The organism is Pseudomonas sp. (assembly GCF_050739775.1).
Lineage (GTDB): Bacteria > Pseudomonadota > Gammaproteobacteria > Pseudomonadales > Pseudomonadaceae > Aquipseudomonas.
On the sequence record NZ_JBOICA010000025.1, the window covers coordinates 1 to 55,705 of the forward strand.

General features: G+C 61.1%; 57 protein-coding genes (1 of these 57 cut by a window edge). 28 read left to right on the plus strand and 29 right to left on the minus strand.

What is annotated here, in order from left to right:
* Positions 1-151 precede the first annotated feature (151 nt).
* The 3 genes from ACRESH_RS14475 to ACRESH_RS14485 are packed head-to-tail and all read left to right on the plus strand — an operon-like array spanning position 152 to position 1,887.
* Complete coding sequence (locus ACRESH_RS14475; RefSeq protein WP_431742647.1) at positions 152-832, plus strand: CsgG/HfaB family protein; 681 nt, start codon at positions 152-154, stop codon at positions 830-832.
* Between the two features lie 30 nt (positions 833-862).
* Positions 863-1,231 (plus strand): DUF4810 domain-containing protein, encoded by a 369-nt coding sequence (locus ACRESH_RS14480; protein ID WP_431742648.1) that lies wholly within the window; start codon positions 863-865, stop codon positions 1,229-1,231.
* The gene (locus ACRESH_RS14485) at positions 1,228-1,887 is read left to right on the plus strand and encodes a DUF799 domain-containing protein (RefSeq protein ID WP_431742649.1); all 660 of its coding nucleotides are present in this window, start codon (positions 1,228-1,230) and stop codon (positions 1,885-1,887) included. The genes ACRESH_RS14480 and ACRESH_RS14485 overlap by 4 nt, the downstream gene beginning before the upstream one ends.
* Before the next feature lie 38 nt (positions 1,888-1,925).
* Here the strand turns inward: ACRESH_RS14485 and pyrE are convergent, their stop codons facing one another.
* On the minus strand, positions 1,926-2,567 hold the full coding sequence (gene pyrE, locus ACRESH_RS14490; RefSeq protein ID WP_431742650.1) for an orotate phosphoribosyltransferase: 642 nt from the start codon (positions 2,565-2,567) through the stop codon (positions 1,926-1,928).
* 80 nt (positions 2,568-2,647) lie between these two features.
* Between pyrE and ACRESH_RS14495 the strand changes: the two genes are divergently transcribed.
* Positions 2,648-3,427, plus strand: a complete 780-nt coding sequence (locus ACRESH_RS14495) for a catabolite repression control protein Crc (protein ID WP_431742651.1) — start codon at positions 2,648-2,650, stop codon at positions 3,425-3,427.
* A gap of 54 nt (positions 3,428-3,481) precedes the next feature.
* Here the strand turns inward: ACRESH_RS14495 and ACRESH_RS14500 are convergent, their stop codons facing one another.
* The 4 genes from ACRESH_RS14500 to rph form a co-directional block, all read right to left on the minus strand.
* Entirely contained in the window at positions 3,482-3,889 is a 408-nt protein-coding gene (locus ACRESH_RS14500) for a hypothetical protein (RefSeq protein ID WP_431742652.1), read from the minus strand.
* Positions 3,886-5,313, minus strand: a complete 1,428-nt coding sequence (locus ACRESH_RS14505; protein ID WP_431742653.1) for a PAAR domain-containing protein — start codon at positions 5,311-5,313, stop codon at positions 3,886-3,888. Before ACRESH_RS14505 ends, ACRESH_RS14500 begins: the two co-directional genes overlap by 4 nt.
* A 400-nt stretch (positions 5,314-5,713) precedes the next feature.
* Positions 5,714-6,082 (minus strand): DUF4870 domain-containing protein, encoded by a 369-nt coding sequence (locus ACRESH_RS14510; protein ID WP_431742654.1) that lies wholly within the window; start codon positions 6,080-6,082, stop codon positions 5,714-5,716.
* Between the two features lie 24 nt (positions 6,083-6,106).
* A complete protein-coding gene (gene rph / locus ACRESH_RS14515; RefSeq protein ID WP_431742655.1) occupies positions 6,107-6,829 on the minus strand; it encodes a ribonuclease PH in 723 nt (240 codons plus the stop codon).
* Between the two features lie 241 nt (positions 6,830-7,070).
* Between rph and ACRESH_RS14520 the strand changes: the two genes are divergently transcribed.
* Positions 7,071-7,934 (plus strand): YicC/YloC family endoribonuclease, encoded by an 864-nt coding sequence (locus ACRESH_RS14520; protein WP_431742656.1) that lies wholly within the window; start codon positions 7,071-7,073, stop codon positions 7,932-7,934.
* A 13-nt stretch (positions 7,935-7,947) separates the two neighbouring features.
* Positions 7,948-8,568: a guanylate kinase gene (gene gmk, locus ACRESH_RS14525; RefSeq protein WP_431742657.1), complete on the plus strand. Its 621-nt coding sequence runs from the start codon at positions 7,948-7,950 to the stop codon at positions 8,566-8,568.
* A gap of 21 nt (positions 8,569-8,589) precedes the next feature.
* Here the strand turns inward: gmk and ACRESH_RS14530 are convergent, their stop codons facing one another.
* The 4 genes from ACRESH_RS14530 to ACRESH_RS14545 form a co-directional block, all read right to left on the minus strand.
* On the minus strand, positions 8,590-10,140 hold the full coding sequence (locus ACRESH_RS14530; RefSeq protein WP_431742658.1) for an APC family permease: 1,551 nt from the start codon (positions 10,138-10,140) through the stop codon (positions 8,590-8,592).
* 112 nt (positions 10,141-10,252) lie between these two features.
* Positions 10,253-11,032 (minus strand): gamma-glutamyl-gamma-aminobutyrate hydrolase family protein, encoded by a 780-nt coding sequence (locus ACRESH_RS14535; protein ID WP_431742659.1) that lies wholly within the window; start codon positions 11,030-11,032, stop codon positions 10,253-10,255.
* 14 nt (positions 11,033-11,046) lie between these two features.
* Positions 11,047-12,540, minus strand: a complete 1,494-nt coding sequence (locus tag ACRESH_RS14540; RefSeq protein ID WP_431742660.1) for an aldehyde dehydrogenase — start codon at positions 12,538-12,540, stop codon at positions 11,047-11,049.
* Positions 12,541-12,558: 18 nt separating this feature from the next.
* The gene (locus ACRESH_RS14545) at positions 12,559-13,941 is read right to left on the minus strand and encodes a glutamine synthetase family protein (RefSeq protein ID WP_431742661.1); all 1,383 of its coding nucleotides are present in this window, start codon (positions 13,939-13,941) and stop codon (positions 12,559-12,561) included.
* Between the two features lie 244 nt (positions 13,942-14,185).
* Between ACRESH_RS14545 and ACRESH_RS14550 the strand changes: the two genes are divergently transcribed.
* From ACRESH_RS14550 to ACRESH_RS14570, 5 genes are all read left to right on the plus strand, one after another.
* On the plus strand, positions 14,186-15,064 hold the full coding sequence (locus ACRESH_RS14550) for a LysR family transcriptional regulator (protein ID WP_431742662.1): 879 nt from the start codon (positions 14,186-14,188) through the stop codon (positions 15,062-15,064).
* Between the two features lie 236 nt (positions 15,065-15,300).
* Entirely contained in the window at positions 15,301-15,567 is a 267-nt protein-coding gene (rpoZ, locus tag ACRESH_RS14555; protein WP_028942466.1) for a DNA-directed RNA polymerase subunit omega, read from the plus strand.
* Between the two features lie 60 nt (positions 15,568-15,627).
* Positions 15,628-17,736, plus strand: coding sequence for a bifunctional GTP diphosphokinase/guanosine-3',5'-bis pyrophosphate 3'-pyrophosphohydrolase (gene spoT, locus ACRESH_RS14560; protein WP_431742663.1), 2,109 nt, complete (start codon positions 15,628-15,630; stop codon positions 17,734-17,736).
* A 23-nt stretch (positions 17,737-17,759) separates the two neighbouring features.
* Positions 17,760-18,140 carry a RidA family protein gene (locus ACRESH_RS14565; protein ID WP_431742664.1) on the plus strand — a complete coding sequence of 127 codons (381 nt, stop codon included), beginning with the start codon at positions 17,760-17,762 and terminating at the stop codon, positions 18,138-18,140.
* Positions 18,141-18,198: 58 nt separating this feature from the next.
* Complete coding sequence (locus tag ACRESH_RS14570; protein WP_431742665.1) at positions 18,199-18,933, plus strand: hypothetical protein; 735 nt, start codon at positions 18,199-18,201, stop codon at positions 18,931-18,933.
* A 9-nt stretch (positions 18,934-18,942) separates the two neighbouring features.
* On the opposite strand, the gene ACRESH_RS14575 is transcribed toward ACRESH_RS14570, so the two are convergent.
* Complete coding sequence (locus ACRESH_RS14575) at positions 18,943-19,800, minus strand: SDR family oxidoreductase (protein ID WP_431742666.1); 858 nt, start codon at positions 19,798-19,800, stop codon at positions 18,943-18,945.
* 196 nt (positions 19,801-19,996) lie between these two features.
* Here ACRESH_RS14575 and exbB point away from each other — a divergent pair, with 196 nt between their 5' ends.
* From exbB to ACRESH_RS14605, 6 genes are all read left to right on the plus strand, one after another.
* The gene (gene exbB / locus ACRESH_RS14580; RefSeq protein WP_431742667.1) at positions 19,997-20,950 is read left to right on the plus strand and encodes a tonB-system energizer ExbB; all 954 of its coding nucleotides are present in this window, start codon (positions 19,997-19,999) and stop codon (positions 20,948-20,950) included.
* A gap of 3 nt (positions 20,951-20,953) precedes the next feature.
* Positions 20,954-21,379 carry a TonB system transport protein ExbD gene (exbD, locus tag ACRESH_RS14585; RefSeq protein WP_431742668.1) on the plus strand — a complete coding sequence of 142 codons (426 nt, stop codon included), beginning with the start codon at positions 20,954-20,956 and terminating at the stop codon, positions 21,377-21,379.
* Positions 21,376-22,113 carry a TonB family protein gene (locus ACRESH_RS14590; RefSeq protein WP_431742669.1) on the plus strand — a complete coding sequence of 246 codons (738 nt, stop codon included), beginning with the start codon at positions 21,376-21,378 and terminating at the stop codon, positions 22,111-22,113. Before exbD ends, ACRESH_RS14590 begins: the two co-directional genes overlap by 4 nt.
* A 93-nt stretch (positions 22,114-22,206) precedes the next feature.
* Positions 22,207-23,127 (plus strand): LysR substrate-binding domain-containing protein, encoded by a 921-nt coding sequence (locus tag ACRESH_RS14595; protein WP_431742670.1) that lies wholly within the window; start codon positions 22,207-22,209, stop codon positions 23,125-23,127.
* Between the two features lie 9 nt (positions 23,128-23,136).
* Positions 23,137-25,212 (plus strand): ATP-dependent DNA helicase RecG, encoded by a 2,076-nt coding sequence (gene recG, locus ACRESH_RS14600; protein ID WP_431742671.1) that lies wholly within the window; start codon positions 23,137-23,139, stop codon positions 25,210-25,212.
* 78 nt (positions 25,213-25,290) lie between these two features.
* Positions 25,291-26,691, plus strand: a complete 1,401-nt coding sequence (locus ACRESH_RS14605) for an HDOD domain-containing protein (RefSeq protein WP_431742672.1) — start codon at positions 25,291-25,293, stop codon at positions 26,689-26,691.
* Positions 26,692-26,713: 22 nt separating this feature from the next.
* Here the strand turns inward: ACRESH_RS14605 and ACRESH_RS14610 are convergent, their stop codons facing one another.
* The 4 genes from ACRESH_RS14610 to ACRESH_RS14625 form a co-directional block, all read right to left on the minus strand.
* Entirely contained in the window at positions 26,714-27,088 is a 375-nt protein-coding gene (locus tag ACRESH_RS14610; protein WP_431742673.1) for a helicase, read from the minus strand.
* Positions 27,089-27,293: 205 nt separating this feature from the next.
* Complete coding sequence (locus tag ACRESH_RS14615; RefSeq protein ID WP_003213368.1) at positions 27,294-27,569, minus strand: HU family DNA-binding protein; 276 nt, start codon at positions 27,567-27,569, stop codon at positions 27,294-27,296.
* A 187-nt stretch (positions 27,570-27,756) separates the two neighbouring features.
* Positions 27,757-28,905 (minus strand): NAD(P)/FAD-dependent oxidoreductase, encoded by a 1,149-nt coding sequence (locus ACRESH_RS14620; RefSeq protein WP_431742674.1) that lies wholly within the window; start codon positions 28,903-28,905, stop codon positions 27,757-27,759.
* 33 nt (positions 28,906-28,938) lie between these two features.
* Positions 28,939-29,106 (minus strand): rubredoxin, encoded by a 168-nt coding sequence (locus ACRESH_RS14625; RefSeq protein WP_431742675.1) that lies wholly within the window; start codon positions 29,104-29,106, stop codon positions 28,939-28,941.
* Positions 29,107-29,274: 168 nt separating this feature from the next.
* Between ACRESH_RS14625 and ACRESH_RS14630 the strand changes: the two genes are divergently transcribed.
* Together ACRESH_RS14630 and ubiA are read left to right on the plus strand one after the other, a co-directional pair.
* A complete protein-coding gene (locus ACRESH_RS14630; protein ID WP_431742676.1) occupies positions 29,275-29,838 on the plus strand; it encodes a chorismate--pyruvate lyase family protein in 564 nt (187 codons plus the stop codon).
* Positions 29,838-30,725 carry a 4-hydroxybenzoate octaprenyltransferase gene (ubiA, locus tag ACRESH_RS14635; RefSeq protein WP_431742677.1) on the plus strand — a complete coding sequence of 296 codons (888 nt, stop codon included), beginning with the start codon at positions 29,838-29,840 and terminating at the stop codon, positions 30,723-30,725. Before ACRESH_RS14630 ends, ubiA begins: the two co-directional genes overlap by 1 nt.
* Positions 30,726-30,800: 75 nt before the next feature.
* Here the strand turns inward: ubiA and ACRESH_RS14640 are convergent, their stop codons facing one another.
* The gene (locus tag ACRESH_RS14640; protein ID WP_431742678.1) at positions 30,801-31,172 is read right to left on the minus strand and encodes a COG4315 family predicted lipoprotein; all 372 of its coding nucleotides are present in this window, start codon (positions 31,170-31,172) and stop codon (positions 30,801-30,803) included.
* A gap of 145 nt (positions 31,173-31,317) precedes the next feature.
* Here ACRESH_RS14640 and phoB point away from each other — a divergent pair, with 145 nt between their 5' ends.
* The 3 genes from phoB to ACRESH_RS14655 all read left to right on the plus strand — a co-directional run bounded on the left by phoB (position 31,318) and on the right by ACRESH_RS14655 (position 34,815).
* Positions 31,318-32,007 (plus strand): phosphate regulon transcriptional regulator PhoB, encoded by a 690-nt coding sequence (gene phoB / locus ACRESH_RS14645; protein ID WP_010225936.1) that lies wholly within the window; start codon positions 31,318-31,320, stop codon positions 32,005-32,007.
* Positions 32,008-32,049: 42 nt separating this feature from the next.
* On the plus strand, positions 32,050-33,360 hold the full coding sequence (gene phoR / locus ACRESH_RS14650; protein ID WP_431742679.1) for a phosphate regulon sensor histidine kinase PhoR: 1,311 nt from the start codon (positions 32,050-32,052) through the stop codon (positions 33,358-33,360).
* 114 nt (positions 33,361-33,474) lie between these two features.
* Entirely contained in the window at positions 33,475-34,815 is a 1,341-nt protein-coding gene (locus ACRESH_RS14655) for a hemolysin family protein (RefSeq protein WP_431742680.1), read from the plus strand.
* Positions 34,816-34,821: 6 nt separating this feature from the next.
* Here ACRESH_RS14655 and ACRESH_RS14660 read toward each other — a convergent pair whose 3' ends face one another.
* The 8 genes from ACRESH_RS14660 to ACRESH_RS14695 all read right to left on the minus strand — a co-directional run bounded on the left by ACRESH_RS14660 (position 34,822) and on the right by ACRESH_RS14695 (position 45,222).
* A complete protein-coding gene (locus ACRESH_RS14660) occupies positions 34,822-35,718 on the minus strand; it encodes a peptidoglycan DD-metalloendopeptidase family protein (RefSeq protein ID WP_431742681.1) in 897 nt (298 codons plus the stop codon).
* Positions 35,719-35,854: 136 nt separating this feature from the next.
* Positions 35,855-36,751 carry a response regulator gene (locus ACRESH_RS14665; protein ID WP_431742682.1) on the minus strand — a complete coding sequence of 299 codons (897 nt, stop codon included), beginning with the start codon at positions 36,749-36,751 and terminating at the stop codon, positions 35,855-35,857.
* 162 nt (positions 36,752-36,913) lie between these two features.
* Positions 36,914-37,672, minus strand: a complete 759-nt coding sequence (gene phoU, locus ACRESH_RS14670) for a phosphate signaling complex protein PhoU (protein WP_431742683.1) — start codon at positions 37,670-37,672, stop codon at positions 36,914-36,916.
* A 56-nt stretch (positions 37,673-37,728) separates the two neighbouring features.
* The gene (pstB, locus tag ACRESH_RS14675) at positions 37,729-38,562 is read right to left on the minus strand and encodes a phosphate ABC transporter ATP-binding protein PstB (protein WP_431742684.1); all 834 of its coding nucleotides are present in this window, start codon (positions 38,560-38,562) and stop codon (positions 37,729-37,731) included.
* Between the two features lie 90 nt (positions 38,563-38,652).
* Positions 38,653-40,323 carry a phosphate ABC transporter permease PstA gene (pstA, locus tag ACRESH_RS14680; protein WP_431742685.1) on the minus strand — a complete coding sequence of 557 codons (1,671 nt, stop codon included), beginning with the start codon at positions 40,321-40,323 and terminating at the stop codon, positions 38,653-38,655.
* 17 nt (positions 40,324-40,340) lie between these two features.
* Positions 40,341-42,629 (minus strand): ABC transporter permease subunit, encoded by a 2,289-nt coding sequence (locus ACRESH_RS14685; protein WP_431742686.1) that lies wholly within the window; start codon positions 42,627-42,629, stop codon positions 40,341-40,343.
* A 140-nt stretch (positions 42,630-42,769) separates the two neighbouring features.
* The gene (locus tag ACRESH_RS14690) at positions 42,770-43,768 is read right to left on the minus strand and encodes a phosphate ABC transporter substrate-binding protein PstS (RefSeq protein ID WP_431742687.1); all 999 of its coding nucleotides are present in this window, start codon (positions 43,766-43,768) and stop codon (positions 42,770-42,772) included.
* 161 nt (positions 43,769-43,929) lie between these two features.
* Positions 43,930-45,222, minus strand: coding sequence for an MFS transporter (locus ACRESH_RS14695; RefSeq protein ID WP_431742688.1), 1,293 nt, complete (start codon positions 45,220-45,222; stop codon positions 43,930-43,932).
* Between the two features lie 372 nt (positions 45,223-45,594).
* Between ACRESH_RS14695 and ACRESH_RS14700 the strand changes: the two genes are divergently transcribed.
* Together ACRESH_RS14700 and ACRESH_RS14705 are read left to right on the plus strand one after the other, a co-directional pair.
* Positions 45,595-45,996: an acyl-CoA thioesterase gene (locus tag ACRESH_RS14700; RefSeq protein WP_009402429.1), complete on the plus strand. Its 402-nt coding sequence runs from the start codon at positions 45,595-45,597 to the stop codon at positions 45,994-45,996.
* A 72-nt stretch (positions 45,997-46,068) separates the two neighbouring features.
* Entirely contained in the window at positions 46,069-46,965 is an 897-nt protein-coding gene (locus ACRESH_RS14705) for a D-hexose-6-phosphate mutarotase (RefSeq protein ID WP_431742689.1), read from the plus strand.
* 38 nt (positions 46,966-47,003) lie between these two features.
* On the opposite strand, the gene ACRESH_RS14710 is transcribed toward ACRESH_RS14705, so the two are convergent.
* The 5 genes from ACRESH_RS14710 to ACRESH_RS14730 form a co-directional block, all read right to left on the minus strand.
* Complete coding sequence (locus tag ACRESH_RS14710; RefSeq protein ID WP_431742690.1) at positions 47,004-47,537, minus strand: DUF3299 domain-containing protein; 534 nt, start codon at positions 47,535-47,537, stop codon at positions 47,004-47,006.
* A 44-nt stretch (positions 47,538-47,581) separates the two neighbouring features.
* Entirely contained in the window at positions 47,582-47,827 is a 246-nt protein-coding gene (locus ACRESH_RS14715; RefSeq protein ID WP_431742691.1) for a GlsB/YeaQ/YmgE family stress response membrane protein, read from the minus strand.
* Between the two features lie 93 nt (positions 47,828-47,920).
* Positions 47,921-49,003: a 5-(carboxyamino)imidazole ribonucleotide synthase gene (locus tag ACRESH_RS14720; RefSeq protein WP_431742692.1), complete on the minus strand. Its 1,083-nt coding sequence runs from the start codon at positions 49,001-49,003 to the stop codon at positions 47,921-47,923.
* 10 nt (positions 49,004-49,013) lie between these two features.
* Entirely contained in the window at positions 49,014-49,505 is a 492-nt protein-coding gene (gene purE, locus ACRESH_RS14725) for a 5-(carboxyamino)imidazole ribonucleotide mutase (RefSeq protein WP_431742693.1), read from the minus strand.
* Between the two features lie 200 nt (positions 49,506-49,705).
* Positions 49,706-50,614 carry a LysR substrate-binding domain-containing protein gene (locus ACRESH_RS14730; protein ID WP_431742694.1) on the minus strand — a complete coding sequence of 303 codons (909 nt, stop codon included), beginning with the start codon at positions 50,612-50,614 and terminating at the stop codon, positions 49,706-49,708.
* 178 nt (positions 50,615-50,792) lie between these two features.
* On the opposite strand from ACRESH_RS14730, the gene aspA reads away from it, so the two are divergent.
* From aspA to ACRESH_RS14750, 4 genes are all read left to right on the plus strand, one after another.
* Positions 50,793-52,217, plus strand: coding sequence for an aspartate ammonia-lyase (aspA, locus tag ACRESH_RS14735; RefSeq protein ID WP_431742695.1), 1,425 nt, complete (start codon positions 50,793-50,795; stop codon positions 52,215-52,217).
* 190 nt (positions 52,218-52,407) lie between these two features.
* The gene (locus ACRESH_RS14740; RefSeq protein ID WP_431742696.1) at positions 52,408-53,400 is read left to right on the plus strand and encodes an asparaginase; all 993 of its coding nucleotides are present in this window, start codon (positions 52,408-52,410) and stop codon (positions 53,398-53,400) included.
* A 57-nt stretch (positions 53,401-53,457) separates the two neighbouring features.
* Complete coding sequence (locus tag ACRESH_RS14745) at positions 53,458-54,450, plus strand: AraC family transcriptional regulator (RefSeq protein ID WP_431742697.1); 993 nt, start codon at positions 53,458-53,460, stop codon at positions 54,448-54,450.
* Positions 54,451-54,591: 141 nt separating this feature from the next.
* Positions 54,592-55,623: a histone deacetylase family protein gene (locus ACRESH_RS14750; protein WP_431742698.1), complete on the plus strand. Its 1,032-nt coding sequence runs from the start codon at positions 54,592-54,594 to the stop codon at positions 55,621-55,623.
* A gap of 3 nt (positions 55,624-55,626) precedes the next feature.
* Here the strand turns inward: ACRESH_RS14750 and ACRESH_RS14755 are convergent, their stop codons facing one another.
* Positions 55,627-55,705: the 3' portion of a PLP-dependent aminotransferase family protein gene (locus tag ACRESH_RS14755; protein WP_431742699.1), read on the minus strand. It continues 1,451 nt past the right edge of the window; the window shows 79 of its 1,530 coding nt (coding positions 1,452-1,530); the start codon falls outside the window, past its right edge; it ends in the stop codon at positions 55,627-55,629.

A 55,705-nucleotide genomic window follows, 5' to 3' on the forward strand; every position in this document is an offset into this window, starting at 1 on the left:
CCGCAATGGTAGGAGCGGGCTTGCCCCGCGATGCCCCTGCCCGAAAACCGCCCTTCCCCCTGCTCCCTCTCAAGTAAATTGCTTGCCGGTCGAAACAGCTGGCACAATGCAATCACATGCAAAGCATTTGTATTTACCCGGGAGAAGTAGCGTGAAATATGCGTCACAGGGACTCGCGCTGGCAACTGCCATCGCACTTGGGTCGATAGCAGGCTGTGCAACTGAAACCTCCAGATCCGTCGCCGTACAGCAGGTCGAAAGCGTCAACCGCCCCTACAGCGGCCTGCGCACCCCCATCGCCGTAGGTAAGTTCGACAACCGCTCCAGTTACATGCGCGGCATCTTCTCCGACGGCGTCGACCGGCTCGGCGGTCAAGCCAAGACCATCCTGATCACGCACCTGCAGCAGACCAACCGGTTCAACGTGCTGGACCGCGACAACATGGGCGAGATCCAACAAGAAGCTACTATCAAGGGCCAGGCTCAGCGCCTCAAGGGTGCCGACTTCGTCGTGACCGGCGACGTGACCGAGTTCGGTCGCAAGGAAGTAGGTGACCATCAGCTGTTCGGCATTCTCGGCCGCGGTAAAACCCAAGTCGCCTACGCCAAGGTCGCACTGAACATCGTCAACATCAGCACCTCCGAAGTGGTCTACTCGAGTCAGGGTGCCGGTGAGTTTGCCCTGTCCAACCGCGAAGTCATCGGCTTCGGCGGTACTGCCAGCTACGACTCCACCCTCAACGGCAAGGTCCTCGACCTGGCCATGCGCGAAGCAGTCAACAAACTGGTCGGCGCCGTGGAAAGCGGTGCCTGGAAACCTGCCAACCAGTAAGAAACCTCAGTTCACAAGGACGAACACAGAATGAGCAGCGCAACTTTTGCCTGGCGTACGGCCGTCGGCATCCTGCTGGGCAGCGTCTTGCTGACCGGCTGCAACACACAGAAGCCCCTGTACCAGTGGGAGAGCTATCAGCCCCAGGTATATCAGTACTTCAAAGGGGAATCGAAGGAAGCCCAAGCGGAGGCACTTGAGCGCGACCTGCAGAAGATCCGCGCCAAGAGCGGTGCGGTACCGCCGGGCTACCACGCCCAGCTTGGCCTGCTCTACTCGAGCCTGGGCAAGGATGATCAGATGATTCAGCAGTTCCAGACCGAGAAGACCCTGTTCCCGGAATCGAGCGCGTACATGGACTTCTTGATGAAAAACGCACGGCAAGGAGCTAAACAGTGATCAATCGTGTTCTCAAACTGGTTGTCGGTGCATGCATCCTGTCGCTGCTCGCCGGCTGCGCCGAACGCAGGACCATCGACTACTCGGCGTTCAAGCAAGCTCGCCCGCGCTCGATCCTGATCCTGCCACCGCTGAACGAATCGCCGGATGTGAAGGCCAGCTACAGCATGCTTTCGCAGGTCACCTATCCGCTGGCTGAGGCTGGCTACTACGTGCTGCCGGTGGCGTTGGTCGACGAGACTTTTCGCCAGAACGGCCTGAGCACGCCGGGTGATATTTACCAGTTGCCTACAAACAAGCTCAATGAGATCTTCGGTGCAGACGCAGGGCTGTACGTGACTGTCAGCGACTACGGCACCCGCTATATGGTGATCAGCAGCGCTTCGATCGTGACCGCCAGCGCCAAGCTGGTCGACCTCAAGAGCGGCACCACCCTATGGACCGGCACCGCCACGGCCTCCAGTGAAGAAGGCAACAGCAACAGCGGCGGCCTGATCGGCATGCTGATCACCGCAGCGGTCAAGCAGATCATCAACAGCACACGGGATGATGCCAGCTATCCGATTGCTGGCATGACCGGCGCACGTCTGCTGACGCCCTACCAGAACGGCGGCATCCTCTACGGGCCTCGCTCGCCGAAATACGGCACAGACTGATAAAAAGAAACGGGCCGCTTGATGCGGCCCGTTTTCATTCAGATCCCGTACTGCGCGCGGTAGGCTTCTACCGCCGGCAAGTGCTGCTTGAGCGCCGGATCGTCAGCGAGGAACTCCAGCACCTGGGTCAGCGAAACGATGCTGACCACCGGAATACCGAAGTCGCGCTCGACTTCCTGGATCGCCGACAGCTCGCCGTTGCCGCGCTCCTGGCGGTTCAGCGCAATCAGTACGCCGGCAGCCTTGGCCTGCTGGCCCTGGATAATATGCATGACTTCACGGATCGCGGTGCCCGCGGTGATCACGTCGTCGATGATCAGCACGTCGCCGGTCAGCGGTGCGCCGACCAGGCTGCCACCTTCGCCGTGTGCCTTGGCTTCTTTACGGTTGAAGCACCATGGCAGGTCGAGGTCATGATGCTCGGCCAGGGCCACGGCAGTGGCTGCCGCCAGGGGAATGCCCTTGTAGGCCGGACCGAACAGCACGTCGAACGGAATCTTGCTGTCGACGATCGCCGCCGCATAGAAACGCCCGAGCTGAGCCAGGGCCGAGCCACTGTTGAACAGGCCGGCATTGAAGAAATACGGGCTGGTGCGCCCGGACTTGAGGGTGAATTCACCGAAGCGCAGAACCCCGCGGTCGATGGCAAAACGAATGAAGTCGCGCTGATACGGCTGCATGAAGAGTCCCGGATACCACGGATTTAGCTAATTGAGTACAGCTCGGGTATCATACACGCACGAGATTTTTGGGGCCATTTATGCGGATCATCAGTGTGAACGTTAATGGCATTCAGGCTGCAGTCGAGCGTGGTTTGCTCAGCTGGCTACAAGCCCAGAATGCCGACGTCATCTGCCTTCAGGATACCCGCGCCTCGGCCTTTGAACTCGACGACCCAGCTTTCCAGCTTGATGGCTACTTCCTTTATGCCTGCGACGCAGAAGTTCCCGCCCAAGGCGGCGTGGCACTTTATTCGCGGTTGCAGCCCAAGGCAGTCATCAGCGGCCTGGGCTTCGAGACAGCCGACCGCTACGGACGTTACCTGCAGGCCGATTTCGACAAGGTAAGCATCGCAACGCTGCTGCTGCCTTCGGGAATGAACGGCGACGAAGACTTAAACCAGAAATTCAAGTTGATGGACGACTTCGCCAAATACCTGGACAAGCAGCGACGCAAACGTCGCGAGTACATCTATTGCGGCTCGTTGTACGTGGCGCAGCAGAAGCTCGACGTCAAGAACTGGCGCGATGGCCAGCAGTCGCCAGGCTTTCTGGCACCTGAACGTGCCTGGTTGGATGAAGTCGTCGGCAACATGGGTTATGTCGATGCCCTGCGCGAAGTCAGCCGTGAAGGCGACCAGTACAGCTGGTGGCCGGACAACGAGCAGGCCGAGATGCTCAACCTGGGCTGGCGTTTCGACTACCAACTGCTGACCCCGGGCTTGCGTCGCTTCGTGCGTAGCGCGCGCCTGCCGCGTCAACCGCGCTTCTCCCAGCACGCGCCACTGATCGTGGACTACGACTGGACGCTGACGATCTGATTCGTTCAGCCACAAAAAAAACGACATCGCGTCGGTTTTTTTGTGGCCGACGTTTCAGCGTGCAGAGGAGAGTTTGATCAACGCAAGGCCTACGAATAGCCACGCCGAGCCAATAATCACCAACCAAGCAGCAACTACCATGCGACGCTTAAGCGATATCGGGAAATTACGTATCTCGTCAGCATCCAATAACCCTCTTCGAATTCCGATGTTCGGGCAAAGCATGGCAACACACATTGTATTGACCAAGTAGTAGCGTGATTTAAAGCTGGTCGTTCCCCAGATGAGTATCTGCTGTTGCAGCCAAGGACACCTGGGTAAGGCCATAAGCATTGAGGTGAAGTCCCGACTGCAAGCGATGAAACAGGCAGTTGCCACCCCAGACATCGCAATCACAAAAGGAGTAAACAAAAAGACTACCCGTAGGCCAGGATGCCAAGAAAAATAGAAGTCGCCACTCATTGTCCAGTCCAGTTGTAGAGCTCCTCCCCTATGAGTTCCCCACCGTAGCTGCCACCCACTCCTCCGGCGACCGAGCCTCCGCCGACAAGGACGATTCCACAAACAGCCCCACCAAGTCCTCCTGTAAAAGCTGCCGCCACGCCACACGTAAGATATGCAGCGTATCCCCCCAAAGCGACTCCAGCCATACCTCCCCCTATTCCACCGGAAAAGCTTCCAGCCTCGGTAAATCGAACCCTTCTACACGCTTCTGTTTCCCCGGCACGGCACACCTCCTGCACTTTAAGCAGCGATGCACCACCACCTAACGCAATCCCGACGCTCCCTCCGTATTTGAGGTACTTCGCCGTCTTGGCCACCTTATCCATATGCGTGGCATAACCCGGAATCTCACCCGGCGCACCGGCGCGACTCCAATGATGCACCAGGCTTTTGGTCGAAATGCCCAGATCACGACGCAACGAGTCGTAACTGCCCAGGTTCAACGGCTTGTTGAGAAATGCGCCTTTCAACTGCCCGTCCAGCTGGCGGTACAGCTGCTGGCGTGAAGCAAAGAACTCCTCACTTTTCAGGTGCCCATGGGTACTGAATGCCCTTAGGTACAGCTGCTCAAGCGCGCGCAAGCTGCCTTCGACTTGCTTCAGTCCCTGGCTCAACATGTCCTTAGCAATGCCAATCGCCTGACTGGCACCACTAAGCAACCCGGCAATCTCGCCCTGGTAGCGGACCATGAAATTGGCCTCGTCCTCATTGAGCTGCATCAGCGCCTCGCGGACCTGAGCGGCAGCGGCCATCAGTTGGGCCTCCTCCCGCGTGCAAGCCGTACCGTTGTCCGGATCGCCGATAACGAAGATTTCGCCCGCCTTGAAACCCTGGGCAAAGGTGGGGTTGAGCCGCTGCAGGCGAGTCGACAGGTAGCGGGTATCGAGCCCCAGTTCGGCCAGCACCTGCTGAACGGACATGCTGCGCGGCACTACATAGAAGCCAGGTTCCAGCGTCCCGGGGGCTGCAGACATGCCTGGCGCGGCGCGGACCGCAGGCGCGAAGCGGGAAGTGTCCGAGGTGGGCGAAGCCGCCGCCCCGCGATTGGCAGCTTGAGCAGATCGGGACGCCGCCGGTCCGCCCGGTCCGATCCATTCCCCCAAGGGGGCAACCAGCCGATTGGTGCCGGGCGGGCAGCCGCAGAGTACTATCATGCCGTCCACTGCCACCGGGATACCATAGAAGGTGAAGCGTGAATCCCCTTCGATTATTTTTCCGGACTTACCGCATTTCGGGCAAAGCGTAGTGACATCCCCCTTGCGCAGGATGCCACGCCGGCAATGTGCAGCCTGCGGCAGGCTGCTCAGGCAGGTTGCACCGGTGCTGGTCTTGTCGCCGTGAAGCCCCTCACCCCGGCCGAACATGTTGGAGCGCATGCCCATGCTTCACCCCACGACCGTCAGGAAGTCGTCAAACATCGGCACTCCGCCCGCACGGGGGCTGAAGGAGGTGGCAGGGTGATCGTTCCGTGTAGACATGTACTGATTCCTTGGGCAAGTGAAGCCCGGAACCTAGCACGGCATTTACAGCAAAAAACTCAGTAGAAGACGATACAGAAACGTCCTACTACATGTGCGGATTTCCTTGTCAGACCCGACGTTCTTTTGCAGGAAAAATCTCGGTCTAAAACGAACACGCAGTGTCTGACGGCCAAAATGCAGACATGAAAAAGGCGAGCTTGAGGCTCGCCTTTTTCTTCAACCCTTGAAGGAATCAGTGGGAGCGGGCTAGCCCCGCGATACGATGGGGCAGACAGCCCGCAATCGCGGGGCAAGCCCGCTCCTACCTGATCGGCCGCCAGGTCAGCGGGTAACGATAAGGCTGCCCGTCATTGGCCTTGACCCCGGCAATGATGGTCAGCACCAAGACGGCAACCATCAACATGCCAAACAACACGATCCCTACCAGCACGAACATCAGCGCAAAGCAGATGATCGAGGCCAGGAACACGGTGAGCTGAAAATTCAGCGCTTCCTTGCCCTGGGCATCGACAAACGGGTCCAGGTCCTTTTTCCAGACCCACATCACCAATGGACCCAGCAGGTTGCCAAAAGGCACGACCAGCCCCAGCAGGGCGGCCAGGTGACAGAACATCGCCCACTGACGAATCTCGGCATTGGGGGTGGGCAACTGCAACGGTTGCTCTGTCATATTCTGCTCCTTGCCGTGTCGAAATCAGTCAGCCAGCGAGGCTTTCTGCAGTTCGATCAGATCGACCATGCCTTTTTGCGCCAGCGCCAGCATGGCGTTGAGCTCTTCCGGCTGGAACGGCGCGCCTTCGGCAGTGCCCTGGACTTCGATGAAGCCACCCTGACTGGTCATGACCACGTTGAGGTCGGTCTCGGCAGCCGAGTCTTCCAGGTAGTCCAGATCGAGCACGGCTTCGCCCTGGTACATGCCAACCGAAACGGCAGCGATCATGTGCTTGAGCGGGTCGCCGCCTTTCAGGCCGCCACGCTTCTTGACCACGCACAGGGCATCAACCAGGGCAACCATGGCACCGGTGATCGATGCGGTGCGGGTGCCGCCATCGGCCTGGATCACGTCGCAGTCGACGTACAGGGTGATGTCACCGAGCTTGCTCATGTCCAGGGCGGCACGCAGCGAACGGCCGATCAGGCGCTGGATTTCGAGGGTACGACCACCCTGCTTGCCACGCGCGGCTTCACGCTGGTTGCGCTCGCCGGTGGAGCGCGGCAGCATGCCGTACTCAGCGGTCAGCCAGCCCTGGCCCTGGCCTTTGAGGAAGCGCGGCACGCCGTTCTCGACGCTGACCGTGCAGACGACTTTGGTGTCACCGAACTCGACCAGTACTGATCCCTCGGCGTGTTTGGTGTAGTTGCGGGTGATGCGGATCGAGCGGAGCTGATCGGCAGCGCGACCACTTGGACGTTTCATTTGGGATACCTGTACTGGGTTTGAATCTGCCCAGCATTATAGAGCGCACCGGGCCTTGAGGACACGTCTATTGTCGCAGTCCCCGAAACAGAGGGCCCAGAGGCGTTGGTCGGTTTTTTCCGGGCGTTGTCTGAGTGTTTGTAACATCAGTGCATTGGGAGCCAGCGCCGCACTGCGCTACAATCTTGCGCCTTTGCAGCCGGTTGGCTTTCCCTTGACCCTTTTTTGCGAGGTACTTCCCATGGTGCACAGCATGACCGCTTTTGCTCGTGTCGAGCGCGCCGGTAGCCAGGGCACCCTGGTCTGGGAACTACGCTCGGTCAACCACCGCTATCTGGAGCCCCACCTGCGTCTACCTGAAGCGCTGCGCGACCTCGAAGGTGCGGTGCGTGAAGCCCTGCGTCAGGGCTTGTCGCGCGGCAAGGTCGAATGCACCTTGCGCTTCAATGAAGAAAACGCCGGCAAGCCCTTGCAGGTCGACCGTGAGCGCGCCGCGCAACTGGTCGCTGCCGCCGAGACCGTGGCCAGCCTGATCAAGCAGCCGGCGCCGCTGAATCCGCTGGAGGTGCTGGCCTGGCCTGGCGTGCTGGTCGCTGACGCCAGCGACCCACAAGCCCTGAACAACGAAGCGATGAACCTGTTCGAAGAAGCCCTCAAGGAGCTCAAGAATGGCCGCAATCGCGAAGGCGCCGAGCTGGCCCGCCTGATCAACGAGCGCCTGGACAGCATGGCCAGCGAAGTCACCACCCTGCGCACCCTGGTGCCGCAGATGCTCGCAGCCCAGCGCCAGAAAATTTTCGACCGCTTCACCGACCTGCAAGCCGAGCTCGACCCGCAGCGCCTGGAACAGGAAATGGTCCTGCTGGCGCAAAAGAGCGATGTCGCTGAAGAGCTCGACCGTCTGAGCACCCACATCACCGAAGTACGCCGGGTGCTCAAGTCCGGCGGCGCTGCTGGCCGGCGCCTGGACTTCCTGATGCAGGAGCTCAATCGCGAAGCCAACACCCTGGGCTCCAAAGCCTTCGACCCACGCAGCACCCAGTCCGCGGTCAACCTCAAGGTACTGATCGAACAGATGCGTGAACAAGTACAGAACATTGAGTAAGGCCACCCCGACCATGAATCACAGCAGCGGCACCCTTTATATCGTTTCCGCCCCGTCCGGCGCCGGCAAGACCAGCCTGGTCAAGGCGCTGATCGACGCCGACAACAGCATCCAGGTGTCGGTCTCGCACACCACCCGGGCCATGCGCCCAGGCGAAGCGCACGGCGTGAACTACCACTTCGTCGGGCATACCGAATTCAAACTGATGATCGAGCAAGGCGACTTCCTCGAGCAGGCCGAGGTCTTCGGTAACTTCTATGGGACTTCCCGCAGCGCACTGCAGCAGACCCTCGATCAGGGCCACGACCTGATCCTGGAAATCGACTGGCAAGGTGCCCAGCAGGTGCGCAAGCTGATGCCTGAGGCGCGTTCGATCTTCATCCTGCCGCCGACCCAGGAGGCCCTGCGTCAGCGCCTGACCAACCGTGGCCAGGACAGCGACGAGATCATCGAGGGACGGATGCGCGAAGCGGTCAGCGAGATGAGTCACTACGACGAGTATGACTTCGTCATCATCAACGATGACTTCGCCACTGCGCTGGAAGACCTCAAGGCGGTGTTCCGCGCCAACCGCCTGCTGCAGGCTAACCAGCAGCAGCGCCATGGCCAGTTGCTCAAACAATTGCTTGCCTGAGCAACCGGTAGCTCCGGCCGCTTAGCGGCGGCTGGAGACGGTAGCGTGACGTTGCAGGGTCATGCCCAGGAAGAACGCCGGCGCCCGCAGGCGTGACAGCATCATCAGCCCCAGCCCCAGCAGTGTGATGATCATTGCGATCACGAACACCAAGCCCAAACCGCCGACATGCGAACCGCTGCCGAACGATGGCGAAGCGCTGTCGTAGGCCGTCTGCAGGAAGATCACCGAGAGGATACCGCCACCGAGCAGCGGACACAGGCCACGCATCAGGAAGTGGCGCACGCTGTCGAACAGGCTGTGGCGGAAGTACCAGACACAGGCAAAAGCGGTCAGCGAGTAGTAGAAGCAGATCATCATGCCCAGGGCGGTGATGGTGTCGGCCAGCACGTTCTCGCTCAGGGTACGCATGGTGACGTAGAACACACCTGCGGCCACACCGGCACAGATCGTCGCGTAACGCGGGGTTTGCGAGCGTGGGCAGATGTTGGCGAAGCGCTCCGGTACCGCGCCGTAGTAACCCATGGCCAGCAAGGTGCGCGCTGGCGCCACAAAAGTCGACTGCAGCGAGGCAGCGGTGCTGGCCAATACCGCGATCGACATCAGGATCGCCAGCGGCCCCATGACTGGACCGGCCAGGTGGGCAAAGACGTTTTCCTGGATACGCGGGTTGTTAAGGCCCAGGCCAACATCACCGATACCGGCAAACTGCAGCGTGGCAATCGCCGTAACCAGGTACAACCCAAGAATCAGCAGCACCGTCAGGGTCGCTGCCCGGCCGGGGGTGTCACCGCTGCCCACGGACTCTTCACTGATGCTCAGGCACACGTCCCAGCCCCAGAAGATGAAGATCGACAACGACAGGCCAGCGGCAAACGCCGAGAAGGATTCGACGCCAAATGGGTTGAACCAGTCAAAATCGAACTCCAGCGGCGGCATCGGTGCCGACTCGCCAAACGCGGCCATGGCAAAGCCCACCAGCACCACCAGTTGCAACGCCACCAAGGCGTACTGCACGGTCATGGTCGTGGCGATCCCGCGACAGCAGATCCACACCGCCATGGCGATGAACACGCAACAGGTGACGACGTTGATCAGCAGGTTGTCAGCCAGCGCTGCCACCTCGTGGTTGCCGGATATCTGCCCGAGGAACAGGTAGAAGAAGTCGACTGCCACCCCCGCGAGGTTGGACAGCACAATAGTGGTGGCCGTGACCAACCCCCAACCGCCGATCCAGCCAATCATCGGGCCAAACGCCCGCGCCGACCAGGTAAAGGAGGTGCCGCTGTCAGGTTCCGCCGAGTTCAGCTCGCGGTAGCCCAGGGCCACCAGCAGCATCGGCAGAAAGCCGACAATGAACACAGCCGGCAGATGGGCACCGACTTCACGCACGGTTGGGCCGAGGGCGCCGGTGAGGGTGTAGACCGGTGCAATGGTGGAGATGCCCAGCACAATGCTCGCCAGCAGCCCAAGCCGGCCCTTGGCCAGCCCCTTGGATGCTTTCGATGTACCGTTTTCCTGGGTGCGAGCCTGTCCCATACCTGGAGACAGGCCTGCTTCGTATTCGCTCATGAGTAGTTGCCGCCGCTTTTACTATTGTTTTTCAGGACGCCTTGCAGCGCGTCCGCTTGCACTCATTGAAACCTGTAGTCTGTTGGTTCAGTTCCGGATCAGCCGGATGACCTCATAGGGCCTTCTCCCGGTGACGCTCGCCCCTTGCACGGGCCAGGCATGCCTGACGAAACGCCTGGAACAGACGCAACGAAACCGGGTTGTCGGCCAAGCGGTATTCGGGGTGCCATTGCACACCGACCACAAAGCCCGGGGAGTCCTCCATGGACACCGCTTCGATCAATCCGTCCGGCGCCAGGGCCTCGGCACGCAGGCCGCCAGCCAGGCGATTGATGCCCTGGCTGTGCAGCGAATTGACCATGAAGCGCTGCTCCAGCCCCAGCCGCTCGAACAACCCGCCGGACTGCACGGTTACGCTATGGCGGGGGCTGTATTGCTCTTCCAGTGGCGCGTCCTGCGGCTCGCGGTGATCGAGGAAACCTGGCAGCTCATACACCCGCTGGTGCAGCGTGCCGCCCAAGGCAACGTTTAATTCCTGGAATCCACGGCAGATGCAGAACACCGGCACACCGGTGACAATGGCGGCTTGCAACAACGGCAGGGTCAGCCGGTCGCGAAACACATCGTGCTTCGTACCTTCCACGCTGGGAGCGCCATTGTAATGATGCGGCTCGACATTTGAAGGCGAACCGGTAAAAAGAATGCCATCGAGGCGTTCCAGCACGCGCTGCGGGTCACCCGGCTCGGCACGTGCGGGAAGAATCAGAGGGATCCCGGCGAAACCTGCCGCTTCGACATACTTGTCGCCGACAGTGTGCGACGAGTTGTTACCCAACTGCTGACGGCAGGCGGAAACGCCAATCAAAGGCGGCAGGCCAGTGGTAGTTTGCATGGGTTCACCCTCCCTTACAGCTTGATCCAGGTCGCCTTGAGTTCGGTGTATTTGTCAAAAGCGTGCAACGACTTGTCTCGACCATTGCCCGACTGCTTGAAACCGCCAAATGGCGCGGTCATGTCGCCGCCGTCGTACTGGTTGACCCAGACGCTGCCAGCGCGCAGGGCGCGGGCGGTCTTGTGGGCACGGGAAATGTCGTTGGTCCAGACCGCTGCGGCCAGGCCGAATGGCGAATCGTTGGCAATGGTCACCGCCTCTTCGGCACTGTCGAAGGTGATCACCGAAAGCACTGGCCCGAAGATCTCTTCGCGAGCGATACGCATGGCGTTGGTCACGCCATCGAAGATCGCCGGCTGCAGGTAAACGCCGCAGGTGTCTTCCAGCACGCGCTCACCACCGGTCAACAATGTGGCGCCATCCGCCTTGCCGGCCTCGATATAGCCGAGCACGGTATCCAGCTGGGTGTTGTCCACCAGGGCGCCGACTCGCGTCTCGGGGTCCAAAGCGTGACCCGGCTTCCAGGCTTTGAGGGCCTCGACCACCATGGGAAGGAAGCGATCCTTGATGCTGCGCTCAACCAGCAGGCGCGAACCGGCAATGCACACCTCGCCCTGGTTGAAGGCAATCGCCGCCGCTGCCGCATCGGCGGCCGCCTGCAGGTCAGGGGCGTCCGCAAAGACGATGTTCGGACTCTTGCCTCCGGCCTCAAGCCAGACCCGCTTCATATTCGACTCACCGGCATAGACCATCAGTTGCTTGGCAATGCGCGTAGATCCGGTGAACACCAGGGTGTCCACATCCATATGCAGGGCCAGGGCCTTGCCGACGGTGTGGCCGTATCCAGGCAGCACGTTCAGGACACCGGCCGGGATACCGGCTTCAAGCGCCAACTGCGCGATACGGATCGCGGTCAGCGGTGATTTTTCGGACGGCTTGAGGATCACCGAGTTACCGGTGGCCAGGGCCGGGCCGAGTTTCCAACAGGCCATCATCAGTGGGAAGTTCCACGGAACAATGGCCGCAACCACGCCGACCGGCTCGCGGGTGACCAGACCCAGCTGGTCGGACGCGGTTGCAGCAACTTCGTCATAAATCTTGTCGATGGCTTCGGCGTGCCAGCGGATGGCATTGGCCGCAGCCGGAATATCGATGCTCAGGGCGTCGGCAATGGGCTTGCCCATGTCCAGGGTTTCCAGCAGTGCCAGCTCCTGGGCGTTGGCCAGCAGCAAGTCGGCAAAAGCAATCAGCACCCGCTTGCGTTGCGCCGGTGCCTGCAATGCCCAGACGCCACTGTCAAAGCTGCGGCGTGCCGCGGCCACGGCACGCTCGGCGTCGGCGCTGTCGCAACTGGCGATCTGCGCCAGCTGGCGGCCATCGACCGGGCTCGAACAAGCGAAAGTGTCACCAGCGACACTGGTGCAATACTGCCCGTCGATAAAGGCACGGCCTTCGATCTTCAGAGTCTGGAACAGCTGTTCCCAGTGTTCACGTGGTGCAATTGTCATTGTTGTTTTCTCCGGGCATCACACGGTATGCAGGTACCAGTTGTACTCGAGGTCGGAAATCGACACCTCGAACTCAGCCATTTCGCTTTCCTTGCAGGCGACAAAAATGTCGATGTAGTCCGGGCTGATGTATTTGTTCAGCACTTCGCTGTCATCGAGTTCACGCAACGCATCGCGCAGGTTGTTCGGCAGGCTCTGTTCCAGCTGCTCGTAGGAGTTGCCTTCAATGGGCGCTCCCGGCTCGATCTGGTTGGTCAGGCCGTGGTGGATGCCAGCCAGAATCGCCGCCATCATCAGGTACGGGTTGGCATCGGCGCCGGCCACGCGGTGTTCGATACGCACTGCATCGCTGCTGCCGGTCGGCACGCGGACCGCCACTGTGCGGTTGTCCAGACCCCAGCTTGGTGCGTTCGGCACATAGAACTGGGCACCGAAGCGGCGGTAGGAGTTGATGTTCGGGCACAGGAAGGCCATCGATGCCGGCATGGTCTCCAGCACACCACCAATGGCGTGTCGCAGGGTCTGGCTCTGCTCGGGGTCATCACTGGTGAAGATGTTCTTGCCGGTTTTCTTGTCCAGCAACGAGATATGCACATGCAGACCGTTGCCCGCCTGGCCCGGATAGGGCTTGGCCATGAAGGTCGAATCCATCTCATGGTCGTAGGCGATGTTCTTGATCAGGCGCTTGAGCAGCACCGCGTAGTCACAGGCCTTGATCGCGTCGGCGACGTGATGCATGTTGACCTCGAACTGCGCAGGCGCGCTTTCCTTGACGATGGCATCGGCGGGGATGCCCTGCTCTTTCGCCGCTTCGAGCATGTCCTGCAGGCAGTCGACGTACTCGTCCAAGTCGTCGATCAGGTACACCTGAGTCGACTGCGGGCGTTTGCCTGAGATCGGCGAACGCGGTGGCTGCGGGCGGCCGTTGAGGTTGTCCTGGTCGATCAGGTAGAACTCCAGCTCGAACGCCGCGCAGATATCCAGACCCAACGCGTCGAATTTCGCCACCACACCACGCAGCACTTCCCGCGGGTCAGCGAAGAACGGCACGCCGTCCAGTTCGTGCATGGTCATCAGCAACTGGGCGGTAGGACGCTTCTGCCAGGGTTCGTAGCTCAGGGTACCGGGGATCGGGAAACAGATGCGGTCGGCATCGCCGATGTCCAGGCCCAGGCCGGTGCTTTCCACGGTGGAACCGTTGATGTCGAGGGCGAACAGCGATGCCGGCAGATTGATGCCTTTTTCGTACACCTTGACCAGGCTCGCACGCTCGATGCGCTTGCCGCGTACCACGCCGTTCATGTCTGCAATCAATAGATCGACAAATTGCACCTCAGGGTGGGCCTGGAGAAATTCACCCATCTCGTCGAGAGGGATGGCGCGCGGGGAGACCGACGTCATGGCTAGGCATCCTTTGATTTTTTATCGAACGACTGTGGAGGAGGTACTGCGGCGCTACCGGGAGCGGCGATGGTTTCGTTTGTTCTTTTAAGTAGTCCCATCGTGGGGAACTGCAGAACGTTGTCATATAGGACTCACGTTCCACATACTGACAACGTCGCGAGTTGATTCACGACTGCTGCCTCACTATAGAATGGCCTCAGCGCAACAGACATTGGCATTTAGGCAAGCAAAGAGTGCACCCATGCAATATCAGATCAGTCACGCCGACCTCTCGCTGGTACTCGCCCTGGTACGCGGACGTTCACTGGCAAAAGCCGCAGAACTGCTGCGGGTTGATGTTTCGACGGTGTTCCGCTCGATTCGGCGCATGGAAGCTGCCCTCGGCACCGCGTTATTCGTAAAAAGCCGCAAGGGCTACATCCCCACCGGTACCGCCCAGGCCTTGGCCGAACAAGCCGAGCGCGCCGAACAGGCGCTGGATGCCGCACGGGTGGCGCTGGAGCACGGTGAACAAGTGGTCAGCGGTACCGTCCGCCTGACCTGCACCGATGCCGTGCTGCACAGCCTGTTGCTACCGGCACTGGCCGAGTTCATGCCGGCCTATCCGGCCCTGTCACTTGAACTGGCGACCTCCAACACCTTCGCCAACCTGAGCCGCCGCGACGCCGACCTAGCCCTGCGCCTGACCAACTCGCCCCCCGAACACCTGGTCGGTCGCTGTCTGGGCTCGGCCTCTTACGTGGTCTGTGGCCGCGAGGAATACCGCGAAAAGCTCAAGCAAGCCCCCGCCAGCCTGCCCTGGATCGCGCCGGATGACACCATGCAGGACCACTCTACCGTGGTCTGGCGCAGCGAGCACTTGCCCGGCGTCATGCCGCGCTATCGTTGCAGCAGTATCTCCGCGATTGCCCAACTGGTGACTGCAGGACTGGGCGTAGCGGCTCTGCCCGACTACATGGCCCACACCCTGCCGGACGTCGAGCCGTTGAGCGACGCACTGCCCGGTTGCGACACCGAACTCTGGCTGCTGACCCGCCCGGATTGCCGGGCGTTGCGTTCGGTGCAGACGTTGTTCGATGAGCTGACCCCGCGCCTGCGTGATGCCTTGGGTCGCCAATAAAATCGTCATCGCGGGGCAAGCCCGCTCCCACAGGCTTCTGTGGGGCTTGCCCCGCGATGCGTTTAAATCCGACAACACGACAAACAGTTGTGCCAGAGCCCCGGAAGTGGTTATCGTCAGAGCTATCAAGGACCCGAAATGAAATCAGCGCTTCCCTAAAGGCTGGTGATTTTTTAAACTATCGAGTCCGCTCGCCCATTCGGGCTGAACACCGCATTTGCTACTTGAGGAAGACCATGGCCCGCGTAACCGTTGAAGACTGCCTAGAACACGTGGATAACCGTTTTGAGCTGGTCATGCTCTCTACCAAGCGTGCCCGTCAGCTGGCCACCGGCGGCAAAGAGCCGAAAGTGGCATGGGAAAACGACAAACCTACCGTCGTTGCCCTGCGTGAAATCGCTGAAGGCATCTGCACCCCTGAATTCATCGCTGCCGAATCCATTGTCGAAGTCGAGCCTGCCTTTGCCTTCGGTAGCGAGGAAGAGGCCAACGAGGCCGTCTAAGCCTATGCCTGGTCGACGTAGTACGGCGCAGGTCCCCTTTCCTCGGCAGGAGGTAATCCTGTGCCGAGCATAGACGCCCTCGCCGATCGCCTGTCGACCTACCTCGGCGCTGACCAGGTCAACCTGGTGCGCCGAGCGTACTTCTACGCCGAACAAGCCCACGATGGCCAACGCCGTCGCAGCGGCGAAGCCTACGTCACGCACCCACTGGCGGTGGCAAGCATCCTTGCCGAAATGCACATGGACCATCAGAGCCTGATGGCCGCCATGCTCCATGACGTGATCGAAGACACCGGCATCGCCAAGGAAGCCCTCAGCTCGCAGTTTGGCGAGACCGTGGCCGAGCTGGTCGACGGGGTCAGCAAGCTGACCCAGATGAACTTCGAGACCAAGGCCGAGGCCCAGGCGGAAAACTTCCAGAAAATGGCCATGGCCATGGCCCGGGATATCCGCGTGATCCTGGTAAAACTGGCCGACCGCCTGCACAACATGCGCACGCTGGAGGTGCTGTCAGGCGAGAAACGCCGGCGCATCGCCAAAGAAACCCTGGAAATCTACGCCCCCATCGCCAACCGCCTGGGGATGCACAGTGTGCGCGTGGAATTCGAAGACCTGGGCTTCAAGGCCATGCACCCGATGCGCTCCGCGCGCATCTACCAGGCGGTCAAGCGTGCCCGCGGCAACCGCAAGGAAATCGTCAACAAGATCGAGGAGTCGCTAGCCCACTGCCTTGCTGTCGACGGTATCGAAGGCGACGTCAGCGGCCGGCAGAAACACCTCTATGGCATCTACAAGAAGATGCGCGGCAAGCGCCGGGCCTTCAACGAGATCATGGATGTCTATGCGTTTCGCATCATCGTCGACAAGGTAGACACCTGCTACCGCGTGCTCGGTGCCGTGCACAACCTGTACAAGCCGCTGCCTGGGCGCTTCAAGGACTACATCGCGATCCCCAAGGCCAACGGCTACCAGTCGCTGCACACCACCTTGTTCGGTATGCACGGCGTGCCCATCGAGATCCAGATTCGCACCCGCGAAATGGAAGAGATGGCCAATAACGGCATTGCCGCCCACTGGCTGTACAAGTCCAGCGACGACGAGCAACCCAAGGGCACCCATGCCCGCGCCCGCCAGTGGGTCAAAGGCGTGCTGGAAATGCAGCAACGTGCGGGCAACTCCCTGGAATTCATCGAAAGCGTGAAGATCGACCTGTTCCCGGACGAGGTCTACGTGTTCACGCCCAAAGGCCGCATCATGGAGCTACCCAAAGGCTCCACGGCGGTCGACTTCGCTTACGCGGTGCACACCGACGTCGGCAACAGCTGCATCGCCTGCCGGATCAATCGGCGCCTGGCGCCGCTGTCCGAGCCCCTGCAGAGCGGCTCGACGGTCGAGATCGTCAGCGCCCCGGGCGCTCGGCCGAACCCTGCCTGGCTCAATTTCGTCGTCACCGGCAAAGCCCGTACGCATATTCGCCATGCCCTCAAGCTGCAGCGCCGCTCCGAGTCCATCAGCCTCGGCGAACGCCTGCTGAACAAGGTGCTCAACGGCTTCGACAGCGCTCTGGACAAGATTTCCCAGGAGCGCATCCAGGCCATGCTCAGCGAGTACCGCCTGGAGCAGATCGAGGACATGCTCGAAGACATCGGCCTGGGCAATCGCATGGCCTATGTGGTTGCCCGCCGCCTGCTGTCCAGCGAGGGCGAGCAATTGCCGACCCCCGAAGGCCCGCTGGCGATCCGCGGCACCGAAGGCCTGGTGCTCAGCTATGCGAAATGCTGCACGCCGATCCCGGGCGATCCAATTGTCGGCCACCTGTCGGCCGGCAAGGGCATGGTCGTACACCTGGAGAACTGCCGAAACATCAGTGAAATCCGCCACAACCTGGAAAAGTGCGTGCAACTGTCCTGGGCCAAGGATGTCACCGGTGAGTTCAATGTCGAACTGCGCGTCGAGCTGGAGCACCAACGCGGCCTTATCGCCCTGCTGGCCAGCAGCGTCAACGCCGCCGACGGCAACATCGAGAAAATCAGCATGGACGAGCGCGATGGTCGCATCAGCGTGGTCCAACTGGTGGTCAGCGTACACGACCGCGTGCACTTGGCCCGTGTGATCAAGAAACTACGCGCCCTGACCGGGGTGATCCGCATCACCCGCATGCGCACGTAGCCCAATAACAGCAAGGAGTCATCATGACCAAGACCGTCATCACCAGTGACAAGGCCCCCGCCGCCATCGGCACTTACTCCCAGGCGATCAAGGCCGGTAATACGGTGTATATGTCCGGCCAGATCCCACTGGACCCGAAAACCATGGAACTGGTCGAAGGCTTCGAAGCCCAGACCGTTCAGGTCTTCGAAAACCTCAAGGCTGTTGCGCAAGCGGCTGGCGGTTCGCTCAAGGACATCGTCAAGCTGAACATCTTCCTGACTGACCTGAGCCACTTCGCCAAGGTCAACGAGATCATGGGCAAGTACTTCGAACAGCCTTACCCCGCGCGCGCCGCCATCGGTGTGGCCGCTCTGCCACGCGGTTCGCAAGTTGAAATGGACGCGATTCTGGTCCTCGAGTAATACCCCGCGCGGCGAGCCGCCCGGCTCGCCCTCGCACTGCCCCGGAAAGGACCCCGCCATGCGCCACGCGCTCGCCCTGACCCTCGCTGCCGCATTGCTGAGCGGATGCGCTAGCCACAAACCTGAAGACTACAACGGCATCTGGATCAACCAGAAAGCCATCGATACCGCCGCCAAAGGCGTCAGCCTGCGCCAGGCCCTGCAAGACAACGGCCCCAACTTCGAATGGAAGGTCAATGTCGCCGCCGGACAAGCCAGCTTCACCAATGGTTTTGAAATCGGCGAAGGCCAGCTCAAGGCCGGCGAGCAACAATACCAGGTGGAATTCACTGGCAACCACGTCGAAACCCTGGTCCTGGACGGTGACGAGCTGGTGCAGAACACCAGCCAGCGCGCTACGCAACAGAGTTTCGAGAAAGCCCGAACGCCCGCAGCGATGGGCGCTCGCACCGGCACCACGTTTGAACAGGCCCTGTACAGCGCCTACCTCGGTGGTGAATGGGAGATCATCGAAGGCCCAGGCCAGGGTGGCAGCGTGCACTTTGGCGACAATGGCAGTGTCGATGGCCTGCCCAACCTGGACCGCTACGCGCTGTGTCTGGCCGGTGACTGCGCCGACATGAGCGGCGCCAACGACAGCCTCTGGCTGGAACGCAATCGGCAAGGCGCGCCTTGGATCTTCAAGCGCGACGGCGATCAGCTGGAAATTCTGCGGGCCCTCAACAGTGCTCAACCTGATGAGAAGCCGCAACTGCAGCCTGGCGCTCGTCAGTGGCTGCTCGAGCGCGACTGATCTGATGCATTAGGCACGCCCTTCAAGGATTGCTGCATAGCCTTCTTTGTAGCTTGGGTACTGTGGCTCCCAGCCCAGTGCCCGGGCACGGGCATTGCTGCAACGCTTGCTGCCGGTACGACGCACCCGCTCCTGGTCCGACCACTGGGTGACGCCCATGTACTGGCGTAGCCAGGCGACCACGTCAAACAACGGCGCCGGCGCATCGTCAACGCCAATGTAACAATCGTCCAGGGCCTTGCCCTGGTCATCGGCTTTGAGCAAATAGGCCAGAAGCCCAGCCGCGTCCTCGGCATGAATGCGATTGGCGTAGAGCGGCGGCTCTTCTGTGACCCGATAACCCTGACGCACCTGGCTGAGCAACCATTCACGCCCTGGGCCGTAGATACCGGTCAGGCGTACGATGGTGGCCGGTATGCCGCTGGCCCGGGCCAACTGTTCTGCCTCAAGCATTACCGTACCGGTGTAGTTTTGCGGCGCGGCTACCGACGTCTCGTCGATCCACTCGCCTTCCTGCTGGGCATAGACGCCGCTGCTGGAGACGAACAGCAAGCGCCGCGGCTTCTGTCCACGTTCGGCCAGCCAGCTCAGGACATGCTTCAGGCCATCGACATAGGCAGCTCGATAACCAGCCTCGTCATGTTGACTGGCCGCCGCGCAGTAGACCAGGTAGTCCGGCGCATCAACTGGCCAGGTGTCTGGGCACTGCGTGTCGAACAGGTCCGCAGCCACACCCGTCACGCCTTCGGGCAACTGCTCCACGCTGCGACGCAGGCCGCTCACTTGCCAGTTGCAAGCCAGCATTTGCTTGGCCAGACGGCCACCGACATCGCCACAACCGACGATCAGAACAGAACACCCAGACATCCCGAAACTCCGCAAATCAAAGGCCCAGCCTATCCAAATAAATCGATAGGCGGCTAGCGATGATGGAAAAAAAGTAACTTTATTACTTCTGCTAACAAGAATTACTTGCAATAATGGCCGCCCAAATTTTGTTCTCGGCCTGTCTCGAGGCCTAGAAGGACATCCACCTCTTTCTTCTTCATCAGGTCCGGCCAGCATGACACGTATCCAACCTTCCGCTTCGCCAACCACGCTGCGCGTATGGCGCGCCATTGCCGCGCTGATGTTCAGCCTGGCCGTGGCCCCGGCGGCACTGGCCGATGAGCCGACCACCCCCGCTGCTGCTGTAGCCCCTGCAGCACCAGGCGCCGAACAGGCTGCCACTCCAGCTGCTGCGCCCGTTGGTGGCCAGGCTGTCAGCGAAGCCGAAGAAGTCCAGGCACTGGTTGAAGACACCAGCCTGGGCATGGCCCACGACCTGTCCCCATGGGGCATGTACAAAAACGCCGACATCGTGGTCAAGATCGTCATGATCGGCCTGGCCATCGCCTCGATCATCACCTGGACCATCTGGATCGCCAAGGGCTTCGAGCTGATGGGCGCCAAGCGTCGTCTGCGCGGTGAAATCGCCCTGCTGAAAAAGTCCACCACCCTCAAGGAAGCCAGCGATGGCGCCAACAAGGAAGGCACCCTGGCCCACCTGCTGGTCCACGATGCTCTGGATGAAATGCGCCTGTCGGCCAATGCCCGCGAGAAAGAAGGCATCAAGGAACGCGTCAGCTTCCGCCTTGAGCGCCTGGTAGCCGCCAGCGGCCGCAACATGAGCAGCGGCACCGGCGTTCTGGCCACCATCGGCTCCACTGCACCGTTCGTCGGTCTGTTCGGCACCGTGTGGGGCATCATGAACAGCTTCATCGGCATCGCCAAGACCCAGACCACCAACCTGGCCGTGGTCGCCCCCGGTATCGCCGAGGCCTTGCTGGCCACCGCACTGGGTCTGGTTGCAGCGATCCCAGCCGTGGTCATCTACAACGTCTTCGCCCGCTCCATCGCCGGTTACAAGGCGCAGGTATCGGACGCCTCGGCAGAAGTCCTGCTGCTGGTCAGCCGCGACCTGGACCACCAGCCAGCTGATCGCGCCACTGCACCTCACATGGTGAAAGTGGGGTAATCCATGGGCCTGCATCTTAACGAAGGTGGCGACGACCTCGCCGAGAACCACGAAATCAACGTCACGCCGTTCATCGACGTGATGTTGGTCCTGCTGATCATCTTCATGGTGGCAGCACCTCTGGCAACCGTCGATATCAAGGTCGACCTGCCAGCCTCGACCGCCAAACCGGCGCCGAGGCCGGAGAAGCCGGTGTTCCTCAGCGTCAAGGCCGACCAGAACCTCTACGTCGGCGAAGAGCAGGTCCAGCGCGACCAGCTCGGCGCGGTACTCGACGCCAAGACCAAGGGCGACAAGGACACCACGATCTTCTTCCAGGCCGACAAAGGCGTGGATTACGGCGATCTGATGGAAGTCATGAATTCGCTGCGCGCGGCCGGTTACCTGAAAGTCGGTCTGGTCGGGCTTGAGACGGCAGCCAAGAAATGATCAAGACGCGGCATAAGCTGGCGCGTTACAGCAGTAGTCTGGCGATTGTGCTGGGTATCCATGCCGTCGCGGTGCTGCTGACGCTCAATTGGTCGGTACCCCAAGCGATCGAATTGCCGCCTGCGGCAATGATGATCGAGATGGCACCGATGCCCGTACCGGCGCCTCCACCACCGCCCAAGGTGGTGACCCCGCCACAACCACCAGCGCCGGTCGAGGAATTGCCGCTGCCGAAACTGGCCGAGGCGCCGAAACCCAAGATCGCCATCGCCAAGCAGGTCAAGCCGAAGGCTAAACCGCAGCCGCCCAAGCCTGAGAAAAAGCCTGAGCCGCCGCAAGACAAGCCTACCGACGAGCAAGTGGTCGACACGCCGCCAAGCAATGCGCCGGCGCAGAAGTCCGCAGCGCCGGCACCGAGCATCGCCACCAACAGCAATGCCCTGCCAACCTGGCAGAGCGACCTGTTGCGCCACCTGGCCAAGTACAAGCGCTATCCGGAAAACGCCCGGCGCATGCGCATGGAAGGCATCAACCGGCTACGATTCGTGGTCGATGGCGAGGGCAAGATTCTGTCTTACACCCTGGCCGGTGGTTCGGGCAGCGCGGCACTGGATCGGGCGACCCTGGAGATGATCCGTCGCGCCCAGCCGGTGCCACCGCCGCCCAAGGAATTGCTTAATAACGGCAGCATCGAGGTGATCGCGCCATTCGTCTACTCGCTGGACAAGCGCTGACGCATTGTTTCTGTCACAAACAAGCAACTCTGATAACGTGCGTCTATCGATTGCAGCCGCTATGCTGGGGCCGCAACTTCATGGACGCACGTTATGACCCTCACAGAATTGCGCTACATCGTCACTCTCGCTCAGGAACAGCACTTCGGCCATGCCGCCGAGCGCTGCCATGTCAGCCAGCCGACCCTGTCGGTCGGTGTGAAGAAGCTTGAGGACGAGCTGGGTGTACTGATCTTCGAGCGCAGCAAAAGCGCGGTACGCCTGACCCCGGTTGGCGAAGGTATTGTCGCCCAGGCCCAGAAGGTTCTCGAACAGGCCCAAGGTATCCGCGAACTGGCCCAGGCCGGCAAGAACCAGCTGACCGCGCCGCTGAAAGTCGGGGCGATCTACACGGTCGGTCCCTACCTGTTCCCGCACCTGATTCCGCAACTGCATCGGGTCGCCCCACAGATGCCGTTGTACATCGAAGAGAACTTCACCCACATACTGCGCGACAAGCTGCGCAACGGTGAGCTGGACGCAGTGATCATCGCCCTGCCGTTCAATGAAGCCGATGTCCTGACCCTGCCACTGTACGATGAGCCCTTCTATGTATTGATGCCCAGCGAACACCCCTGGACCACGAAGCAAACCATCGACGCCAGCCTGCTCAACGACAAGAGCCTGCTGCTGCTCGGTGAAGGCCATTGCTTCCGCGACCAAGTGCTCGAAGCCTGTCCAACCCTGACCAAGGGTAGCGACGGCGCCAAGCACACCACGGTCGAGTCCAGCTCGCTGGAGACCATCCGCCACATGGTGGCGTCGGGTCTGGGCGTGTCGATCCTGCCGTTGTCGGCCGTGCACAGCCATCACTACGCCCCTGGGGTCATCGAAGTGCGCCCGTTGAGCCCACCGGCACCGTTTCGCACCGTGGCGATCGCCTGGCGCGCCAGTTTCCCGCGGCCCAAGGCGATCGAGATCCTCGCCGACTCCGTGCGCCTGTGCTCGGTGGCCAAACCACCTGTGAGCGCGTAGGAAGTCAGCATGCCGGAGTTGTCCCAGGTAGCGGTGACTGCATTGAAGGGCGTCGGCGAAGCCATGGCCGAGAAACTCGCCAAGGTCGGCCTGGAGAACCTTCAGGATGTGCTTTTCCACCTGCCCCTGCGCTATCAGGACCGCACCCGTGTGGTCCCGATCGGTGCCCTGCGACCTGGCCAGGATGCAGTGATCGAAGGCGTAGTCAGCGGTACTGATGTGGTCATGGGCAAGCGCCGCAGCCTATTGGTGCGCCTGGGCGACGGCACCGGCGTGCTGAGCCTGCGCTTCTACCACTTCAGCAATGCACAAAAGGAAGGCCTCAAACGCGGCACCCACCTGCGCTGCTACGGCGAAGCCCGTCCCGGCGCCTCGGGCCTGGAGATCTACCACCCGGAATACCGCGCCCTGACCGGCGACGAGCCTGCCCCGGTGGAGCAGACCCTGACACCGATCTACCCGACCACCGAAGGCCTGACCCAGCAACGCCTGCGCCAGTTGTGCCAGCAGAGCCTGGCCATGCTCGGCCCGCGCAGCCTGCCCGACTGGCTGCCACTGGAGCTGGCCCGGGACTACCAGCTCGCGCCGCTGGACGATGCCATCCGTTACCTGCATCACCCGCCGGCCGATGCCGACGTCGACGAACTTGCCGAAGGCCAGCACTGGGCCCAACACCGCCTGGCGTTCGAAGAGCTGCTGACCCACCAGCTGTCCCAGCAGCGCCTACGCGAAAGCCTGCGTGCGCAACGGGCACCGGTGCTGCCCAAGGCCAGCCGTTTGCCCCAGCAGTACCTGGCCAACCTCGGCTTCGCACCGACCGGCGCCCAGCAGCGGGTCGGCAACGAAATTGCCTACGACCTCGCCCAGCCGGAGCCGATGCTACGCCTGGTCCAGGGTGACGTCGGCGCCGGCAAGACCGTGGTTGCTGCCCTTGCCGCCCTGCAGGCGCTGGAGGCCGGTTACCAGGTCGCGCTGATGGCACCCACCGAGATTCTCGCCGAACAGCACTTCGTGACCTTCAAACGCTGGTTGGAGCCGCTGGGCATCGAAGTCGCCTGGTTGGCCGGCAAGCTCAAGGGCAAGGCCCGCGCCAGCGCCCTGGAGCAGATCGCCGCTGGCACACCGATGGTGGTCGGCACTCATGCGCTGTTCCAGGAGGAGGTCAAGTTCAACAACCTGGCCCTGGCGATCATCGACGAACAGCACCGCTTCGGCGTTCAGCAGCGCCTGGCACTACGCCAGAAAGGCGTGGGCGGCCAACTCTGCCCGCATCAGTTGATCATGACCGCGACCCCCATCCCACGTACCTTGGCGATGAGTGCCTACGCTGACCTGGACACCTCGATCCTCGATGAGCTGCCGCCCGGACGCACGCCAGTCAACACGGTACTGGTAGCAGACAGCCGGCGCTTCGAAGTGGTCGAACGGGTGCGCGCCGCATGCGCCGAAGGACGCCAGGCCTATTGGGTATGCACCCTGATCGAAGAGTCCGAGGAGCTGACCTGCCAGGCTGCCGAAACCACCTTCGAGGAGCTTGGCAGTGCCTTGGGCGAGCTACGTGTCGGCTTGATCCACGGACGCATGAAGCCCGCTGAAAAGGCCGCAGTCATGGCCGAGTTCAAACAAGGTCACCTGCAGTTGCTGGTGGCGACCACGGTGATCGAGGTCGGGGTCGATGTACCCAACGCCAGTTTGATGATCATCGAGAACCCCGAACGTCTGGGCCTGGCCCAGCTGCACCAGTTACGCGGACGGGTCGGCCGGGGTAGTGCGGTGAGCCATTGTGTACTGCTCTACCATCCGCCGCTGTCGCAGATCGGTCGTGAGCGCCTGGGGATCATGCGTGAAACCAATGACGGCTTCATTATTGCCGAGAAAGACCTGGAACTGCGCGGTCCTGGTGAAATGCTTGGTACTCGCCAAACTGGCCTGTTGCAGTTCAAGGTCGCCGACCTGATGCGCGACGCCGATCTGCTGCCTGCCGTGCGGGACGCCGCTCAGGCGCTGCTGACGCGCTGGCCGGAGCATGTCAGCCCGCTGCTGGAGCGCTGGCTACGGCATGGCCAGCAATATGGACAGGTGTGATGCCCGTCTCAGAATGGATCCAGCTGAAGGTCCAAGCTGGTTATACTCTTGCGATTGTAAAATTTCTGGATACAGACCATGACTGAAGTTGCCCTGGACACCGCAACCCCCCACGCTCCGTCTGTTATCCGGCTGTTGCTGGAAAAGCTCGGCATTGCCTATGGTGAAGTGCTGGACCACCCGCACCTGTTGACCGAACGCAAGGTCCAGGCCGTATTGCTCGACGACTCGGTCGGCGCACTGATGGTGCTGTTCCCGCAGAACCAGCTGCTGGACCTCAGTCGCCTGGCCGAACTGACCGGCCGCACGCTGGCCGCCGTGCCCCTGGATCGCCTCAAAACCATGCTCGACAAGCATGGCCTGAAGCTCCTGCCCGGCATTCCGGCACTGACCAGCTCGCCTTGCCTGTATGAAGAGCCCCTGCTCAAGCCTGAAAAGCTGCTGATCCACTCCGGCGAAGCGGGCCTGCTGCTGGAAATCGAACGTAATGATTTCAAGAAGATGCTGAGCAAGGCCAGCGCCGGTAGTTTCGGCGAGCCGCTGAGCAGCATCCGGCCGAACCTCGACCGTCCGACCGACGACCGCGAAGAGATTACCCAGGCGGTCCAGGCCTTCACTGCCCGGCGTATCCAGCAGCGCCTGGAAAATACCATCGAAATTCCGCCGCTGGCGGAAACCGCGCAGAAGATCATCAAGTTGCGCGTCGACCCCAACGCCACCATCGACGACATCACCGGCGTGGTCGAGACCGACCCGGCCCTTGCCGCTCAGGTAGTCAGCTGGGCTGCCTCGCCCTATTACGCCTCACCCGGCAAGATCCGCTCGGTGGAGGACGCCATCGTCCGCGTGCTGGGCTTCGACCTGGTGATCAACCTGGCCCTGGGCCTGGCGCTGGGCAAAACCCTGAGCCTGCCCAAGGACCACCCACAGCACACCACACCCTACTGGCAGCAGTCGATCTACACGGCTGCGGTGATCGAGGGCCTGACCCGTGCCATGCCTCGCGCCGAGCGTCCGGAAACCGGTCTGACCTACCTCGCCGGCTTGCTGCACAACTTTGGCTACCTGCTACTGGCGCATGTCTTCCCGCCGCACTTCTCGCTGATCTGCCGCCATCTGGAGGTCAACCCGCACCTGTGCCACAGCTATGTCGAGCAGCACTTGTTGGGCATCAGCCGCGAGCAGATCGGTGCCTGGTTGATGCGTTTCTGGGACATGCCCGAAGAGCTGGCTAGCGCTCTGCGCTTCCAGCACGACCCGCAGTACGAGGGTGACCATGCCGCCTTCCCGAACCTGGTGTGCCTGGCCGTGCGTCTGCTGCGGGCCCGCGGCATTGGCTCGGGGCCGGTCGAGGCCATCCCCGACGAGCTGCTGGAGCGCCTGAGTATCAGCCGCGAAAAAGCTGAAGATGCGGTGAACAGGGTGCTGGAGGCAGAAGTGCTGCTGCGCGAGCTGGCCTCGCAATTCAATCAGCACTGAGCAAATGGCCTGCCCCTTGGGGTCAGGCCTTCTTCTTCGGTTTCAGGTACTTCATCAGGCCCTGGAACCAGATCACCAGCGCCGGATTGCCCTTGATCTGGATGCTCTTGTCCTGAATCCCCTGCATGAATGCCAGCTGCTTGTTCTTCGCTTGCAAAGTGGCAAAGCCGAAGGCTGCATCCTTGAAGGCAATGGCAAACGCCGGCTGCGGATAAGTGCCGGACTGGCTACTGATACGCATGCCCTTGACGATGAAATGGCGCGCAACCTTGCCGTCGAGAGTCTGCAGCTGGAATACCAGGTCCTTGTCGGCCAGTTGTTGCTGGAACGCCGGGTTGTTGCGACTGGCCTTGGCCATCAACAACCCCATGGCCCAAAGGAGAAAGCGAAACTTCATGTGCACGCCTCGGCTAAAAAATGACTGGCGAAGCAGTTTATAGTCTCGTGACGAAAACACCATACTTTGCCGCCCTTTTCGCGAAGATCAGGACAATTTGCTCTGTAACCGAGTAATTCTCGGCTCAGCACCCCCTGGTGGGGCAATAAAAAACGGGCACCGTGTCAGGTACCCGTTTTTCAATGCGATCAATCTGTGCGAGGCATCACGGATTGACGCTGTCCTTCAGGGATTTGCCTGGCTTGAAGGCAACGGTGTTGCTGGCCTTGATTTTGACTGGCTCGCCGGTTTGCGGGTTCTTGCCGGTGCGGGCGCCGCGATGACGCTGCAGGAAGGTACCGAATCCGACCAGCGTCACACTGTCTTTGCGGTGCAGGGCGCCGGTGATTTCTTCGAGCACGGCGTTGAGCACGCGATTGGCTTGCTCTTTAGTGAGATCGGCCTTTTCAGCGATGGCTGCGGCGAGTTCTGGTTTGCGCATAGTGAAGCCTCTTAGACGTTTTTTTGTTGTTATGCCGTGCTGCTCTTCGAGAACAGCGCCCAAGGCACCGCAGGCTCTAAACTGCGGCAGACGGGAGTGAGGATGGCATGCCGTCAGGGGCCGCGCCAGTCTCTGGGCGGCCATTGTTGAGGCAATAGCAGGGGAAATCCGACAGAACGCCCTCTATTTACGCCATCAGCGCCGGAAGTTGCCGATTTAGAGCCAGCTTTTCCATCACTGCCGAGCCCGTCAGGGCGTAACCTAGCAGGTTGCCATCGGTGTCATGGCAGAGCACCTTGAGGTCAATGCCTTGGCCTTCGACCTGCCATGTGCCTTCGCGACCATGGGGCGGCGGCGAGACCACCAGGGGGCAGGCAGGGGTTTTCACTGTGATCGGCATAGGGCCGTAGGCAACCGCTGTGGCATTGCCCGACAGCGTTTGCGCCAGGGCACGCGCGCAGCTCATCAACGGCATGACATAGAGCAGGCTGAGACCGTCGACCTCAGCGCAGTCGCCAAGGGCGTAGATATTGGCATGCGATGTACGCAGTTGCCGGTCGACCACCACACCGCGGTTCACCTGCAAGCCGGCAGCGGAGGCCAGGTCGATGCGTGGACGCAGGCCAACCGCCGAAACCACCAGATCGCAAGGAATCACCGTGCCATCGGACAGGTGCGCTTCCAGCCCTTCGGCAACCCGCTGCAGACGGGTCAGAACCGGCCCCAGATGAAAGCGTACGCCAAGCCCCTCCAGGCCGGTTTGCACGGCGGCAGCGGCAGCCGAGTGCAGCAGGGTCGGCATGATTTGTTCGCACGGCGCCACCAACTCGACCTGGAAACCACCCAGGCTCATATCGTTGGCGAATTCACAGCCGATCAGCCCGGCGCCGAGGATCAATACCCGCTGCTTGTCCGCAGCGGCGACACGGAAGCGGGCGTAATCCTCCAGGTCGTTGATCGGGAAGATCGCCCCACCGGCATCGCCCTCCACCGGCACCTGCACGGTTTGCGCACCCCAGGCCAGGATCAGGTCACGATAGGCCACCTGCTCTTCACCGATCCACAGGCGCTTGTGGCCCGGATCGATGCCACTGATGCGCGTGTGGGTGCGCACTTCAGCCTTGAGCTGCTCGGCCATGGCACCGGGCTCGGCCATGCTCAGGCCGTCGGCATCCTTGTTCTTGGCAAAGCCGGTGGACAACATCGGCTTGGAATAGGAACGGCCGTCGTCAGCGGTAATCAACAGCAACGGTGTATCGCCATCGAGCTTGCGAAATTCGCGGGCCAGGTTGTAACCCGCCAACCCTGTACCGACAATTACCACTGGTGCCGTCATGCCATGTTCCCTTGCATCCTGGTTAAATACTGATCAGCCGATGGCGATCATTTCGAAATCCGTCTTGCCCACACCGCAGTCCGGGCACAGCCAGTCTGCCGGAACATCTTCCCAACGGGTGCCTGGGGCGATGCCATCATCCGGCCAACCCTCGGCCTCGTCGTAGATCAGGCCGCAAACAATACACTGCCACTTTTTCATCACTCACTTCCTCAACAAATCCAGGCATTGGAGTGGCCGCTCCAGGAATAATTACAGTGCCGGCCCTCCAAGGAGGGGCTTTGTACTGGAGCCAGGTGCCAGCATGCAAGCCGGATCGGGCAATCATGCTAAGCTCGCGGTCTCTTTGGCCTGTTATTCCATACCATCGTGCCGTACGAAACATCGCAAGCGCCCGCTGCAGAATGGTTGCAGTACTCTCAGGTAGCAGACAACACAACGCCTGCGCTCCTTGACTGGTTGTTCGATCAAGGATCATTGACCCGTCGCCTGAGCCAATTATCCGCCGATCACTTTTCTGTTACACCCCTTTACGAGGGCTGGCAGCCGCTGCGTGACGACGAATGCCAGGCACTGGATCTGCCGTCTGGCAGCCAAGGCTGGGTACGCGAAGTGTACTTGCGTGGACATGGCCAGGCCTGGGTCTTTGCCCGCAGTGTGGCAGCGCGCAGTGCCCTGGAAAATGGCGGGTTGGACATGGAGACACTGGGCAGTCGCTCGCTGGGCGAGCTGTTGTTCTGCGACCAGGCCTTTACTCGCCGGGCCATTGAAGTCTGTCATTACCCCAAGGCCTGGTTGCCGGCGGTAGACGCCGGCGACAAGCTCTGGGGGCGTCGCTCGCGCTTTGACCGCGCCGCACTGAGCGTATTGGTTGCCGAAGTTTTCCTGCCGTCGCTGTGGCAGGCCGCTGGGATTGCCAGGGAGATCCGCTGATGTACCTGCAGCTGCTCAAGTCGCTCAATCGTCTGCACCCGCGGGCCTGGGACTTCATCCAGCTGAGCCGGATGGACCGGCCGATCGGCATCTACCTGCTGCTGTGGCCAACGCTCTCGGCGGTGTGGATCGCCGCCAACGGCGCGCCGACCTTGGCCAATGTGCTGATTTTCACCCTCGGTGTGGTGCTGATGCGCGCGGCCGGCTGCGCCATTAACGACTTCGCCGACCGCAAGGTCGACGGCCACGTCAAACGCACCGCCGATCGCCCGCTGGCCGCCGGCAGAATTAATGCCCGCGAGGCGCTGGTGCTGTTTGCCGTACTGGTCGGCGTGAGTTTTCTGTTGGTGTTGTGCACCAACGCCACCACGGTGTGGCTATCATTCGGGGCGGTGGCGCTGGCGGCTTGTTACCCGTTCATGAAACGCTACACCTACTACCCGCAAGTGGTACTCGGAGCGGCCTACTCGTGGGGCATTCCCATGGCCTTCACCGCAGCCAATGGTGAGTTGCCAGCCATCGCCTGGCTGCTGTATATCGCCAACCTGCTGTGGACTGTGGGCTATGACACCTACTACGCCATGGTCGATCGCGACGACGATCTGAAGATCGGGGTCAAGTCCACGGCAATCCTGTTCGGTGAAGCCGACCGAGTCATTATCCTGACCTTGCAGGTGCTGTCGCTGGGCTGCCTGCTGCTGGCCGGCAACCGTTTCGAGCTGGGTGGCTGGTTCCACTTCGGACTGGTGGCTGCCTTGCTGTGCTTTGTCTGGGAGTTCTGGTCGACCCGCAAGCTGGACCGCGAGTCTTGCTTCAAGGCCTTCCTGCACAACCACTGGGCCGGGTTGCTGGTATTTGTGGGAATTGTACTGGATTACAGCTTCTGACCCATCACGGGGCAAGCCCGCTCCCACTGCACTGTGTGTCTGTGGGAGCGGGCTTACCCCGCGATGAAGTCACTACTATTTGATCACGTGCCAGACATCCTTCATGCCGTCGCCGGTCATGTCACCGGCTTTCTTGTCCTTGATGAAGGTGTACACCGGTTTACCTTTGTAGGCCCATTGCATTGAACCGTCGTCGCGCTTGATCTGTGTCCAGCCCTCTTCGGCCATGTCGCCGTCTTTGACCGTCAACGGCGGCCAGTTCTTGGCACACTCATCGTTGCACATGGACCTGCCGCCCGAATCCTTGTCAAAGGTGTAGAGCGTCATGCCAGCATGCTCGACCATCACACCGTCTTTCATCATGGCATGATGAGCCGACGCAATCCCTGGCAACGCCAGTGCCACCGCAGCGAAAAGCGCCATCCAGTTCAGCGTATGTCGTGTCATTGGATCCACCGTGTTTCTCGGGAGAGGGAATTTAAGCCTAGCCCAGTAACAGAATGTTGCTGAAGCCTCCACGACTTGTCACACGACTGCAATAATTCCGTTATCTAATGCGGGCCAAGACACCTGAACGGGAAGAGGTTTGAACATGGTTGGCAGAAACATTCTGATCGTTGACGACGAAGCGCCAATCCGCGAGATGATCGCCGTTGCCTTGGAAATGGCCGGCTATGACTGCCTGGAGGCAGAAAACTCCCAGCAGGCCCACGCCATCATCGTCGATCGCAAACCGGACCTGATCCTGCTCGACTGGATGCTCCCGGGCACCTCGGGCATCGAACTGGCCCGCCGCCTGAAGCGCGACGAGCTGACCGGCGATATCCCGATCATCATGCTCACCGCCAAAGGTGAGGAAGACAACAAGATCCAGGGTCTTGAAGTCGGTGCCGATGACTACATCACCAAACCGTTCTCGCCTCGCGAGCTGGTAGCCCGGCTCAAGGCTGTGCTGCGCCGCGCGGGCCCAAGCGATGGCGAAGCGCCGATCGAAGTCGGTGGACTGCTACTCGATCCGATCAGCCACCGGGTGACCATTGATGGCAAGCCGGCCGAAATGGGCCCGACCGAATACCGCCTGCTGCAGTTCTTCATGACCCACCAGGAGCGTGCCTACACCCGCGGCCAGTTGCTCGATCAGGTCTGGGGCGGCAACGTCTATGTCGAAGAGCGCACTGTCGATGTGCACATCCGCCGCCTGCGCAAGGCGCTGGGTGATGCCTACGAAAATCTGGTACAAACCGTACGCGGCACCGGTTATCGCTTCTCAACCAAGAGCTGAACCGATTTTCAGGCCAAGGTATTGGAAAGGACGCTTCGTTAATTGAACCAGAACTGGCATGGCACCCTGATTCGCCACATGCTGCTGTTGATCACCGCCTGCCTGCTGGTCGGCCTGATCAGCGGCCATTACGGCTGGAGTCTGGCCTTGGGCCTGGCGCTCTACCTGGGCTGGACCCTCAAGCAATTGCTGCGCTTGCATGAGTGGCTGCGTCTGCACAAAACCGATGAAGCGCCACCCGATGGTTATGGCCTGTGGGGTGAGGTATTTGACAGCATCTATCACCTGCAACGCCGCGACCAGCGCGTGCGCGGCCGTCTGCAGGCAGTGATCGACCGTGTGCAAGAGTCGACCGCTGCGCTCAAGGACGCAGTGATCATGCTCGACAGCGACGGCAATCTGGAATGGTGGAACCGCGCTGCCGAAACCCTGCTGGGCCTGAAAACCCCACAGGACAGTGGTCAGCCAGTGACCAACCTGGTTCGCCACCCGCGTTTCAAGGAGTACTTCGAACAGGAGAACTACTTCGAACCGCTGGAAATCCCTTCGCCGATCAACGACCGCCTGCGCGTGCAGCTGCATATCACCCGCTACGGCAACAACGAGCATTTGATGCTGGTACGCGACGTCACCCGCATCCATCAGCTCGAACAGATGCGCAAGGATTTCGTTGCCAACGTATCGCACGAACTGCGCACGCCGCTGACGGTGATCGCCGGCTACCTGGAAACCTTGCTCGACAACGTCGAGGACGTGAACCCCCGCTGGGTCCGGGCTTTACAGCAGATGCAGCAACAAGGCGTACGCATGCAGACCCTGCTCAATGACCTGCTGCTACTGGCCAAGCTGGAAGCCACCGATTACCCCTCGGACAACCAGCCGGTGGCTGTTGAAGCCTTGCTGCAATCAATCAAGAGCGATGCCCAGGCCTTGTCCGGCCAGCGTAACCAGAAAATCAGCCTGGAAACCGCGCCTGGCATTTACCTCAAGGGCAGCGAGGCGGAGCTGCGCAGTGCGTTCTCCAACCTGATCTTCAACGCAGTCAAGTACACCCAGAACGAAGGGCAGATCCGCATTCGCTGGTGGAGCGACGAACAGGGCGCGCACCTGAGCGTACAGGACTCCGGGATAGGTATCGACGCCAAACATTTGCCACGCCTGACTGAACGCTTCTACCGGGTCGACTCCAGCCGCGCGTCCAACACCGGCGGCACCGGCCTTGGCCTGGCGATCGTCAAGCATGTACTGTTGCGTCACCGCGCACGCCTGGAGATTAGCAGCGTACCCGGCCATGGCAGCACCTTTACCTGCCATTTCGCCCCCATCCAGATTGCCCAGCGCATGGCCTCCTGAGAGCTTGCCCTAGGCAATCGCGCCCTCACCCGCTACATTGGCGCACTGGTGCCAGCGAATGCTGGCACAGCACTTCTCTCTTTTTTCAAATGACGGACCCCGTAAAACCCCATCATGGACCCTTCCCCTGGTTTTAGTTTCGCCTCACTTTTCGCCGATTTCGGCATGATTCTTTTTGCTCTGCTGCTGGTTCTGCTCAACGGCTTTTTCGTTGCTGCCGAGTTCGCCATGGTCAAATTGCGCTCGACCAAAGTCGAGTCGATTGCCAAGCAGCATGGCTGGCGTGGGCAGATCCTGCGCACCGTACACAACCAGCTGGACGCCTACCTTTCGGCCTGCCAGCTGGGTATCACCCTGGCTTCCCTAGGCCTGGGCTGGGTCGGTGAACCGGCCTTCGCACACTTGCTTGAACCCCTGCTGAGCGCAATCGGCGTAGAGTCGCCGGAAGTGATCAAGGCGGTGTCGTTCTTCAGCGCCTTCTTCGTGATTTCCTACCTGCACATCGTGGTTGGTGAGCTGGCGCCCAAGTCCTGGGCGATCCGCAAACCCGAACTGCTGTCACTGTGGACCGCGGTGCCGCTGTATTTGTTCTACTGGCTGATGTACCCGGCCATCTACCTGCTCAACGCCAGCGCCAACGCTATTCTGCGTATTGCCGGCCAGGGTGAACCCGGTCCGCACCACGAGCACCATTACAGCCGCGACGAGTTGAAGCTGATCCTGCACTCCAGCCGGGGTCAGAACCCCAGCGACCAAGGAATGCGCGTGCTGGCGTCGGCAGTGGAAATGGGCGAACTGGAAGTGGTCGACTGGGCCAACTCCCGCGAAGACATGGTCTACCTGGACGCCCATGCGCCACTCAAGGAAATCCTCGCGATGTTCCGCCGGCACAAATTCAGCCGCTACCCAGTGCTTGATGCCGAGAGCGGTGAGTTCATCGGCCTGCTGCACATCAAGGACCTGCTGCTGGAACTGGCCGACCTGGACCATATCCCCGAGTCGTTCAACCTTGCCGAATTGACCCGGCCGCTGGAGCGCGTATCCCGGCACATGCCTCTGGCCCACCTGCTGGAAGAGTTCCGCAAAGGCGGCGCGCACTTCGCCCTGGTCGAAGAAGCCGATGGCAAGGTCATTGGCTACCTGACCATGGAAGACGTGCTGGAAGTACTGGTCGGTGACATCCAGGACGAACACCGCAAGGCCGAACGCGGGATCCTCGCCTACCAGCCAGGCAAGCTGCTGGTACGTGGCGACACGCCGCTGTTCAAGGTCGAGCGCCTGCTCGGCGTGGACCTGGACCATATCGAGGCAGAAACCCTCGCCGGCCTGGTCTACGAGACCCTCAAGCGGGTACCGGAAGAAGAAGAGCTGCTGGAAGTCGAAGGCCTGCGCATCATCATCAAGAAGATGAAAGGCCCGAAAATCGTCCTGGCCAAGGTGCTCAAGCTCGACTGATCCGCCTCAGGGGTTACCGGCGGTAAAGTTCGGTACCCCCCCGACAGGCTGGTTGAACTGGTAAGGAATCGACTCCAGCGCCAGCCCGACGTTGCGCTGCACGACAAAATGCAGATGCGGGCCGGTGCTGTTGCCAGTATTGCCGGATTTCGCCAGCGCTGTCCCGTACACCACTCGCTGCCCCTCGCGGACCAGCACTGAACCGCGCATCAGGTGCAGATAGACGCCCATGGTGCCGTCGTCATGCAGAATCCGCACAAAATTGCCTGCCGGGTGCGTCCCGCGTCCGCTCTGGTAGTTCTCGGTCTTGATCACCATGCCTGCCCGTGAGGCAATGATCGGCGTGCCTTCGGGCATGGCGATGTCCATGGCGTAGCGCCCCTTGGGCCCGAAGTGGCTGTAACGGCCGTTCACCCCCTGGGTAAGGCGAAAAGGCCCACCGCGCCACGGCACGGGATAGCGAAACGCCTGCTGACGTTGGGCCGGGTTGCCCAGGGCGTACTTGAACTTCTCCTGATAGCCCACTGGTTTACCCGGTTGCCGTACACTGACTACCGTCAGTACCACAGCGCTGCGTGCTGGCACCACCCGCCGGACAATCCGCGACACCCCGCCCTGAGCATTGCTCAGGCGCTCCAGGCGCAGCTCCACCTCCACCGGCGCATAGGTGTCGTTGCGCGCACTGAAGCGCACGCCCGTGGCGAACCTGCTGGCTTGCAACTGCACCTGGTCTTGCAGCTGTTCGACCATCCGATCACGAAAGACAAAGGCCTGTGCGCCGGGCATTGGGCGATCAGAATACGAGACCACGCCGTAAGCATCGGTGCTTTTGTAGAGGGTCATGGCCAGCGTCGGGCCGCAAGCCATAAGCAAGGCGCAGAACAGCAGCGAACGTGCAGGCATGAATAGTGGCTTTTTGACAGTTAAGGTCTGTCAAAGCCTAGCAGCAGATTTTGGCGGGGGTCCGGGGGAGTGTTTCAGCAGTGTGCCAAGAGACGAGCGGTGCACCCATCGCCGGCGTTGCCGGCGATGGGGCCGATCAGGCCCCAGGCACGAAGTGCTTCTGTGCCGTCCCACGAGCAATCAGCCGCGACAGGTAATCCAGCTTCTGTGCATCCTGATCAACGAACTTGAAGGTCAGCTGCAACCAATCGCTGTCTGGCTTGGGTTCCAGCGCCGCAACCGCATGCAGGTAACCATTGAGCCGGGCGACTTCGGCGTTCTCACCCTGCTCAAGGTCGAGCACAGCGCCTTCGAGCACCTGTGGCAGGGTTTCGCCACGGCGCACCACCAGCAACGCCTCCTTGAGGCTCAGGGCCTTGATCACGCAAGGCTGCACACCGCTTGGCAGACGCAACTGCCCCTGGCCACGACCGGCAGGTGCGGCAGCGGCAGGCTTGGGCGCATTGACCAGCGGCTTGGCCGCCGCAACCGGGGCAGCCGGCGCTGCTGCTTTAACCGTTTCGGCACGACCGCCGGTCAAGGCGCTCAGCGAGTCGTTGGCAAAGGCCGAAGTGGCACGCGTCGGAGCGCTGGCCAGCAAGGTATCGAGTTTGCCGACCTTGGTCAGGGCCTTCTTCACCTTGGTAAGCAGTTGCTCATTGGTGAACGGCTTGCCGACGAAATCGGAAACACCCGCCTGGATTGCCTGGACCACGTTTTCCTTGTCGCCACGGCTGGTTACCATGATGAACGGCAAGGTTTTCATCGACTCTTGCTGGCGGCACCAGGTCAGCAGTTCCAGCCCGGACATTTCCGGCATTTCCCAATCGCACAGGACCAGGTCGAAGGCTTCGCGGGACAGCAACGCCTGGGCCTTGCGACCATTGACCGCGTCTTCGATGACAATTCCCGGGAAATAATTGCGCAGACACTTCTTCACCAGGTCGCGAATGAACGGCGCATCATCCACAACCAACACACTGACTTTACTCATCGCCACTCCTATTGCATCCCGACTAGCATAACGCTGACTGATGGCCATTTGCCAAATATTGGCTCACGCCGGGACTCGTGGTTTCGTTCGCGGCTGCCTTGAGGTGCTCGACCGCAAACGAAAACGCCCGGCCAGGGCCGGGCGTTCATTCTCGGGGCAGTCTTACTTATCGTCAGTTTCAGCCGGAACATTAGCTTTTTCGCTGACACCCTCGACCTCTTCTTTCATTCGCTTCAGGCCCAGGTGGCGCACATCGGTACCGCGTACCAGGTAAATCACCAGTTCCGCGATGTTGCGTGCGTGGTCACCGATCCGCTCCAGCGAACGCAGGGCCCAAATCACACTAAGCACCCGCGAAATCGAACGCGGATCTTCCATCATGTAGGTGACCAGCTCGCGCAGCGCAGTCTTGTACTCGCGGTCGATGGTCTTGTCGTACTGGGCCACCGACAGCGCCAGGTCGGCGTCGAAACGGGCGAAGGCATCGAGGGCATCACGGACCATGTTGCGCACCTGGTCGCCGATGTGACGCACTTCGACGTAGCCACGCGGCGACTCGCCTTCTTCGCACAGCTGGATGGCCCGGCGAGCAATCTTGGTCGACTCGTCACCAATGCGCTCCAGGTCGATCACCGACTTGGAAATGCTGATGATCAGACGCAGGTCGGAAGCGGCCGGCTGGCGGCGAGCGAGAATGCGCACGCATTCCTCGTCGATGTTGCGCTCCATCTGGTTGATCTGCTCGTCGACTTCACGCACCTGCTGGGCCAGGCCCGAATCGGCCTCGATCAGCGCGGTGACCGCATCGTTGACCTGCTTCTCGACCAGGCCGCCCATCGCCAGGAGGTGACTGCGAACCTCTTCGAGTTCGGCGTTGAACTGCTGGGAGATGTGGTGGGTAAGGCTATCTTTATCAATCATGAGAAATCCTTGGAGCGTCCGGTAAGTGCTGTCAGGCGGCGTTCAATCGTTGAATCCTAGCCATACCGACCGGTGATGTAATCTTCGGTCTGCTTCTTCGCCGGGTTGGTGAACAGCGTGTCGGTGTCACCGAACTCAATCAGCTTGCCCATGTACATGAAGGCGGTGTAGTCGGAAACCCGCGCCGCCTGTTGCATGTTGTGGGTGACGATGACGATGGTGTACTTGGACTTCAGTTCGTAGATCAGCTCTTCGACTTTCAGCGTCGAGATCGGGTCCAGCGCCGAGCACGGTTCGTCGAGCAGCAGTACTTCTGGCTCCACGGCAATGGTCCGGGCGATTACCAGACGCTGCTGCTGACCACCGGACAGGCCCAATGCCGACTCGTGCAGGCGGTCCTTGACCTCATCCCACAGTGCCGCGCCCTTGAGTGCCCATTCCACGGCTTCATCAAGCACACGTTTTTTGTTGATGCCCTGGATGCGCAGGCCATAGACCACGTTTTCGTAGATGGTCTTGGGGAACGGGTTGGGCTTCTGGAACACCATGCCGACCCGGCGACGCAGCTCGGCCACATCTTCGCCCTTGCGATAGATGTTGTTGCCGTACAAGTTGATCGCCCCCTCGACACGGCAACCATCAACCAGGTCGTTCATGCGGTTGAAGGTACGCAGCAACGTCGACTTACCGCAGCCGGATGGACCGATGAATGCGGTCACGCGCTGTTTCGGGATGTTCATGCCGACGTCGAACAGGGCTTGCTTGTCGCCGTAGTACAGGTTCAGGCCGGGTACTTCAATGGCCACGGTTTCTTCAGCCAGGCGCAGGCTCTGTTTGTCGCGACCCAAGGCCGACATATCAATACCGTGAGAATGGGTTTCATGTTGCATGATTTCACTCCGTTTGTAGCTTCAAGCTGCAAGCTGCAAGTTTGGGCATAAGCGGCTTGTAGCTTGCCGCTTATGGCTAATAGCTTTCAGTCAACTGTCCAGCGCCTTGTACTTCTCGCGCAGGTGGTTACGAATCCACACCGCCGACAGGTTGAGCGTGGCGATCACCAGCACCAGCAGCAACGCGGTGGCGTACACCAGCGGCCGCGCGGCCTCGACGTTGGGGCTCTGGAAGCCGACGTCATAGATGTGGAAGCCCAGGTGCATGATCTTCTGGTCCAGGTGCAGGTACGGGTAGTTGCCATCCACTGGCAGCGATGGCGCCAGCTTCACTACACCCACCAGCATCAGTGGCGCCACTTCGCCAGCGGCACGGGCCACGGCGAGGATCATGCCGGTCATCATCGCCGGGCTGGCCATGGGCAGAACGATCTTCCACAGGGTCTCGGCCTTGGTTGCGCCGAGGGCCAACGATCCTTCGCGAACCGTACGCGGAATACGCGCCAGGCCTTCTTCAGTGGCCACGATCACCACCGGTACCGCCAGCAGCGCCAGGGTCAGCGAGGCCCAGAGCAGGCCCGGGGTACCCAGGGTTGGCGCCGGCAGTGCTTCGGGGAAGAACAAGCTGTCGAGCGAGCCACCCAGCACATAGACGAAGAAGCCCAGACCGAACACGCCGTAGACGATTGCCGGTACACCGGCCAGGTTGTTCACGGCAATACGGATCAGGCGAGTCACCGGCCCCTGGCGCGCGTATTCACGCAGGTACACCGCCGCCAGCACGCCGAACGGGGTGACAATCACGGCCATGATCAGGGTCATCATCACCGTACCGAAGATGGCCGGGAAGATCCCGCCTTCAGTGTTGGCTTCACGCGGGTCGTCGCTGAGGAATTCCCAGACCTTGGCGAAGTACACGCCCATCTTGGTGGTGAAACCCATGCCGTTCGGCTGGTAGGCGTGCACCACCTTGCTCAGGTTGATCTCGACTTCACGACCGTTGCCATCCTTTGCCACCAGGCTGTCGCGGCTGAAGTCCTGATGCAGGTTACTCAGACGCTCTTCGATGGCCTTGTAACGGTTGTTCAGCTCGGCACGTTCAGCGTCCATGTCAGCCTGGGCCGCTGCATCCAGCTTACCGTCGAGCTCCAGCTTGCGAGACTGCAGGCGCAGACGCTCAAGGCCGTAGTTGATGGCACCGATGTCCTTCTTTTCCAGCTTTTGCAGCTCGCCAGCCAGCTGCTCGGCACGCTTGAGGCGCGCTTGCAGCTCGGTCCAGGCCGCCTGGCCTTCGGCAACGACTTTGCCGTTCTCCTTGACGCTGACCAGGTAACCGTAAAAATTACCCCATTCACGACGCTCCAGCGCGATCAGGTCGACCGGCGTCTGCTGGTCGGTCAGCCACTCGCCAACCACCCAGGTGAAGTCGCTGCCATTGAGGTCGCGGTTACCGACCTTGATCAGCTCGCGGGTCATGAACTCCGGCCCCTCGTCAGGCACCGGCAAGCCGGCCCCCTTGAGACGGACACGCGGCACTTCTTCCTTCTGCACCACTTCGCCGACGACGATATGATTCGCCTGGCCTGGTACGTTGTAGCTGGCCTGAATCAGGTCGGCCGGCCAGAAGTGGCCCAGGCCGCGCACGGCGATTACGGAGAGCAGACCGATGGTCATGATCACCGCGATGGCGACTGCGCCACCGCTGATCCAGACGCCAGGGGCGCCGCTCTTGAACCAGCTTTTGAGGGAATCCTTTTTCACGGATCTCTACCTTTCTATCAAAGCGACGAGTATTTCTTGCGCAGACGCTGGCGAATCAGCTCGGCCAAGGTGTTCATCACAAAGGTGAACATCAACAGCACCAGCGCGGCGAGGAACAGCACGCGGTAGTGGCTGCCACCGACTTCCGACTCCGGCATCTCCACCGCAACGTTGGCGGCCAGGGTACGCATGCCTTCGAACAGGTTCAGCTCCATGACCGGGGTGTTGCCGGTGGCCATCAGAACGATCATGGTTTCACCGACCGCACGGCCCATACCGATCATCAGCGCAGAGAAGATACCCGGGCTGGCGGTCAGGATGACCACGCGGGTCAAGGTCTGCCACGGCGTTGCGCCCAATGCCAGGGAGCCCAGGGTCAGGCTGCGCGGCACGCTGAACACGGCGTCTTCGGCAATCGAATAGATGTTCGGAATCACCGCGAAGCCCATGGCGATACCGACTACCAGGGCGTTGCGCTGGTCGTAGGTGATGCCCAGGTCATTGGTAATCCACAGGCGCATGTCGCCGCCGAAGAACCAGGTCTCCAGGAACGGGCTCATGTGCAGCGCGAACCAGCCGGTGACGAGAATCACTGGAATCAGAATCGCCGCTTCCCAGCCATCCGGAACCCGCAGGCGAATCGACTCGGGCAGGCGGCTCCAGGTAAAACCGGCGACCAGGATGCCAATCGGCATCAGCACGAATAGGCTGAACACACCCGGCAGGTGCCCTTCCAGGTACGGTGCCAGGAACAGACCGGCGAAGAAGCCGAGGATTACTGTCGGCATCGCCTCCATCAGTTCGATCACCGGCTTGACCTTGCGGCGCATGCCAGGTGCCATGAAGTAGGCGGTGTAGATCGCCGCGGCAATGGCCAGCGGAGCCGCCAGGATCATGGCGTAGAACGCCGCCTTCAGGGTCCCGAAGGTCAGCGGCGAGAGGCTCAGCTTGGGTTCGAAGTCGGTGTTCGAGGCGGTGGACTGCCAGACGTACTTCGGCTCGTCATAGTTCTCGTACCAGACCTTGCTCCACAACGCGCTCCAGGAGACTTCCGGGTGCGGGTTCTTCAGCGTCAGTGGCAGCAGCTTGCCGCCCTCTTCGACGATGATGCGGTTCGCCCGTGGCGACAGCGCCAGAACGCCTGCACCTTCGGCTACCGGCTCGACCAGCAGGGTACGGTGTGCGGTGCTATGGAACACACCGAGCTTGCCGCTGGCGTCCAGGGCAACAAAGCCTTTGCGACGTTCTTCGGCATCGATCTGCACGATCGGCGCAGTGCCCATCTGGAACTCGCGAATGCGCTTGAAGCGCTGCTCGCCATCCGGATCGCGGGCCATGAACCACTGGGCCAGGCCGCCTTTGGAGTCCCCGATAATCAGTGAGATACCGCCAACCAGCTGGGTGCTGGCAGTGACTTCGGCATTACCGTCGTCGAGCAGCTTGTAGCGGCCATTGAGGCTTTTGTCGCGCAGGCTGAAAACATCCGCCTGGGCCCGGCCATTGATCACATACAGCCACTGCTGGCGTGGGTCGATGAAGATCGCTTTGACCGGCTCGGTCATCTGCGGCAGGTCGATGCGGTTCTGCTCACTGGTGACCTCACCGGTCATCATGTTTTCTTCGCGGCTCAGCGATACCACCTGCAGGTGCGCGCCAGTGGAACCGGCAACCACCAGGGTTTCACCGTTCACATTGAGGCTGACATGCTCCAGCGCGCGGCCCTGCTCATCGAGCACGAACGGCTCCTGGCCATAGGGGAAGTCGATGGCCGGGGTGATGGTTTTCTTGTTATCCGGGTAGGTGATCTTGTAGCTGTGGCTGAACGCCAGCGCCTGACCGTTGGACAGGCCCAGCACTACCAGCGGGTTGCCCGGCTGATCGGCACCGATAGAAGTCACCTGGGTACCTGCCGGCACCGGTAGGTCGACACGCTTGAGCTCGGCACCGCTCTTGGTGTCGAAGAACAGCGCTTGGCCCTTGTCAGAAACCCGCATACCCACCAGGTTCTGCTCTTCCAGGGCAATCATCAGCGGTTTGCCGGCATCCTGGCTCAGCCAGGTCGGCTCCAGCGCTTTCTTGCTGGTCAGGGTGGCGCCCTGGAACAGGGGCACGACCACATAGGCCAGGTAGAAGAAGATCAGGGTGATCGCTGCCAGCACGGCAAGCCCGCCCACCAGTACATACCAGCGGGTCAGGCGATCCTTGAGCGCACGCAGGCGACGCTTGCGTTGCAATTCGGGCGTATTGAAGTCAATCCGCACGGGGGGAGAATTTTGGGTCATTGTGGAGTTGGCCAGATCATTCATGCGCACACCCTAGCGGTCCCGTATGACAAAAACATGACAATGCAGTGACGCAAAAAAGCCCGCCGCTCAGATATCCCTGGCAGCGGACTCGCAATTTGTGGCGAGACCAGGTCAAAAACCCGACCTCGCCGGCTTCTCACTTACTTCTTCGCAACGTTTCCGTTGTGGTTCAGACCCAGGTCCGCCAGGGCTTTTTCAGCCACTTTGGCAGGCAGTGGGATGTAACCGTCCTTCACGACAACCTGCTGGCCTGCTTGCGACAGCACCAGTTTGACGAACTCGGCTTCCAGCGGGGCCAGAGGCTTGTTCGGCGCCTTGTTGACGTAGACATAGAGGAAGCGCGACAGCGGGTAGGTACCGTTGAGGGCGTTGGCTTCGTTGTCTTCAACGAACGCGCCACCTTCTTTCTTGGCCAGAGGCACGGTCTTGACGCTGGCGGTTTTGTAGCCGATACCCGAGTAGCCGATGCTGTTCAGCGAGCTGCTGATCGACTGCACGACCGAAGCCGAACCAGGCTGTTCGTTGACGTTAGGCTTGAAGTCGCCTTTGCACAGGGCTTCTTCCTTGAAGTAGCCGTAGGTGCCAGACACCGAGTTACGACCGAACAGCTGAACCGGCTTGTTGGCCAGGTCGCCGGTCACGCCCAGGTCACCCCAGGTTTTCACGTCAGCCTTGCCACCGCACAGACGGGTGGAGGAGAAGATCGCATCGACCTGAGCCATGGTCAGGCCTTTGATCGGGTTGTCCTTGTGTACGAACACAGCCAGAGCGTCGACGGCAACCGGGATAGCGGTTGGCTTGTAGCCGTACTTCTGCTCGAACGCCTGCAGCTCGACGTCCTTCATTTTGCGGCTCATCGGGCCGAGGTTGGCAGTGCCTTCGGTCAGTGCGGGTGGTGCGGTGGAGGAGCCGGCAGCCTGAATCTGGATGTTTACGTTCGGGTATTCCTTCTTGTAGGCCTCAGCCCACAGGGTCATCAGGTTCGCCAGGGTATCGGAACCGACGCTGGAGAGGTTGCCCGACACACCGGTGGTCTTGGTGTAGGTCGGAATAGCAGGGTCAACAGCGGCAACCGCATTGGCGGTGGCGACGCCAGCGGCGACGAAAGTCAGGGCCGCCATCAAACGCTTCAGTTTCATGCCTTGCTCCTAGCAGGAATTGGGGTGAGATGGATCGGGCCCAAGTATCTGCAGGCCGCATGAACACTCTATGAACCGAATGTGACAATTAGATGAAAGGCCATCACTGAAATTCAGTAATGGCCTTTTCAAAATGTTGCGAGGGTTGGGTTAGAGCGGTTTCAGCGTTTCTTGGCCCAAAGATAGAGGCCAACCAGCAGACCAATGGTGCAGATTCCGGCGACATAGTAGGCCGGTGCCATGGGGCTGAACTTGAGCAGCGCGGTGACCACCATCGGCGTCAGACCACCGAAGATTGCGTAAGCCAGGTTGTAGGAAAAAGACAGGCCGCTGAAACGCACCACCGGCGGGAACGCTTTGACCATGACATAGGGCACAGCGCCGACAATGCCCACGCACAGACCCGTCAGGGCATACAGCGGGAACATCCACTCGGGATGGGTTGGCAGGCTGTGGTAGAAGGTCCAGGAGGAAATCAGCAACAACAGGCTGCCGACGATGAAAACCCGCCCGGCGCCAACACGATCAGCCAGCGCGCCAGTGCCGATGCAGCCCAGGCTAAGCAGGACGATAGCCAGGCTGTTGGCCTTCAGCGAATCGGTGGGGCTGACCTGGTAGAGGCTCTGCAGCAATGCCGGGGTCATCAGGATCATCACCACAATGCCGGCCGACAGCAGCCAGGTCAGCAACATCGAGATGACAATGGCGCCACGGTGGTCACGCAATACCGCGCGCAGTGGCACTTCCTCGGCCAGCGCCTTGCGTGCCTGCATTTCGGCAAACACCGGTGTTTCGTGCAGCCAGCGGCGCAGGTACACCGCGAACAGACCGAACACCCCGCCGAGCAGGAAAGGCAGGCGCCAAGCGTAGCCGGCCACTTCCTCCGGGCTGTAGATGCTGTTGATCAGCGTAGCCACCAGCGAACCGAGCAGGATCCCGGCGGTCAGCCCTGCCGTCAGGGTTCCACAGGCATAGCCGGTATTGCGCGCGGGCACATGCTCGGAGACAAACACCCAGGCGCCCGGCACTTCACCGCCGATGGCCGCGCCCTGAATCACCCGCATCAGCAACAGCAGGATCGGCGCCCACATGCCGATCTGCGCGTAGGTGGGCAGCAGCCCCATGATCAGGGTCGGTATGGCCATCATGAAGATGCTCAACGTGAACATCTTCTTGCGCCCGAGCAGGTCGCCGAAGTGGGCCATGACGATGCCGCCCAGCGGTCGCGCCAGGTAACCGGCGGCGAAGATGCCAAACGTTTGCATCAAACGCAGCCATTCAGGCATGTCAGCGGGGAAGAACAGCTTGCCGACCACCGTGGCGAAAAACACGAAAATGATGAAGTCGTAGAACTCCAGCGCACCGCCCAGGGCGGACAGCGACAGAGTCTTGTAATCACTGCGGGTCAACGGCCGCGAAGGCTGCTGCGCGATACTGCCGGGCACGGAGGTCATAGGTCTCTCTTGTTGGCATTTCTTATTGGGAGTGCAGGCCGCCTACGGCGCGGGTTTTGGCCTGGTAAGCCTCGAACGATATCAAATTGCCGGAAAAAGCACATAGCAGTACACATTCAATACAAGTATTCATGACTGTATGGTCGTCGCTGCGCTTTTGGCTCTATATACTGGCCGCTTGTAGGAAGGGGTTGCGTCCTCTGAAGGATGTTGTGCGAAAACGCCGCTAGGTATGCTTAGTCGGTTTCGCAGAGTTTCCCTTCGCCGCCTGGCAAAGCGAAAGCAGCGTAGAATAGTTGTGCTGAATCGTTTTTCGAGGCGTCTTTCATAGCGCCAACCAACGAAGCGTCACGGGTCAGAGGCACCCCCGGCATGATTGAACTCGAACAAGAAGATCCTATCCCGCAAGGCGACCTGGCCTTGCAGATCACCGCATTACCGCGTGAAACCAACGGTTTCGGCGACATTTTCGGCGGCTGGCTGGTCGCCCAGATGGATTTGGCCGGCACCGCCATGGCCAGCCGCGTTGCCGGTGGCCGGGTGGCAACCGTGGCTATCGATCGTATGGCCTTCCTGGTTCCTGTGGCCGTTGGCGCGCAGTTGTCCTTCTATACCCAGACCCTGGAAATCGGCCGCAGCTCGATCCAGATGATGGTCGAGGTGTGGAGCGACGATCCGCTGTCCAGCGAATGGCGCAAGGTGACCGAGGCTGTATTCGTATTCGTTGCCATCGATGGCAGCGGCCGCACCCGTTCGGTTCCTCCTCGTCGCTGACCCGGCCGCGCGGTAAACTCGAAGGTATGCAAGCGGTCCAAGGCCGTACGGCAAACCAACGAGATCAAGCGCATGTCCACACCCAAGGTCGAATCCGAACAGCACGGCGAGCTCAATTGCTGGCGCATCACCAGCGACACTGCCGAACTGCTGGTTGCCCAGCAGGGCGCGCAGGTCCTGAGCTATCAGCGGATTGGCGAGCCGCCTTTGCTGTGGCTCAGCGAGCAGGCCATCTTCAAGCAGGGTAAATCGGTGCGCGCCGGAGTTCCGGTGTGCTGGCCCTGGTTTGGTCATTTGACGCGCAATCCGCAGGCAGTCCAGAAGATGTATCACGGCGTCGAGGCGTCGGCCCATGGCCTGGTGCGTGGCCGTGACTGGCAATTGCTGGGGATCGACAATAAAGGCGACGTGGTGCGGGTCGATTTCACCCTGCCTGACACCCTGGGGGATCTGCCCGGTTGGCCACACACTGTCGAGCTCAAGCTGAGTATCGTCATGGCTGAGCAACTGAGCATCACCCTTACCAGCTACAACCTCGACAACGCCCCCGTCACCATCAGCCAGGCGCTGCACAGCTACTTCGCGGTCAGCGATGTGCGCCAGGTTCAGGTGCAAGGTGTCGACGGGCTTGGCTACATCGAAACCTTGGCCAACTGGGAACTACGCTCACAGAAAGGTGACCTGGACTTTGCCGGGGAAACCGATCGCATCTACCTGCAGTCCCCTGACCAGTTGAACATCGTCGACCCGGCCTGGAACCGACGCATCCGCCTGGCCAGCAGCGGCTCGCGCTCGGCGGTGATCTGGAACCCATGGATCGAGCGTGCCGCCGAACTGCCGGATATGGCCGACGATGGCTGGCAGTGCATGCTATGTATCGAAACCGCGAACGTATGGGACGATGTAGTGACACTGGCCCCCGGGGCAACCCATTCGCTGAGTGTCAGCATTGGTAGCGAGAGTCTCTAGATCGTAACTGTAGGAGCCGGTGTTTCCGGCTCCTGCAGTTACAAATCGGCATCCTCCACCACCCGTACCTTGGCTGCGTCCATTGCGTAGGCGGCATCGGCCAAATCATTGCTGACCTGCTCCACTTTCAAGGTACCGTTGACCCACAGCGGCGTATAGATATCGTCCAGCTTCAAGCCCTTGGGGTAACGCACCAACACCAACTGGTTTGGCGGCGGAGGCGGGACGTGGATGCAGGCGCCCGGATAGGGTACGAGGAAGAACAGCGTGCTATTGCCCTTGGCATCGGTTTCCAGCGGCACCGGATAGCCGCCCAAGCGGATCTGCTTGCCGTCCATGGCGGCCACGGTCTTGCTCGAATACATCACTGCCGGCAGGCCCTTGCTCTGCTTCATACCGCCCTTGTCGGTGAAGGTGCCCATGGCTTCCGGGGAGCTGTGGTCGATCTCGGGCATCAGCTCAAGGGCTTTCTGGTCCGACTTGGGCATCAACTCCAGCCAGTCGGTTTCCGCAAGCTCGGCGCGGGCCAGGCTACTGATGAGCAACAGTGAAAACAGTAATACACGGCGCATAAAAATGCTCGGCAACGGAAATTGCCGAGCATTCTAGCCTGCCGTCAGTTCTTTTTGACTATGCCGTAGATCACCAGGAGGACGACCGCACCCACTAGCGCGCCAAGGAAGCCCGCGCTCTCTCCGGCCTGGTAGATGCCCAGCGCCTGGCCGCCGTAGGTCGCAGCGAGCGAACCGGCAATGCCGAGGAGAATGGTCATGATCCAGCCCATGCTGTCGTCGCCGGGCTTGATGAAGCGTGCCAGCAGACCGACGATCAGGCCGATGAAGATGGTTCCGATGATACCCATGGCAATCCCTCTGAGTGAAATAGCGCACGCCAAAGCCTAGTCAGCGCTTTGGCATCCTGCCATCAGAGGGATCGCGAAGGAGGAAGGTTCCCTTCAGCCCTGGATAAGCGCTTCGACCTGCTGGATTTTCTGTTCCAGGGCCGCCATGTCGTCACAACGCAGGGTGACGTGACCGACCTTGCGCCCGGCCTTGAAGGCCTTGCCATAGTGATGCAGGTGGCATTCGTCGATAGCAACCACCTTGTCTACCGCCGGCACTTCACCGATGAAGTTGAGCATGGCGCTTTCACCGACCTTGGCGGTCGAACCCAGCGGCAGACCGGCAACGGCGCGCAGGTGGTTTTCGAACTGGCTGCACTCGGCGCCTTCGATGGTCCAGTGCCCGGAGTTATGCACCCGCGGGGCAATCTCGTTGGCTTTCAGGCCGCCGTCGACTTCGAAGAACTCGAACGCCAGCACACCGACATAGTCGAGCTGCTTGAGCACGCGACCGGCGTAGTCTTCGGCCAGGTTCTGGAGCATATGGTCTTCACTGGCCACCGACAGGCGCAGGATGCCGTTCTCGTGGGTGTTATGCACCAGCGGGTAGAAACGGGTTTCACCATCGCGAGCACGCACGGCGATCAGCGAAACTTCACCGGTGAACGGCACGAAGCCTTCCAACAGGCAAGGCACGCTGCCAAGTTCAGCGAAGGTACCTACAACATCCTCGGCAGTTCGCAGCACTTTCTGGCCTTTTCCGTCATAACCCAAGGTACGGGTCTTGAGCACGGCCGGCAGGCCGATGCTGGCCACCGCGGTGTCCAGGTCGGCTTGCGACTGGATGTCAGCGAACGACGGGGTCGGAATGCCCAGGTCCTTGAACATGCTCTTTTCGAACCAGCGATCGCGGGCGATGCGCAGCGACTCTGCACTCGGATAGACCGGTACGAACTGCGACAGGAAGGCGACGGTTTCAGCCGGCACGCTTTCGAATTCGAAGGTGACCAGATCGACTTCGTCGGCCAACTGACGCAGGTGGTCCTGGTCGCCGTAATCGGCACGCAGGTGCTCGCCCAGCGGCGCGGCGCACGCGTCCGGCGCCGGGTCGAGGAAGGCGAAGTTCATGCCCAGCGGGGTGCCTGCCAGGGCCAACATGCGACCCAGCTGGCCGCCACCGATTACACCGATTTTCATGGGTTTGACCTCAAGCCTGGCGCGGATCTGGATTGTCCAGAACGTTGTCTGTCTGCTCAGCGCGGAACTGCTTCAGCACGCTGTGGAACTGCGGGTGCTTGGCGCCGAGGATGCTCGCCGAGAGCAGCGCGGCGTTGATGGCACCGGCCTTGCCGATGGCCAGGGTGGCAACCGGAATACCGGCTGGCATCTGCACGATCGACAGCAGCGAGTCGACCCCGGAGAGCATCGCCGACTGTACCGGCACGCCCAGAACAGGCAGGTGGGTCTTGGCGGCGCACATGCCTGGCAAGTGGGCAGCGCCACCGGCACCGGCGATGATCACCTCGATGCCACGGCCTTCGGCCTCTTCGGCATACTGGAACAGCAGGTCCGGGGTACGGTGGGCGGAAACCACTTTGACCTCGTAGGGAATGCCGAGTTTTTCCAGCATATCGGCGGTGTGGCTAAGGGTGGACCAATCGGACTTGGAGCCCATGATCACGCCAACCAGTGCACTCATCGTCGAGCCTCTTCTCTTGGGCGCCCGCAGGCGCGTCAAAAAACAACAAGCCACGCGGGACAACCGGCGTGGCTTGTTATGCGAATTGGGGTCGGGGAAACCGACCGAAGGCCGCGCAGTATATCGCAAAGCCGCAACATTGATGCACCCTGACGACCAACTGTCGGCCTTATTTTTCGGGGCTTTGGCTGACTTTCGAGTCAAGCCGTGGCTGCCGGTCCGCCCTCCAGCTTGCGCCAGAGCAAGCGCACGTTGGCCTTGCGCACCAGCGCGCAGCGATACAGACGAATTTCCAGCGGCACGTGCCACTGGCTGCCGCCACAGATCACCAGCTCACCACGCTCAAGCTCGGCGCGTGCCGACAACCGCGGCACCCAGGCGATGCCCAGGCCCTCCAGGGCCATGCTCTTCAGGCTGTCGGCCATGGCCGTCTCGTACACAGTGGTAAAACGCAGGCTGCGCTGACGTAGCAGTAGATTGACCGAACGCCCGAGAAACGCCCCCGCACTGTAGGCCAGCAACGGCACGCTGCCTTCGCCTTCCAGGTCGAACAGCGGCTTGCCCTCGTCATCCGCAGCGCACACCGGCAGCATCTCGGTATGCCCCAAGTGCAGTGACGGGAAAATTTCGGCATCCATCTGCAGTGCCGCATCCGGATCGTAGAACGCCAGCATCAGGTCACACCCCCCCTCACGCAGGGCATGCACCGCGTCGCCGACGTTGGTGGCCACCAGCCGGGTAGCGATGTTCAGGCCATCATTGCGCAGTTGGGCGATCCAGCGCGGAAAGAACCCCAAAGCCAGCGAGTGAGCAGCCGCGACCTGAATCACCTCGCCCTGCCCGCCTTCCAGGTGATGCAGATGGCGCAACACTTCACCTAACTGATCGACCACGGTACGCGCCGTCACCAGGAATAACTGGCCGGCCGCCGTCAGCTCGATCGGCGTCCGCGAGCGGTTGACCAGGGTCAGCCCCAGCGCGGCCTCAAGACTGCGAATGCGCCGGCTGAAGGCCGGCTGGGTCACGAAGCGGCGCTCGGCGGCCTGGGAAAAGCTGCGGGTCGCCGCCAGGGCGCTAAAGTCTTCCAGCCATTTGCTTTCGAGGTTCATCTGTCTCTCCAGGCGCGCACCAAAATGGCACACGCTCGAATGTCGGTTGGCGTCACATCAACCATTATGCCGTTTGTGCATAGGTTAGCGTGCAACAGCATTGGCCGCAAAATCGGCGCAGGCCTAGGATTGGCGCCATTCCGGCATGTGCCGGGCCAAACTCGAGATGATATTTATCATGTCCGCTGCTGCATCGTTCCGCGTCGAAAAAGACCTGCTTGGCACCCTTGAAGTCCCGGCTGATGCCTACTACGGCATCCAGACCCTGCGCGCTGCCAACAACTTCCACCTCTCCGGTGTCCCGCTGTCGCACTACCCCAAGCTGGTTGTGGCCCTGGCCATGGTCAAGCAGGCTGCTGCCGACGCCAACCGTGAGCTGGGTCACCTGAGCGATGCCAAGCACGCCGCCATCAGCGAGGCCTGTGCCCGTCTGATCCGCGGTGACTACCACGAGCAGTTCGTGGTCGACATGATTCAAGGCGGTGCTGGTACTTCTACCAACATGAACGCCAACGAAGTGATCGCCAACATCGCGCTGGAGGCCATGGGCCACCAGAAGGGCGAGTACAAATACCTGCACCCGAACAACGACGTTAACATGGCGCAGTCGACCAACGACGCCTACCCGACCGCGATCCGCCTGGGTCTGCTGCTCGGTCACGACGCCCTGCTGGCCAGCCTCGACAGCCTGATCCAGGCCTTCGCAGCCAAAGGTGAAGAATTCAGCCACGTTCTGAAGATGGGCCGTACCCAGCTGCAGGATGCCGTGCCGATGACCCTCGGCCAGGAATTCCGCGCCTTCGCCACCACCATGACCGAAGACCTCAACCGCCTGCGTTCCCTGGCGCCAGAGCTGCTGACCGAAATCAACCTGGGTGGTACCGCCATCGGTACCGGTATCAACGCCGACCCGGGCTACCAGATGCTGGCCGTCCAGCGCCTGGCGACCATCAGCGGCCAGCCGCTGGTACCGGCTGCCGACCTGATCGAAGCCACCTCGGACATGGGCGCCTTCGTCCTGTTCTCCGGCATGCTCAAGCGTACTGCGGTCAAGCTGTCGAAAATCTGCAATGACCTGCGCCTGCTGTCCAGCGGCCCGCGTACCGGCATCAACGAGATCAACCTGCCAGCGCGCCAGCCAGGCAGTTCGATCATGCCAGGCAAGGTCAACCCGGTAATCCCGGAAGCCGTCAACCAGGTGGCCTTCGCCATCATGGGCAACGACCTGGCCCTGACCGTCGCCGCCGAAGGTGGCCAGCTGCAGCTGAACGTCATGGAGCCGCTGATCGCCTACAAGATCTTCGACTCGATCCGCCTGCTGCAACGCGCCATGGACATGCTGCGCGAGCACTGCATCGTCGGCATCACCGCCAACGAACAGCGCTGCCGTGAACTGGTCGAACACTCGATCGGCCTGGTCACCGCACTGAACCCGTACATCGGCTACGAAAACGCGACCCGTATCGCTGCCATCGCCCTGGAAAGCGGCCGTGGTGTGCTGGAACTGGTCCGCGAGGAAGGCCTGCTGGACGAAGAGATGCTCACCGACATCCTGCGTCCGGAAAACATGATTGCTCCGCGTCTGGTGCCGCTGAAAGCGTAACCGATGCTGTAACACCGCTCACCAGGTCGAGGGACTAGACACCTCTCACCTTTTGAGGGCCCAGGGATCACTCCCCGGGCCCTTTTTTTATGCCCGCTCCTGGGGGGCATATCAGCCACGACGCTGACAGCCCAGCGAGTGATGGCGTACTGTGGTCGGCTAAACCTTGGCCGACCACGGAGACAGCCCCATGGCAACTGCCCATCCCGCCCGCAACATCATGGTGCTGTACACCGGCGGCACCATCGGCATGCAGGCCAGCGTCAACGGCCTGGCACCGGCCTCGGGCTTCGAGCAGCGGATGCGCGAGCAACTGACCGGGCGTGCCGATATCCCGCAATGGCAGTTTCGCGAAATGCAGCCGCTGATCGACAGCGCCAACATGACGCCCCAGTACTGGCAGCGCCTGCGCACGGCTGTCATCGAGGCCGTCGATGTTCAAGGCTGCGACGCGGTACTAGTCCTACACGGCACCGACACCCTCGCCTACAGCGCCGCCGCCATGAGCTTCCAGCTCCTTGGCCTGCAAGCACCCGTGCTTTTCACCGGCGCCATGCTGCCGGCCGGGGTAGCCGACAGCGATGCCTGGGAGAACCTGCTCGGCGCCTTGCAGGTACTGGCCCAAGGCGTCGCCCCGGGGGTGCAACTGTACTTTCATGGCGAACTGCTCGAACCCAACCGCACCGCCAAGGTGCGCAGCTTTGGTCGCCACCCTTTTGTCACGCTCAAGCGCTTTGGTGGTGCCGCCAGGGTGCAGCCTTTGCCAGATCAACTCGACTATCGGCAGCCAAAGCAACTCGCCACAGTAACGGTACTGCCACTGGTGCCAGGGTTCGGCGCGCCGCTGGTGCAAGCGGTGCTCGACAGCGGCGCGCAGGGCCTGATCCTGGAATGCTTCGGCAGCGGCACCGGACCGGCTGACAATGCGGATTTTCTCGATGCCCTGACTCAGGCGCAGGCGCGTGGAGTCGTGGTGGTGGCAATCACCCAGTGCCACGAAGGCGGGGTCGAGCTGGATGTGTATGAAGCCGGCAGTCGCCTACGCCGAGCTGGAGTGTTGTCCGGTGGCGGAATGACCCGCGAGGCGGCATTCGGCAAGTTGCAACTGCTACTCGGAGCAGGCTTGCCGATGGCAGAAGTACGGCGCCTGATCGAACTGGACCTCTGTGGCGAGCTGCGCTGATCCTGGCAAGGCACGCATATTGCTGCTTGCAGGTAGCCCTTCAGCCGGAAGCCCGACATGCTCCACTCACACCTCACGACCCTCAACGCCGTGTCTTTGGTTCTACAAGCCTTCAAGGATGATGACATAGACGCTGCGGCGCTCCTCGACGGTAGCGGGATCAGCCCGGCGGACCTGGGCCGCGCTGACTCGCGCATTACCACCCGCCAGGAGCTGCTGGTGTGTGCCAACGCCGTGGCGCGGCGCCGTGAAGTGGGCCTGGAGCTGGGCCGGCGCATGCATGTTTCCTGCTACGGCATGCTCGGTTACGCCCTGCTCTCCAGTGCCACCTTAGGTGACGCTTTGCGCGTGGCCATGCAGTATCCGGCTCTGCTGGGAACACTTTTCCAACTGCGCCTGATCGAAGACGGCGAGCACATCTGGTTCAGCGCCAGCAATTATCGCGAAGCCCCTCACCTGGCAGCGTTCAACGCCGAGTTCTGCCTGACCTCCCTGAAAGTCATCTGTGATGACCTGCTCGGGCAATCGCTGCCGCTGCTGGCGTCACGCTTTGTCCATGCCGCCCCGGATTACCAGGCGCTGTACGCTGAGACTTTCAACTGCCCGCTGCACTTCGGGGCCAGCGATAACGCCTTTGCCTTCGAGCGCCGCTGGCTGGAGACGCCCTTGCCATTGGCCGACCAGATCACCCACCGGGCCATGAGCGAACGTTGCCGCCGGCAGAACCTGGAGTTCACCGGTCGCCAGGCCTGGCTGGGGCGCATCCGCCAGTTGCTGCTCGATCAACTGGGTGCCGCACCCGGGCTGGAGGGCCTGGCAAAGCAGATGCATTGCTCATCGCGCACCCTGCGTCGGCATCTGCAGGAACTGGGCAGCAGCTACCAGCAATTGCTCGACGAGCTGCGATTCGAGCGGGCCAAGCAATTGCTGGCTGAAGACCAGCTGCCGATCTATCAGATTGCAGAAGCCTTGGGCTTCAGCGAAACCGCCAGCTTCCGCCATGCGTTTCTACGCTGGAGCGGTGTAGCCCCAAGCCATTTCCGCGCCTGACTGGCGTGCATTGCACCGCCTGGGGCGAAATCCGGACACCCAGGCTGGCCATATCGATCCCCTTTTGGCCGTTTACGCCGTTCTGAACCGGGACCGGTCCATCAACAATGGACCCACGCCAGTGATTCCGGAGAACAACAAATGCTGACCATTTATTCTGATGACCATCGCCTTCACCACGGCCGCTGTGAGCTGATCGACGGGCAATTGATGCCCTGCTTCGAAATGCCTTCACGCGCTGACCATGTGCTGGAACGGGTCAAGACCCGTGAACTGGGGCCGGTACAAGGCCCAGCGGACTTTGGCCGCATACCGCTGCTGCGGGTGCACAGTGCCGATTACCTGAATTTCTTTGAGGGTGCCTGGCAGCGCTGGGCCAGCCTCGGCCACGATGGCGATCTGTTGCCCTTCACCTGGCCGGCGCGCACCTTGCGCAGCGTCAAACCCAGCGGTCTGCATGGTGAGCTGGGCTACTACAGCTTCGACGCCGGCGCGCCCATCACTGCTGGCACCTGGCAAGCCGCCTACAGTGCAGCGCAAGTCGCGCTCACCGCCCAGGCCGCGGTGCAAGCCGGTGCCCACAGCGCCTTCGCACTGTGCCGTCCACCAGGACACCACGCCGCCAGCGATGTCATGGGCGGCTACTGCTACCTGAACAACGCCGCCATTGCTGCCCAGGCTTTCCTCGACCAAGGCCACAGCAAAGTCGCGATCCTCGATGTGGATTACCATCACGGCAATGGCACCCAGGAAATCTTCTATCAGCGCAGCGACGTGTTCTTCGCCTCGATTCATGGCGATCCACAGGCCGAGTTCCCGTTCTTCCTCGGCTATGCCGATGAACAAGGCGAAGGCGAAGGCCTGGGCTATAACGTCAACTACCCGTTGCCCGCAGGCAGTGACTGGCCAACCTGGAGCAACGCTCTGGATCAAGCCTGCGAACGCATCGCTGCCTATGCGCCAGACGTGGTGGTGGTGTCGCTCGGGGTCGATACCTTCAAAGACGACCCAATCTCGCAGTTCAAACTGGACAGCCCCGACTACCTGAAGATGGGCGAGCGCATTGCCCGCCTGGGCAAACCGACCCTGTTCGTCATGGAAGGCGGTTATGCGGTCGAAGAGATCGGTATCAATGCTGTAAACGTACTAGAGGGTTTCGAAGGGGTCCGATGACCGTCACCCACGCCAGGCACGCCACAAGCGTGCCAGGGCGTCGGCAATCCGGGCTTCGTCCACTGCGGCGAAGCCCAGCACC

Bases quoted from the DNA above. Each gene is read 5' to 3' on its own strand.
- ACRESH_RS14480 (WP_431742648.1), top strand. From the start codon at position 863: ATGAGCAGCGCAACTTTTGCCTGGCGTACGGCCGTCGGCATCCTGCTG.
- pyrE (WP_431742650.1), bottom strand. From the start codon at position 2,567: ATGCAGCCGTATCAGCGCGACTTCATTCGTTTTGCCATCGACCGCGGG.
- ACRESH_RS14495 (WP_431742651.1), top strand. From the start codon at position 2,648: ATGCGGATCATCAGTGTGAACGTTAATGGCATTCAGGCTGCAGTCGAG.
- ACRESH_RS14500 (WP_431742652.1), bottom strand. From the start codon at position 3,889: ATGAGTGGCGACTTCTATTTTTCTTGGCATCCTGGCCTACGGGTAGTC.
- ACRESH_RS14505 (WP_431742653.1), bottom strand. From the start codon at position 5,313: ATGGGCATGCGCTCCAACATGTTCGGCCGGGGTGAGGGGCTTCACGGC.
- ACRESH_RS14510 (WP_431742654.1), bottom strand. From the start codon at position 6,082: ATGACAGAGCAACCGTTGCAGTTGCCCACCCCCAATGCCGAGATTCGT.
- rph (WP_431742655.1), bottom strand. From the start codon at position 6,829: ATGAAACGTCCAAGTGGTCGCGCTGCCGATCAGCTCCGCTCGATCCGC.
- ACRESH_RS14520 (WP_431742656.1), top strand. From the start codon at position 7,071: ATGGTGCACAGCATGACCGCTTTTGCTCGTGTCGAGCGCGCCGGTAGC.
- gmk (WP_431742657.1), top strand. From the start codon at position 7,948: ATGAATCACAGCAGCGGCACCCTTTATATCGTTTCCGCCCCGTCCGGC.
- ACRESH_RS14530 (WP_431742658.1), bottom strand. From the start codon at position 10,140: ATGAGCGAATACGAAGCAGGCCTGTCTCCAGGTATGGGACAGGCTCGC.
- ACRESH_RS14535 (WP_431742659.1), bottom strand. From the start codon at position 11,032: ATGCAAACTACCACTGGCCTGCCGCCTTTGATTGGCGTTTCCGCCTGC.
- ACRESH_RS14540 (WP_431742660.1), bottom strand. From the start codon at position 12,540: ATGACAATTGCACCACGTGAACACTGGGAACAGCTGTTCCAGACTCTG.
- ACRESH_RS14545 (WP_431742661.1), bottom strand. From the start codon at position 13,941: ATGACGTCGGTCTCCCCGCGCGCCATCCCTCTCGACGAGATGGGTGAA.
- ACRESH_RS14550 (WP_431742662.1), top strand. From the start codon at position 14,186: ATGCAATATCAGATCAGTCACGCCGACCTCTCGCTGGTACTCGCCCTG.
- rpoZ (WP_028942466.1), top strand. From the start codon at position 15,301: ATGGCCCGCGTAACCGTTGAAGACTGCCTAGAACACGTGGATAACCGT.
- ACRESH_RS14565 (WP_431742664.1), top strand. From the start codon at position 17,760: ATGACCAAGACCGTCATCACCAGTGACAAGGCCCCCGCCGCCATCGGC.
- ACRESH_RS14570 (WP_431742665.1), top strand. From the start codon at position 18,199: ATGCGCCACGCGCTCGCCCTGACCCTCGCTGCCGCATTGCTGAGCGGA.
- ACRESH_RS14575 (WP_431742666.1), bottom strand. From the start codon at position 19,800: ATGTCTGGGTGTTCTGTTCTGATCGTCGGTTGTGGCGATGTCGGTGGC.
- exbB (WP_431742667.1), top strand. From the start codon at position 19,997: ATGACACGTATCCAACCTTCCGCTTCGCCAACCACGCTGCGCGTATGG.
- exbD (WP_431742668.1), top strand. From the start codon at position 20,954: ATGGGCCTGCATCTTAACGAAGGTGGCGACGACCTCGCCGAGAACCAC.
- ACRESH_RS14590 (WP_431742669.1), top strand. From the start codon at position 21,376: ATGATCAAGACGCGGCATAAGCTGGCGCGTTACAGCAGTAGTCTGGCG.
- ACRESH_RS14595 (WP_431742670.1), top strand. From the start codon at position 22,207: ATGACCCTCACAGAATTGCGCTACATCGTCACTCTCGCTCAGGAACAG.
- recG (WP_431742671.1), top strand. From the start codon at position 23,137: ATGCCGGAGTTGTCCCAGGTAGCGGTGACTGCATTGAAGGGCGTCGGC.
- ACRESH_RS14605 (WP_431742672.1), top strand. From the start codon at position 25,291: ATGACTGAAGTTGCCCTGGACACCGCAACCCCCCACGCTCCGTCTGTT.
- ACRESH_RS14610 (WP_431742673.1), bottom strand. From the start codon at position 27,088: ATGAAGTTTCGCTTTCTCCTTTGGGCCATGGGGTTGTTGATGGCCAAG.
- ACRESH_RS14615 (WP_003213368.1), bottom strand. From the start codon at position 27,569: ATGCGCAAACCAGAACTCGCCGCAGCCATCGCTGAAAAGGCCGATCTC.
- ACRESH_RS14620 (WP_431742674.1), bottom strand. From the start codon at position 28,905: ATGACGGCACCAGTGGTAATTGTCGGTACAGGGTTGGCGGGTTACAAC.
- ACRESH_RS14625 (WP_431742675.1), bottom strand. From the start codon at position 29,106: ATGAAAAAGTGGCAGTGTATTGTTTGCGGCCTGATCTACGACGAGGCC.
- ubiA (WP_431742677.1), top strand. From the start codon at position 29,838: ATGTACCTGCAGCTGCTCAAGTCGCTCAATCGTCTGCACCCGCGGGCC.
- ACRESH_RS14640 (WP_431742678.1), bottom strand. From the start codon at position 31,172: ATGACACGACATACGCTGAACTGGATGGCGCTTTTCGCTGCGGTGGCA.
- phoB (WP_010225936.1), top strand. From the start codon at position 31,318: ATGGTTGGCAGAAACATTCTGATCGTTGACGACGAAGCGCCAATCCGC.
- ACRESH_RS14655 (WP_431742680.1), top strand. From the start codon at position 33,475: ATGGACCCTTCCCCTGGTTTTAGTTTCGCCTCACTTTTCGCCGATTTC.
- ACRESH_RS14660 (WP_431742681.1), bottom strand. From the start codon at position 35,718: ATGCCTGCACGTTCGCTGCTGTTCTGCGCCTTGCTTATGGCTTGCGGC.
- ACRESH_RS14665 (WP_431742682.1), bottom strand. From the start codon at position 36,751: ATGAGTAAAGTCAGTGTGTTGGTTGTGGATGATGCGCCGTTCATTCGC.
- phoU (WP_431742683.1), bottom strand. From the start codon at position 37,672: ATGATTGATAAAGATAGCCTTACCCACCACATCTCCCAGCAGTTCAAC.
- pstB (WP_431742684.1), bottom strand. From the start codon at position 38,562: ATGCAACATGAAACCCATTCTCACGGTATTGATATGTCGGCCTTGGGT.
- ACRESH_RS14685 (WP_431742686.1), bottom strand. From the start codon at position 42,629: ATGAATGATCTGGCCAACTCCACAATGACCCAAAATTCTCCCCCCGTG.
- ACRESH_RS14690 (WP_431742687.1), bottom strand. From the start codon at position 43,768: ATGAAACTGAAGCGTTTGATGGCGGCCCTGACTTTCGTCGCCGCTGGC.
- ACRESH_RS14695 (WP_431742688.1), bottom strand. From the start codon at position 45,222: ATGACCTCCGTGCCCGGCAGTATCGCGCAGCAGCCTTCGCGGCCGTTG.
- ACRESH_RS14700 (WP_009402429.1), top strand. From the start codon at position 45,595: ATGATTGAACTCGAACAAGAAGATCCTATCCCGCAAGGCGACCTGGCC.
- ACRESH_RS14705 (WP_431742689.1), top strand. From the start codon at position 46,069: ATGTCCACACCCAAGGTCGAATCCGAACAGCACGGCGAGCTCAATTGC.
- ACRESH_RS14710 (WP_431742690.1), bottom strand. From the start codon at position 47,537: ATGCGCCGTGTATTACTGTTTTCACTGTTGCTCATCAGTAGCCTGGCC.
- ACRESH_RS14715 (WP_431742691.1), bottom strand. From the start codon at position 47,827: ATGGGTATCATCGGAACCATCTTCATCGGCCTGATCGTCGGTCTGCTG.
- ACRESH_RS14720 (WP_431742692.1), bottom strand. From the start codon at position 49,003: ATGAAAATCGGTGTAATCGGTGGCGGCCAGCTGGGTCGCATGTTGGCC.
- purE (WP_431742693.1), bottom strand. From the start codon at position 49,505: ATGAGTGCACTGGTTGGCGTGATCATGGGCTCCAAGTCCGATTGGTCC.
- ACRESH_RS14730 (WP_431742694.1), bottom strand. From the start codon at position 50,614: ATGAACCTCGAAAGCAAATGGCTGGAAGACTTTAGCGCCCTGGCGGCG.
- aspA (WP_431742695.1), top strand. From the start codon at position 50,793: ATGTCCGCTGCTGCATCGTTCCGCGTCGAAAAAGACCTGCTTGGCACC.
- ACRESH_RS14740 (WP_431742696.1), top strand. From the start codon at position 52,408: ATGGCAACTGCCCATCCCGCCCGCAACATCATGGTGCTGTACACCGGC.
- ACRESH_RS14745 (WP_431742697.1), top strand. From the start codon at position 53,458: ATGCTCCACTCACACCTCACGACCCTCAACGCCGTGTCTTTGGTTCTA.
- ACRESH_RS14750 (WP_431742698.1), top strand. From the start codon at position 54,592: ATGCTGACCATTTATTCTGATGACCATCGCCTTCACCACGGCCGCTGT.